Source organism: Pseudomonas sp. 05N36, from assembly GCF_056397385.1.
In genome coordinates, this window is record NZ_JBFTNH010000016.1 from 1 (window position 1) to 56,391 (window position 56,391).

Here is a 56,391-nt window from a genome sequence, read left to right on the forward strand (position 1 = left end):
CTGAGCTCTGAGCTTGGGTCGGATCAGTGAGAGATCACTGTCCAAGTGCTCGTGGAATCAGTGTCCAAGTGGCCGTGGAATGAGTGTCCAAGTGAGCGTGGAATCGCTGTCCAAGTGTTCGTGGACTGGGTGTCCAAGTGCGCATGGAATCCCCAGTAAAAGCCTTAGAAGGCAAGGCTGCGTTGCTAGCCGCCACATCTGCCCCAACCCCGACAACACTTACCCTACCCTCCAGCACTAAAGCATTAGCCCTGACCGGGCATCCAGACTCGACTATAAGGATTGGTCAAAAAACTACGCACAGAAGGACTTCAATGCCAGAAGACCACCCCCCTACTTCTAAGGGTTCGACCTTCTCAAGGTCCACATCTGCAAGACACATGGCACCTTCCCAGTCCTACAAACCCCTCCTACAATAAATCCTGTTTCTTCCTACAAATCATTGGCTTACGTGACATATGGGTTTGGGTTCGATTCCCTTCACCCGCTCCAATCAGATTTCAGTCTCACGTCGTTTTTTGACGGGGGATGCAGGTAAAGAAAAAACCGGCCTTGATGGCCGGTTTTTTTATGTCTGGAGTTTGGTGGAATCGGGCTCTGAGGCATCTCCCCACTTTCGTCCGTTGTCCGCTGATCGATGAGTAAGTTCTCTCGGGGCGTTAGCGACTACCCTGAAGTCTGTTAGCGTTTTTTTCTAAAAACACGGATTTATTATCAAATTTCATCAAGCGTTAGCATTTTCACGCCTACGAAAATTAGCGTTTTCGCACGGGACTCGCAGCAACTTCATCTTCTACACCGCACGTGTCGTCGCGCACACGATTCGAAAGGAAATGGCGGATGAAGCCAGAGTACTGGTGATCTTTCAGCGAGCTCAGGACCGGCTGAAAGAAGTACTGGAAATGCCAGACCAGGATGCGAACCGCATCATCCGCTCCATCAAGGAGAACGGCTGGGTGGTGTCCGGCAAGCTAAAAAAAGGGTACCCGCAGCTTGAAGATGAACGCATGGCGGAACGCATTGTAGAGGCGGTGCGTTCTGCGTTTGAGGATCGTGAGATGGGGGGCGGCGAAGAGTGATTCTTCGGCGCTGCGGATTAATGCCAGCCAAATTCAGTGTCGACCACCCATTTACCGGTGGCACAAAGAAGCCAATTTCCGAAAAGGCAATGTCCCACACGACACTGGGAATTGTCCGTACACTTGCGCATTGCTGTGCTTTTGTCACGAGGCTTATAGTCGGCCGACGCCCAAATGGCGTGTCGGGTTTGGCGACTCGGCGACATGGTGCAGAAGCTTCCGAGCAGTTTCGGAGCGCTTTTGAACGCACTTAGCTACCTGTTTTTTGGCAGCTGTGCGTGGGAGATCTTCGGATCTGCCGGTTTTACCATGTCCGGTTCGCCAACCCGCGTACAGCTGCCACCCATTTGTTTGGCGACAATTGAGTGGTGGGTCTTCCAACTACATGGTGATCACTCATGAATGAATACATGGCTTTAACCAGCAACGCCGACGACCTACCCTCCCTGTTCGTCAACACCACTCAACCGCTGCATTCACTGCTCAGCACGGCCAGCTACAGAATCCGAGCCGTGACGCAGATTCTTGAAAACCTCGCGATGCGGGGTGACATCACTACTGACTCGGTCATTCTCAGCGACTTCGCATTGCTCTGCTGCATACCTTTGCGCGACGGTTGCGATGTGCTGGATGTGATTGCGCGACGCATGGATGCAGAACCGTCCTGACGTTACAAGGGGGCGCTGTTTCGGCGCCCCTCCAGATCTTGACACTGCAAATCACGCATGCTAGCGAATGCTATACTTCTTTCAAATTGCATGAAGTCTGCAACGTCCCCTACCGCTACAGATACCGACTGCAAATCTCAGTTAACGGCTGCAGGACAGAGGAGGTCTACAGCAAGCGCGAGATGGGAGGTGTGGTATGAATCGGCACTATTACATCAGTGACAATCTCGACGATCTTGAAACCGTTGAAACTGAACTGGAAGCCAACGGCATCAATACCGAACAAATTCATGTGCTCAGTGAAGAAGTGGCGGATGTTGAAGAACATCACCTCCACGAAGTTAACTCGCTGATGAAACAAGACACCGTTCACTCTGGCGAGATTGGTGCAGTGGTCGGTGTGCCACTTGCTGCGCTGGTCCTGGGTGGCGCCTATTGGCTGGGCTGGACCCAATCCGCTGCAGGCTGGATGCCTTTTATCTTCCTGGCGATTGTTATATTGGGCTTCAGCATCTGGGAGGGCGGTTTTTTTGGTATTCAGGTGCCAAACACGCACTTCCGCAGTTTTAAACAAGTGGTAGACGAGGGCAAACATATCTTCTTCGTGGATGTTGAGCCGGATCAGGAATCGGTACTGGACCGGGTAATCGAACATCATCCAAGGCTGAAGATCGCCGGCATGGGTACGGCAGCCCCCCACTGGACAGTCGCCTGGCAGCACAAATGGCATCAGTTCAAACGAGTGATATCGGGTTAGCCCCGCAGGCTTGAGGGCGTCCGGAAGTGCCATCCGGACGTCGCTTATTGGCCGAAGAAAATCACCCGGCTGAGGAACACATAATCAGCCTCGGTGGCCATCAGTCCGACGAGTACCAGTAAACACAACGGTGGCACCAATATGGCGTAGACCATGGCCAACCGTTCCCAGGCCATGTGCATGAAGACGGAGACAATCAGACCTGCCTTCAACAACATGAGCGTGATGATCAGGAACCACCGGAGGTAGCCCTGGAAGTGAAAATAGTCGACAAGATACGACAGCGTGCTGAGGACGAATAACAGCCCCCAGATTTTAAGGTACAAGCTGATTGGATGTTGCTGACCCTGGGTATGCGCCATCATCCGTGCTCCTCTTCAGAAGCTGTTCACGACCTACCATAAATAGAAGAACGCAAAAATAAACACCCACACCAGGTCCACGAAGTGCCAGTAAAGCCCGGCTATCTCGACGATCTGATAGTTTCCGGAGCGCTCATAATCTCCGCGCAATACTTTCATCGCCACAATGCTGAGGTAGATGACGCCGACTGACACATGCAGCCCGTGGAAACCGGTAATCATGAAAAAGCTGGCACCAAATTGCGCCGCCCCCATGGGGTTCCCCCAGGGACGCACTCCTTCTGCGATGAGCTTGCTCCATTCAAATGCCTGCATGCTGACGAAGGTCACCCCGAAGGCTGCGGTCGCCAGCATCAGGGCAGCGGTTTTCGCGCGATCATGGCGATAGGCGAAATTGACCGCCATGGCCATGGTGCCGCTGCTACTGATCAGCACAAAGGTCATGATGGCGATCAGAATCAGCGGGATTTCTCTCCCGCCGATCGTCAATGCAAACACTTCACTGGGGTTCGGCCAGGCGCTGGTGATCGTCATGCGTACCGACATGTAGCCGGTTAAAAAGCAGGTAAATACAAACGTATCGCTGAGCAGGAATATCCACATCATCGCCTTGCCCCAGGGCACCTGCCTGAAAGCCTCTTTGTCCGAGGCCCAGTCGTTGGCGATGCCCTGCCATCCCGTTGCAGGCGGCGAGCTGGGTGGGTTGGATGAACTGGACTCGACTGGGGCTAGCGGGTGCGATGCCATGGCTTTTCACCTCAGGCCGCAGAATCTGGCAATGGCTTCATAGGTTGCCGGCGTACTGGTCAGCAGCGCGAATAGCACGAACCAAAGACCCAGTAAGTAATGCCAATAGGTGGCACAGAGCTCTACGCTGGCGCTGAGTTGCGGCAACGGCACGTGATGCAGGAATTTAGCGACGGTTCTGCTCCAGGCGATCAGCCCGCCCAGCAGGTGGAACCCGTGCAGGCCGGTCAACAGGTAGAAGAAACTGTTGGCCGGATTACTGGCGACAAAATAGCCCCAGGCGACAAACTGCTGCCAGACCCAGAGTTGTCCCGTCAGAAAGGCAACGGCAAATACGCCCCCCACTGCAAAGCCAATGACCGTTGCGTCCAGTCGCCCCTGTCGGGCGGCCATACGCGACCACTGCAGGGCGATGCAGCTGAATACCAGAAAAGCCGTATTCAGCCATAGCTGCCATAGGTTGGCCAAGGGCGCCAAGGGCTCCGTCAGGGGTTGCCAGTCGGCCATCTGTGAGCGTTCGATAAAGGCGACCAGAAAGAGAAAGAATAACGAACTCACCACGGCCAGAAACAAGCGCAGGCCGACTCTCGCGTTCTGGATTCTATCGGCAGCCTCGGCGGCCTGAATATCTTCAGGACCACCACTCCAATTACCGCCGGGGTCAGCACCGTCGGCGTTTCTCAATAGCAGCCTGTTCATGTCTTAACGTCCGCAATACTGGCTCCGGCACTGAGTTGCCGCATCTGCTCCAGTTCCTCGTCGGAGACCGTTTGCGGAACGAAATCCTGGTCTATTCCCGGCATGCTGTAGTCGTAGGCCCAGCGATGCACGACCGGCAGCTTCGCGCCCCAGTTACCGTGTACCGGCGGGGTGTCCGGCGTTTGCCATTCCAGACTGGCCGCGCCCCAGGGGTTACTGCCTGCGGGCTTGCCTTTGAAAGTGCTCCAGGCCAGGTTGAACAGGAACAGCAGTTGGGAAACGCCGACGATCAATGCGACCACCGTAATGAAAGAATTCAGTTCTTGCGCCGACTGCGGAATGAACGCGTAGTTGTCATAGGCGTAGTAGCGGCGTGGCATGCCCTGGAAACCCAGGTAGTGCATGGGAAAGAAGATCGCGTAGGTGCCGAGAAAGGTAATCCAGAAATGCAACTTGCCGAGGGTGTCGTTCGTCATGCGCCCGGTGACTTTCGGGAACCAATGATAAATGCCGCCGAACACCACCAGTACCGGTGCGACCCCCATGACCATATGAAAATGGGCCACGACGAAATAGGTGTCCGAGAGCGGAATGTCCACGATCACATTACCGAGAAACAACCCGGTCAGACCGCCGACCAGAAAGGTGACGATAAAGGCCAGGGCAAACAGCATCGGTACGGTCAGATGAATGTCGCCCCGCCACAGGGTCAGAATCCAGTTGTAGACTTTCAGTGCGGTCGGCACCGCGATGATCAAGGTGGTGGTGGCGAAGAAAAAACCAAAGTAGGGGTTCATTCCGCTGACATACATATGGTGTGCCCAGACCACAAAACTGAGTACGCCAATCGCAATAATGGCCCACACCATCATTCGGTAGCCGAAGATACCTTTACGCGCATGCGTGCTGATCAAGTCGGAGACCAGACCAAACGCCGGGAGAGCAACGATATAGACTTCCGGGTGGCCGAAGAACCAGAACAGGTGCTGGAATAATATCGGGCTGCCACCTTGGTGATCGAGCTGCTGCCCCAACGAGATGATCGCCGGCATAAAGAAGCTGGTGCCCAACAGCTTGTCGAACAACGTCATGATCGCGCTGACAAACAATGCAGGGAACGCCAGCAAGGCCATGATCGAGGCCATGAAGATTCCCCATACGGAGAGCGGCATGCGAAACAATGTCATGCCGTGCGTGCGCGCCTGCAACACCGTGGTGACGTAGTTCAACCCGCCCATGGTGGTTGCGACGATAAAAATCGCCAGTGAGACCAGCATCAGTACGATGCCCCAGTCAGTTCCCGGTGTCCCCTTGGTAATCGACTGCGGAGGATAAAGTGTCCATCCCGCCCCCGTGGGGCCGCCCGGGACAAAGAACGCGGCGAGCAACACCAGTACCGCCAGCAGGTAGGTCCAGTAACTCAGCATGTTGACATAGGGGAAGACCATGTCACGGGCCCCCACCATCAACGGGATCAGATAGTTGCCGAAGCCACCGAGAAACAAGGCCGTCAGTAAATAAATGACCATGATCATGCCGTGCATGGTCATCGCTTGATAGTAAGTACTGGCGTCCATGAACCCCAAACTACCGGGAAAGCCTATCTGCAAGCGCATCAAGTCGGACAACACCACGGCGATGATGCCCACGAATATAGCCGTCAAGGAATACTGAATGGCGATGACCTTGTGGTCCTGACTCCAGATATATTTGGTCAGGAAACTCTTGGGCTCGTGCAGTGCTTCTGTTTCGGCTTGCTCCGCATAGGCCATCACGTCATCCTCCAACTGAAGTTTCGGTGTATTGCTGGCTGCCTACGGCTACTTTCCTGGCTCCGCCTTGCTCGCATCAGCGTCGGCATTCGCTTTGGACTTGATAAAAGCGATCAGTGCGCTCAACTCCTTATCACTCGGCGTAAAGGTCGGCATGATGGGTGCGTAACCCTTGACGATTTTGGCGTTAGGCTTGAGAACCGATTCTTTTATATAGTCCTCATCGACCTTTATCCTCGTACCGTCCTCAAGGGTTTCTGTCTTGCCATACAGACCCTGCCAACTGGGGCCGATGCCCTTGCTGCCATCGACACTGTGGCAGGCCAGGCAGCCGAACGACTTGGCCAGCTGCTGTCCCTGCGCCGCCAAGTCTTCACCCGCGGCAGAAAGCTCATCGCCTTGGCGCGCGGTACCCAGTGATTTGATCAGGGTAACGAGAGCACCCAGTTCATCTTCATTGAGAGTATAGGCCACCATGACCGGCGGGTAGCCCTGTACCCGTCGGGCTTTCGGATCGAGGATCGCCGCTTTCAGGTAGGCCTCATCGACCTGCACACTCGTGCCATCGGCAAGCTGTTCGGTGCGGCCATACAAGCCCTTCCATCCCGGGCCGAGACTGGCACTGCCATCCTGGCTATGGCAGGCGTTGCAGCCGTACTTCTCGACCAACAGCCGGCCTTTTTCCAGCACGCTGTCGCGACTGGGTTTGGCAGCTGCCGCTAATGTCTGCGCAAAAGTCGGTTGGCTGCTCAACCATTGATCGAAGGCGTCCTGTTGGTCCACGATCATATGGCCGCGCATGTTGTAATGCCCCACGCCACAATATTCAGCGCAAATGATTTCGTACTTCCCGGTTTTAGTTGGCGTAAACCAAAAGTACGACACCATCCCCGGCACCATGTCCATCTTGCCGCGCATTTGCGGTACATCGAAATCGTGCAGCACATCTTTGGAACGCAGTAAAACTTTTACCGGCTGATCGAGCGGAAGGTGAACTTCATTGTTTAGTACCAGTATATCGTCCTGCCCTGCCGGATCCTTGGGATCAAGACCGAAGGGGTTGGTGGAATCAACAAACTTGATATCCGACTTACCCAGTTTCCCGTCCCGACCGGGAAAACGAAAAGCCCATTGCCACTGCTGGGCGACCACTTCAAGTTCATAAGCTTTTTTCGGCACCCGGACGAAATCACTATAAACAACCAGGCCTGGCGCCAACATCGCGGCAATACCGACCRAAGTAACGATAATCAACCATAACTCCAATTTTTTATTGCCTGGCTGGTAGGCCGCCTTGGCACCGTCCTTGTGACGATAACGCATCACGGCGACTGCCATAAATACCGTGACGGCGATGAAAAATATTCCGCTGATGACCAGGGTAATGAACTGGGTGGTGTCTATTGACCCCCAGTTGGAAGCGGCCGGCGTCGCATGCCAAGGCGCCAGGATGTTGAACAACACTGATGCAACAACGATTAGAATCAAGATAATTGCTGTTGCCATTTTCTCTTCATCCTATTCCTGTCACGCGTGGATTATGCAAAAGCATCGCCACTTAACAGCATCGTCAAATTAATATTAATCTGACGTCCCAGCAGAGCAGACAAACACCACTGCTCCTGACGGTAAAGTCAGCAAGAAGTATAGTGCAGGAACGGAGCAAGCGCTTTTCCTGAAGTACCGTGACGCCCGAACATTCCAATTCCAACAACAAGTTAATTGTTTAAATCCATTTGCCACCTATAGCTAAAGATATTCAGCATCACGTCTCCCGGTACTGGATTGGGCATAGCGACTTGTTTCCGATCAGTCAAAAGAATCAGGGGCGAGCCCCACGCCCCCCAAGCGACGCCCGGTTGCCAGCTATACTTAATTCCTGATCAGGGATGGCAGAGATTGGCCAGAAGCGGCCCGAGCTACAGAGTCCAGTAGTCCACGACGGAGGTTTCGTCATGAGTGCCTTGACGATCGAAGGCTGGTGCAAAACCAGCGGTGCCCAAAAATCCACCCCGGTGGGAGAGATCCATTTTGACATCGATGCCCCCCTCCATCTGCGCCTGGAGGAAGCTGAAGAACACCTGCAAAAGACCCATGAGCGTGAAGCCATGGTCGATGTCGACATGAGCTCAATGGATTTGATCCTGCCTGAGGGATACGGCCCCTTGTCCGACTGCCAAATGCGCGTCTATTTGCACGACGAGCGCGGTCAGTTCCATCTGGTCGGGCATCGAGCGAGCGATGGAAGCTTGATCTATACCAACGCGGTATTGATTGATCAGCTGCTTGAGTAGCGACGACGTGATTCTCGGCATCGGTATTTTCTCTGCGAGGGAAGCGCGGTGCCGAAAACTCACCTTTTAAACAGAAGATGCAGAGACAAGAGAAACCGGTCCTCAGTGACCGGTTTTTTTATGCCCGCCGTTCAGCAGCAACACGCGATGAACTGGCGTTGAAGGAATCATAAACACTCCAGTACTGCTCCTGGACACCGCGTTTTGCAGTGGTTCCTACACTGTCCCCTACCACTCATCCATTCTGTCGCCACCAGCGGTGGTTATAGTGTTGATAACTAATTTTCAGTAGGTATAGTAACCACCTCCACAGCACAGGGAAGTGATGTGAATAGCCGATATTTGATAACCCAAATCGTCGCAGACGGCTGGTATCTGGTACGGGTCAGGGGCAGTCACCACCACTTCAAGCATCCCACGAAGCCCGGTCTGGTCACCGTCCCACATCCGAAAAAGGATTTACTGACCAAAACGGCCGTCAGCATCCTGCAACAGGCCCTGCTGTATTGAACCGGCGCACAGCACCCAGAGGACAACGAACATGCTTTACCCAATTGCGATTTCAATGGGCGATAACGAACACGCCTGGGGCGTGGAAGTGCCGGATATTCCGGGCTGCTTCTCGGCCGGTGATGACCTGGACGATGCGATCGCCATGGCGCGCGAAGCCATCGAAGGCCACTTCGAGATACTCGCCGAAGACGGCTCGGCGATTCCGCCCGCCAACAAGGTCACCGTACACGCGGCCAATCCGCAGTACGCCGGCGTTACCTGGGCATTGGTGGACATTGATGTCACCAAGTACCTGGGCAAGGCTCAGAAACTCAACATCACCCTGCCCGGCTATCTGCTGACCCGTATCGACGAATACGTGCTGCATCACCCGGAAGAGAAAAGCCGCTCCGGCTTCCTCGCGTCGGCGGCGTTGAAAGTGTTGCAACAGGGCTGAGGGCAACGGCCTCAGCCCTGGCGCAACAACGACCTTTAGCGGGTCGCCACAATGAATAAACGCGGGAACGGCAGCAACACCGAACCATCGGCCAGCACCGGGAAAAATGGCTCTAACGCAGCCAGGTATTGCTCAAGGTATTGAGCTTTTTCCGCCTCGTCGAGCGGTTCAAGAAACGGCCGCAAACCGCTGCCCTTGAACCACTCGACCACGGCCGCAGGACCGCCCGCCAGCGGGTGATGGTAAGTGGTGCGCCACACATCGACCCGCGAGGCACACGAACACAGCATCTGGTAGTAGGTATTGGCATCGTCGAGGGTCGTCCGTTGCCCGGCGATATCCGCAAGCTTGCGGGCCCAAGGCCCGTTATTGGCGACTTCACGCATCATTCGATGCGACGGTTGATCGAGGTTGTCGGGCATTTGAATCGCCAGGCTGCCACCGGGTGCGAGCTTGGCCACCAGCGACGGCAACAGCGTGGCGTGCTCGGGCAACCACTGGAACACCGCGTTGGCGAAGATCACATCGAACGGGCCGGGCTCGCTCCAGGCAGCGATATCGGCGGTGTCGAAGCGTACGTCCGGCAAGCGTTTGCGGGCGGCGTCGATCATGTCGGTCGAGCTGTCCAGTCCACGCACCGCGGCATTGGCAAAGCGCTGCACGAGCAATTCGGTTGAGTTGCCGGGGCCGCAGCCGATGTCGATCACCGAACGCGCATCGGTGTTCGGGATAGCGGCCAGCAAATCGCGCGCCGGGCGCGTGCGCTCATCTTCGAAAGCCACATACTGTTTGGCAGACCAGCTCATCGCGTACTCCTGTAACGGATCAGGACATGAGCGACGCACTAGACTCTGCGTTTCGCCCGTGGGGCGCCAGTAAGCGACGGCCCTGCCAAGTTCGTCAAGACTCGGGCAGATGATGTGGTGAAGGTGGCTATGCCGCTGTCGGGCAAGCGCGATCCATGTGGGAGCGAGCCTGCTCGCGATAGCGGTGGGTCAGTCAACATTAATGTTGAATGTTATGCCGTCATCGCGAGCAGGCTCGCTCCCACAGTCTTGTGCCTTAACTGACAGGAGCGACCCGAAGGTCGCTCTTTTTGATTCGGCGAAACGCTGGATCTAGCGAGCCCAGCCCCCGCCCTGCCAATGCCAGCCATCGTTGCGCTGCTCCCAATGCGGGTGCACGTAACGATAACCCCGACGTTCCGGTTCCCAGTGCCCGCGAACAGCGACGTAACGCCCGCCTTCCCAGCGCCAGTAACCGCGCGACCAGACATAACCCGGCCGGCCCGCGGGCTCCATTTCGATCACCTGGACCGGTGGTGGCTGCGGCGCGATGACTTCGACGTACTCGCGTGGTGGCGGACGCCGGTCGTGAACCACACGCTCCTGTACGCAACCGGAGGCCGCGATGACCACTGCTACCAATGCCGCGTAACGTAACAACATGCTGCCTCCTGAGGCTCATCGGCCAATAGAGTAACCCTGTAAAACCATGCCCCCTTTACCGCCGCGCTCCTGCTTGGCGTATGAATATTTGTACCAGCAGATATCTGTCTAATACCTGAACCCACCCACAGGAACTGTGTAAAGAAAACTTGACCTTCCACAGCTCGCAGAACCTTCGAGAACACGTGCAACGCCATCTTGGTTGAGCTGTCCTGGATGCACGTTATTCAGCATAGCGTCAGCTGCACGGGTGGAAACTACACTGGCTGCTGTCGACGTCTCTCTTGATACTCGGGAACCTCCTACATGCACATGCCACCTGCCGTTTTGCGCCCGTTGTGCCTGTCGGCCTGTTTGCTGTTGTTTCCCTCCCTCGCCTTGGCCGGCACACCCGTTGCGCTCAACCCGAGCGACATTGCCTGGCTGCGCCGCGATGGCTTCGATCTGGATGCCGCCAACCTGGCGCGCTTGCGCAGCATGGGACGCGAGGGCCTGCTTCAAGCCCAATTGGCCGACCGCATCAATGACCCGCTGCCACCGGCAATCAACGCGCTGTTGCACAGTTATCCGGTATTGAGCACGTCGCCCGAATCCTTGCTACAGACATTCAAGAGCCAGCAGGAACAGTTCAAGGCCATGCCCGAAGGCGACGCCAAAAACGCCGCGAAAAAAGATGCGCAACAACAAGCCAACGAACTCGCAGAACAAGCACGTGAAGCCGTGCTGTTGCGTGCGGTGTACGGGCCCAATCAGCTCAAAGAGCAGTTGGTGAGTTTCTGGCTCAACCACTTCAGCGTGTTTCAGGGCAAAGCTCGCATACGGGTGCTGACGGCGGACTACGCAGAACACGCAATCCGCCCACACGCGCTGGGTAAGTTCAAGGATCTGGTGATGGCCACCCTCAAGAGCCCGGCGATGCTTGAGTACCTGGACAACGCGCAAAATGCCAAGGGCAAGGTCAACGAGAACTACGCCCGCGAATTGATGGAGCTACACACCCTGGGCGTCGGCTCCGGCTATACCCAGCAAGACGTGCAGCAACTGGCGTTGATTCTGACCGGCGCCGGACTTGTGCCACTCGATGGCCGAGTGCAGAAATTCGGGCCCCGGCAACAAGCCTGGGTCGTTCGCGAGGGCCTGTTTGAATTCAATCCGCGTCGCCATGATTTCAGCGACAAGGTACTGCTCGGTCATCCGATCAGGGGCAGCGGCTTTGACGAGATCCGTCAGGCCGTGGAGCTGATCACCCGGCAGAAAGCCTGTGCGCATTTTGTCTCGCAACAGCTGGCCAAATACTTCGTTGCCGATCAGCCGCCACCCGCGCTGGTGGAACGGATGGCCAAGACCTTCCAGGACAGCGACGGCGATATCGCCCAAGTGATGCGTACGTTGTTCGAGTCAAAGGAGTTGCTGCAAAGCACTGGTACCAAATTCAAGGACCCGATGCAGTTTGTGGTGTCGGCGGTGCGGCTGGCCTATGACGGTAAGCCGCTGGCCAACGCGAGGCCGATGATCAATTGGCTCAATCAGTTGGGGCAGCCAGTATTCGGTCGCGTGACACCGGACGGCTGGCCTCTGGAATCCAGCGGTTGGTCGAGCTCGGGGCAGATGTCCAAACGCTTCGAAATCGCCCGGGCAATCGGGCGCGGGGATAACCGATTGTTTACCCCACAAGGTAGCAACCTGCCCGGTCCAGGGTTTCCGATGATCACCACACCATTGTTCTACGAGGCCATCTCTCCACACCTTTCAGCAGCGACCCTAGGCGCGCTGAACAAGGCCGTGTCGCCTCAGGAATGGAACACCTTTTTGCTCGCCTCACCTGACTTCAATAACCGCTGAACCGCGTAATGAGGTGCCGCCATGAATCGTCGAGAACTGCTGCTTGCCGCTGCGGCAGCCGCGACGCTGCCGTCCTTGTCGTTTAGTGCAAAGCTGTTCGCCGCCCCTGTTTCGGCGCCACGCTTTCTGATCGTCTTTCTGCGCGGCGGCTACGACTGCAACAACCTGCTGGTGCCCTACTCCAGCGATTTTTACTACGAGTCGCGTCCGACTCTCGCCATTGCCCGGCCGGACTCGCATAACCCCAACAGTGCCATTGCACTGGACAGCCATTGGGGCCTGAATCCGGTTTTACGTGATTCGATCTACCCGTTGTGGCAACGCAAGCAGATCGCCTTCGTGCCGTTCGCCGGGACCGATGACGTGTCCCGCAGTCACTTCGAAACCCAGGACAATATCGAGTCTGGCGAACCGACCCAACAGCGCAACCGTTACGACTCCGGCTTTCTTGCACGCTTGTCGCGTCAGGTGCCGAACAGTGCGCCCATTGCCTTCACCGATGCCTTGCCCCTGAGTTTCCAGGGTGGCAACGCCATCCCAAACATCTCGTTGCGCGGTACCTCGAAACCGGCCTTCGATGCCCGGCAATCGGCGATTCTTTCGTCGATGTACCAAAACACACCTTATGCCGCCTCCGCAGCCGGTGGCCTTGAACTGCGCCAGCAGGTGTCAAGGGATCTGCAAGAAGAGATGGTCAAGGCCAATCGTGGCGCACCGAATGCACAGAACTTCGCGGCCCAGACCCGGCGCATGGCGACACTGATGCGCGACCAGTACCGACTGGGTTTCGTCGATGTCGGCGGCTGGGATACCCACGTCAATCAAGGCAGCACCAGCGGCCAACTGGCCAACAACCTGGCGAACCTCGGTGAAGGCCTGGTCGCCTATGCCCAGGCGCTGGGGAATGAATGGAACAACACCACCGTGGTGGTGCTCTCGGAGTTCGGCCGCACCTTTCGTGAAAACGGCGCCAGGGGCACCGACCACGGACATGGCACGGTGTACTGGGTACTCGGCGGCAACGTTCGCGGCGGACGCATCGTGGGTGAACAGGTGGCGGTCAACCCACAAAACCTGCTGCAAAACCGCGATTACCCGGTGCTCAACAATTATCGGAACCTGCTCGGTGGTTTACTTGCCAGGACGTGGGGCTTGTCCACTTCGCAGTTGCAGAGCGTATTTCCCGGTGCGCGTCCAGACGCATTGCAGTTGCTCTGATCGGCGCAAGGCTTGCTCAAAGCCATCGACGGTCAATTCTGCGACACCCTGGAAGTGAAGCTGCAGGGATCGGTAATCGTTGCTCAATGGCACACGGTCTAGAGGGAAATCAACGCTTGGGAAACGTTCTGGATCACCATTTCCTTATCGCCAAATCATCGGAAATCAGAAGAAAAACGACCGCTCGTCGAACGATGTCCCCTCTGTTTTGACAGCTTAAGATAGGCATCTATATTCCAGACGCGGCCTGTTGGAAGGAACCCGGGCCGGTCACTTTTATAGGCAAGGAGCCAGGCCAGCTCGTACCTTGTGATCGGTAGGTTCCCCGTAGTAGCGCGCTTACAGCAGCCGCAAGGCAATCAAGCGTTGTTGCGTCTGGTAGATGCCAGGCGCTCACTATGATCAAGGAGCTTTACTATGTCTCGAGTCACGGATGTGCTTGTTTCGATCGACACCGAATCCATTCTGAAAAACTACCCGAACATCAGCAAAAACCCCAACGCGCCAACGCTTATCGATGTCAGTCATGTGTACATGGTCACCAACCGGGACAACGTGATCAATGGCCAGGCCGGTGGCGAACTGAACCTGAAAGCCTCCGTCGGTGACCTGATTCGCTGGCGCGAAACCAGCCTGTCGCAGAGCTTCGAAACAGCGGTCATTTTCTACAAGTTCATCGGCAACGCCGGTAATGAGCTGATCTCGACACCGACGCCACGCAAGGCCACCGCGTGTGTTGCCGTGCCAAACACCAGCAACCCGTCAGTGCCTAGCTGCCAGAAAGTCGATAACCACTACTGGTCTTCGGAAACCCTGGCCACCGGCAGTGTGACCTATCACTTCAACTTCCTGATCGTGAACCGGGACTGTCAGATTGTAGGTTGCTGCTCGTGGGATCCGTTCATCACCATCCGTAACTGATCTGGACGGCCCCTTGGCGACAAGGGGCTTTCCCCTCTGCCTCGCGCCCCGACTGGAACTGGATGTCTTGCGTAAGCCGCAGCGGTGGCCGCGATCGACCCACATCATGAAAGGAAGCCRTGATGTCCACAGATACCAGCGCAACCCCGTCATCCACCACCGAGCAGGCAACCAATGTGTTGCTGATTGTCGACGCCGAAACCCTGCTCACCCGCTACCCGGAACCGAGCCTCGACCCGAAGGAACCGACCGTGATCGAGGACGGCTTCATTTTCACCTTTGGCGCGTCCCTGGGGACAACGCCAACGTCCAAGAGCACCTGCCTTGAACTACCGGCAAGTTCAACCAAAACCTTCCACATCCGTGGCCGAACCGTCGGCCTGCACGCCGAACACAGCGTGGTGTTTTACAACCTGACTGTGGGCGACGCCGGTGTGTTCTCAAAACCGCATCTGGTGGTGCATAACGGCCAGACCTTGCCGGCCCCCAATCCCGAATCCCCCACCGAACCGCTCCCGGTGAAAGCCGATGATCACTACTGGCATTGCCAGCAGCTGAGCACCGGTGTCGAGCAATGCGAGCTGAGCTTTATGCTGGTGAACAGCAACTGTGAAGTGCTGGGGTATTTCAGTTGGACGGTTGGGGTGAAGCTGTCGAGCTAAAGTACCCGGACTGTTTTTGTGGCGAGGCTCGAAGCGGTACCGGCTCGCCACCTACTTCGTAGCAGCTGCCGAAGGCTGCGTTCGGCCCGCGTAGCGGCCGTAAATCTGACACCGCATCATTTCTGAGATACAGAGAACACGGTTTTGCGAGGGTTTCACCCTCGAACGCAGGCTTCGCCAGCGGCTACAGATCGAGTGGGCATGCATGACTCAACCATCCACCCGACCCGATTGGCTGTTGGCCTGAAGGGCCCTGGCCATATGCAAATGGTTTTCGAGCTTGGGCAGGGTTTCTGCAACGAAGGCCTTGAGCTCCGGCACGTCGGTGGTTTGTGCCTCCTGCTTCAACTGTTCGATGGCTTCCTGGGTGGTTTTCACCTGGCTGGCGGCATAGGCCGCGTCGAACGAGTCGCCGTCCTTGACCTCAGGAATCAGCGCCTTGGCCTTGCTGGCCACCTCTTCTCTGGGGGCTACGGGCAGATCGAGTTTCCTGGCGATTTTCGCCAGATGCTGGTTGGCCGTGGTGCGGTCGTTGATCACCACAATCGCGTAATCCTTGACCTCTTTGGATTCGGTCTTCTGGTGAGCCAGGCGGCTGGCTTCGATGTCAGCCATGCCTTTGGTCGAAGCGTCATTGATGAATTCGGCTGGCGACTGGGCAAAAGCGCTGCTGGCGCCCAGGCCCAGCAACACGGCAAAACTGATGATTGGTAATCGGCTGGCCATACGCTTCATGGTCACGCCCTCCTGAACAGGCTAATGAGTGCAGCGGGCATCCCCGCCTGATGTCTGAAGTTAAAACGCCACAAAGGTTTAGAAAAGTTGAGCCTGCCGCGACGAACGGTGCCCCGCGCCAACGTCGAATCAGGCGCGGTCCAGGCGCCCACTCAAGCGCTTGGCAGCGTACATGGCCTCATCTGCGTGCTTGAACAATTGCTTTTCCTCACCGCCATGCTCGGGGTAAAGCGCGATACCGATGCTCGGCATGATGTTCAGGCTATGGCTGTCCAGACGCATCGGCTGGCCGAGCACCTGTCGGATCTTGATCGCGACCCGCGCCGCGTCTTCGGCGGCCTGAATGCTGTCGAGCAAGACCACAAACTCATCACCGCCAATGCGCGCCACCGTGTCGGACTCACGCACGCAGCCTTGCAGTCTATTGGCCACCGCTTGCAGCAGCATGTCGCCGACGCCATGGCCATAGGTGTCGTTGACCTGCTTGAAGTGGTCCAGATCGACATACAACAGTGCCATGCGTCCAGAGTCTCTTCTGGCTTTGCCGAGGGCAGCAGTCAGGCGTTCACGCAACAGTTCGCGGTTAGGCAAACGGGTCAACTGGTCGTGCTGCGCCATGAATTGCAGCCGGCAGTGCAATTGCTTGCGCTCAATGGCTGCCGCGAGCTGGGCACAGACGTATTGCAGCAGCTCCTTGTCGCGCTCGGTATAGCGTTCGCCACCGAGTACGCTTTTGACAATCAGCGCACCGATGGTGCCTTTCTGTGAGTTCAGCGGCACACCCAGCCAGCAGGGTGAGTCCTGGCCATTGCCAACCTCGGACAGACCGGGCATCGAGACCGGTTGGTCAGGCGTCACCAGCACCGGCTGCCCCGTTTGGATCACCTCGGTGCAAAGCCGGCCGGTAACGCTGCACAGCGGATCGCTCTCGTGCTCGTCGACGTGGTACGGGAAACTCAATTGCTCGCAGTGCTCGTCATAGAGCGCCACCGAGAAGTTCAGCGCCGGCAGCCATTCGCCAATCAATTGATGAACGAGCTTGAACAGCGCGAGCAAATCCTCAGCGGCATGGGCGGCTTCGGAGATCGCGTACAGTGCGGCCTGCCGGGACTCTGCCTGTTTGCGCTCGGTGATGTCACGGGCCACGGCGATACGCAGTTGATCGACTTCAGACCAACGCGCCGACCAGAGAAGATGCACCACCTGGCCATCCTTGCGCAGGTAGCGGTTTTCGAAGTTCGGGTTGGGCTGGCCGCGCATGATTTCCCGGGCGGCGTCCAGGGTCCGTTGGCGATCGGCCGGGTGGACCATCTCGATCATCGACTGGCCGATCAGCTCGTCCGGGGTGTAACCGAACACTCGCTCGCTAGCGGCACTGACAAAGACGAAGCGCCCCTGGCTATCGACCGCACACACGACGTCGAGCAAAAGATCGATGTAGCTCGCCAGCGGCGCGGAATTACTGGTGCTCATCAAAGATGGATACTGTCCAAAAGTGCAGCCGTGAGTATCAATCCCTGGACCCGGCATCGCTGAAACGGATGTCCTGATGCAGCTGTCGCAGCCCTGCGCGCAGCCTCAAACCTTGTTCGTCAGCAACCCTGGCGCCACGTACAGCAAGGCGTTGATGGCGAAACCGATGAACATTACCCCGCACATCCGGGTAATTGCCAGCTCATGACGCTGATACAACGTGCGCACCCGACGAGTGCCCACAATGCCGATCAGAATAGCGTATGTGGCGATAGCGCCAATGAAGCTTAGTAAGATCAGCCACGGCAACATCGACCAATGGAGCAATTCGGCGCGACTGGACAGCAACGCAGTAAACGTTGCCACCGCCACCGGGTAAGCCTTGGGATTTGTCAGGCCGAACATGATCCCGTGCCAGAACGGCTGGCGCGCCGGGCCCTGCGGTGCGTCGCCAGTGCTGCGACGACTCCGGATCGCCCGCAGGCCAAGCCAGAACAGGTACAACCCGCTGAGTACACCGAGCACATCAAATGCGCTGCTACCGATCTCCCGTGCGCCGACGATGGCAATCAGCGCAGTGCTGCACCAGACCACATCGCCCAGTAGATGCCAGCAAAGAAACCCCGCGCCCGCCCTCCGGCCACGGGCCGCGCCAATCCCGAACACCGCGAGCACACCCGGCCCCGGTGTGATGCCATAGATGAAGCCCGAGGCCAGAACGGCGAACAACAGTGATTGGGTCATCCGGTAAAACTCCATGAAGAACCATTCAGGCCGGTTGATCGAGCCGTAGCTGCAGCCGGGGGGATTCTAGTTGCCTGCACCCAATAGGTCCTTGCATGATCGACCGGTAGAAGATCGAACGCGAACTGGCCAATGGCAGCCTGGTGCCGATCACCCCGACGGGGTTCGCATGGCGCAGACCTGAGGCATTCAGGGTGTAGAAAGAGTGCAGATGTGCTCGACCACATCCACCAGTTGCGCCCGTTCAAGCATGCCGGCGAGGCCGGTGTAAATCGTGGTGCGGCAGGCATTGTCGTTGTTCAGATCCACCACATCAAGGTCGTCGCAGGCCGGATTGACCCAGCGTGAAAGCAAGTTGCGGTTAAGCAACCTGACCCACCTCCTCCTTGGTCGCCCTGCTACGGGACGATTACTACACTCCCGAGCAAGTGCGACGATGTCTCAAGCAGAAAGCCAGACACTGCATTTAAATCCGGCAACACAGTGAACTTCGTGATTCGAGCACCAGCAGCGGAGATATGATCGGCACCTGCAACTTCACCTGCATCATTCGAGGTGATTTCCAGACCGGCTTCATCGACCACACCACCAGAAAAAACCCTTACATTTTTCAAGGCTCATTGGTGGCCCAATTGATTAAAGAGCAGCTTCGATGCTCTTGGTCACTGACTTTGCAATTTCTGCATAGCCGGGCTCCGTGTAGTGAACATCGGTGTTTGACTCACGCATCTCATCAGCAAGACCGGCCGTTACCGACTGCAAATCATTGACCGGTATATCGAGGCGCTCCATCACGCCAGCAGCAACCTGATTATACCTGTACACATCTGAACTGTTACGTCCTGGCTCGTTAGATGGAACGACGGTGACATTTTGAAAGATCACTTTCGCGCCGGTAGCTTTCAGTCGAGTGGCGATCACATCAAGATTTTTTGCGTACTGATCTAACGAGACGGCAATTGCCCCATTTACCTTATCCCGGTTTTCCTGGGTAATCGGCCCCGGTCGACGATAACAAAGATCCCAAAGGCCAAAGTTGAAGCTGATCACGTCCCACTTTTCCAAACCGATCCAAGCATCAAGACGCTGTATGCCATTGTTTGAGTCCTGCGCATTTCCCAGGCTGTGTACTACCAGCGCTCTGGACTCCAGCGAGCGCTGAACATAAGGTGTATAGCCGATGGAGATAGAGTCGCCAATAATCAAAACCTTAGGTTTCTCATGGGGTGGCGCATCACATCCGCCAACACAAATGATGGCTGAAACCAGTAACATTTTGATGAACGAACGCTTAATCACACACGATTCTCGGAAGATGAAGGTCGACGCATTCTACCTGCGTCAATTGTTAAATCTCCAGGCAATAAAATCCCACTCAAGGCGGGCGCAATCATCACTGCGTACGCCACCAGCCGGGGCAACTTAGCACTCGATAGTCGGCAGGTAACCCACTGAAACAAATGTATGCCGTACCTGTTGCACAGAGGGACCAGATAGAAATGTACCATCTGGCATTTATGGGGATCGTTGGAGCTGAAATCGAAGATGGCTATTTACGGGTGAGGTTGCCCACCTGAAGGTGATGTCGACAACTGAAAACGGGCGTATCTCACGACTTTTTCGGGTTGATCACTTGATTAAAACGGCAGTGGGGGGACTCTCAGTCCTGACGCTACTCAAGTAACCGTCCGTGAGCGGCTCACTATTCATGAAAATCTGATGATATCCGTGGTATTTTCTTTGGGTTAAATGAAAATCTCCTGCGCCTCTTGATGCGTTTTTTCAAGCGCCGTTGCTTTTTCCCTAGATTAATTCCACTAGGCCAGACCGCGTCTGACCAGCACTCATGGAATAGCTATTGTGACTGTCCTCACTATTCCTCCTCTCGTTGTCGATCTCGACGGCACCCTGCTACGCTCCGATTTGCTACTTGAGACCGGAATGGCTTTCGTCCGTAGTCAGCCGTTGCGTCTGCTAAAAACCCTTAGCTGGCTAGCCAAAGGCAAGGCAGCCTTGAAGGAAGAGCTGGCCCATGCAACACACATCGATGTCAGTGTTCTGCCCTACGATCCAGAAGTCATCGCGCTGATAGAAGCAGAGCGGAGCAATGGGCGCCGCGTGGTATTGGCGACAGCAAGTCACTACACGCTGGCCGAGCGTATTGCCGAATATCTACACCTTTTCGACGAGGTATTAGCCACAAATGCCGCTCGCAACCTGTCAGCACATCGCAAGCGAGATCTGTTGGTCGAGCATTACGGTGAGCAAGGTTTCGATTACGCAGGAAACTCCCATGACGATGTCCCTGTCTGGGCAGTTGCTCGGCTGGCCTATGTGGTCAATCCGGAACCCGGCGTTGAACGGCGTGCTCAGGCACAAGGCAATGTCGAGAAGGTGATTCGCTCCAACCCTTCAGGAATCAAGGACTGGCTGAAGGCGCTGCGTCTATATCAGTAGATGAAGAACATGCTGATCTTTGTGCCTTTGTTGGCGGCACATCAGCTGACCAACCCCTTGCTGCTCTGGCAAGGAATCCTAGCCTTTCTATACTTCGGCCTGTGCGCGTCCAGTGTCTACCTACTCAATGACCTGCTCGATCTGGCTGATGATCGTCACCATCACTCCAAACGTCATCGTCCGTTTGCAGCTGGACGCTTGTCAATCAAGTCTGGGGTAATCGCCTTTCCGATATTGCTGATCGCGTCATTTGCCGGCGCAGCTTTGCTTTTGCCAAAGGAGTTTGCATATGTACTGGTGGCCTACTACGTCCTGACTTTGACGTATTCGCTGTCGCTGAAGCGGCGGATGGCAGTCGATGTGATCGCACTGGCCATGCTCTACACTTTGCGTATCATCGCCGGAGCAGCAGCTTTCAGATTGCCTCTGACCTTTTGGGTACTGGCCTTCTCAATGTTCATGTTCCTCAGCCTGGCATTGGTCAAGCGCTATGCCGAACTGCGTGAGGCACGCCACAAGGGACTGAGCGAGAAAACCCGTGGCCGAGGCTACTATCCCAGCGACCTAGAAATGATCTCGTCGCTGGGGGCTTCTTCCGGCTATCTGGCGGTAATGGTATTGGCCCTGTACATCCACGATCCGGCCACCTCAATGCTCTATAGTCAGCCACAGATAATCTGGCTTGCCTGCCCACTGCTTCTATTCTGGATTACCCGGATATGGATGCTCACCCATCGTGGGCAGATGCATGATGATCCTGTGGTGTTCGCGATCCGCGATCGTGTCAGCATGATGGTCGGAGCCTTGTTCTGTCTGGTGTTCTGGGTGGCGACATGAGTGGTCCGCTGTACTCCTGGGGACGCTACCCCCATATTCCACAGGGAGCGTATCCCTGTAGTTGGCGTGCCAGCGTCCCGGCAATATTGAACAGTGTTATCGATACGCATGGGAACACCCTGCCGTATGGCAACGGATGTAGTTATGGCGACAKCTGCCTAGCGGTGAGCGATCGGGTGCTGCACATGCGTACACTGGATCGCTTCATCCATGTCGACTGGCAACAGGGTACGATTCTTGCCGAGGCCGGTGTCACCTTGGCCGAGATCCTGGCGATTGCCATTCCGAAGGGCTGGTTCCTCTCTGTGACGCCAGGTACACAGTACGCCACCGTGGGCGGCGCAATTGCGAACGACGTACATGGCAAAAACCACCACCTGCGCGGCACCTTTGGCAATCATGTACGGAGTTTTGGTTTGCTGCGCCATGGCGAGGAACTACTGACCTGTTCCCCAGCAGAAAATACCGAGCTGTTTGCCGCCACTCTCGGAGGTCTGGGCTTGACTGGTGTTATCACCTGGGCGGAAATCCAGCTGATGCCGATTTACTCCAGCCAGGTCGACAGCACCATGGTGCGTTTCGATAATCTGGCGGAGTTCTTCGCCCTGTCCGCAGAGCTGGATCACCAGCATGAATACAGCGTGGCCTGGATCGACTGCCTGGCCAAGGGTAGTCAGGCCGGGCGTGGAGTATTCATTGTCGGCGACCACGCGCGATACGGTTCGCTAGAGGTGGACAACAGTCCGAAGCTACATGTGCCGCTGACCCCGCCAGTATCCTTGATCAACAGCCTGTCGCTACGAGCGTTTAATGAAGTGTATTGGCGGATGCATCCGGCCAGTCGTACACACAAACGGTGCAGCTACAAACCGTTTTTTTACCCGCTGGATCGCATACGGCACTGGAACCGCATCTACGGACGCAAGGGGTTCCAGCAATATCAATGCGTGATTCCAGACGCGATGGCCGAGGCGGCCCTCCGCGAACTGTTGAGCGCTATTGCCGACTCTGGCCAAGGCTCCTTCCTCGCGGTACTCAAACGCTGTGGTGATATCGCCTCACCGGGCCTAATGTCCTTCCCGCTTCCGGGAACCTCACTGGCCCTGGACTTTCCGCACAAAGCTAATCTGGTACCGCTGTTCGCAAGGCTGGACGCCATCGTGCGTGAGGCAGGTGGCCGTTTGTATCCGGCCAAGGATGCGCACATGAGCGGCAGCGACTTCCGTCAGGCCTACCCAGCTTGGGAACAGTTAGAAGCCCTACGCGACCCTCCCCTGATTTCCCGCTTTTGGAAACGAGTAACTGAATGAAACGAGTTCTGATCATTGGCGCTACCTCGGCTATCGCAACTGCCTGCGCGCGGCTGTGGGCTGAGCAGGGAAGCGATTTTTTCCTGGTCGCACGCAACAACGAAAAACTGGAGCAGACTGCCGCCGATTTACGGGCGCGGGGCGCCAGAACCGTCACCCTCCATAGCATGGACGCAACAAATATTTCCGCGCATACAACGATGCTCGACAATTGCCTGGGTGTCTTGCAGCAAATCGATATCGCTCTAATTGCCCATGGCACCCTACCCAACCAGAAAGCCTGTGAACAGGATGTCGACGTTGCGCTCCAGGAGTTTGCCATTAATGGCACGTCAGTGATTGCTCTACTGACCCGACTGGCCAATCAGTTTGAAATCCAACGCTGCGGCAGTCTGGCAGTGATCTCGTCCGTGGCTGGCGATCGGGGTCGACCCTCGAACTACCTGTACGGTACCGCAAAGGCGGCAGTATCCACCTTCTGTGAAGGTCTGCGTGCCCGGTTGTTCAAAGTCGGCGTACACGTAATGAACATCAAGCCGGGCTTCGTTGAGACGCCAATGACATATGGCCTGCCGTTGCCAGCGATACTGGTAGCTAAGCCCGAACAGGTCGCCCGAGACATCGTCTACGGCATCGAGCGCAAAGTTGCCACCCTCTACACGCCCAGCTTCTGGGCACTGATCATGCTGATCATTCGCAGTATCCCGCAGTCAGTGTTCAAGAGGTTGAACCTGTGAGCGAAACGCCATATCTGTCTGGTTGGCGCTACCGGGCGGTCATCCTTTCGGTCGTATTTTCAGCACTGGGGTATCTGGGGTTTTCGCTGTGGGGAGGCTGGCGGGCCGTCAGTGATGCGGTGAGCGAAGTCGGCGTGATCGGTATCGCAATCACCCTCCTGATGTCATCGTTCAACTACAGCTTGCGCTTCCTACGCTGGCAGATATACCTCAAAGTGCTGGAACATCCCGTTCCATTTCGACCCAGTCTAAATATCTACCTCGCTGGCTTTGCCCTTACCACAACACCCGGTAAAGCCGGGGAAGCCTTGCGTGGTGTATTGCTCAAGCCTTGGGGGGTACCTTATTCCAAAAGTTTTGCAGCGTTCTTCAGCGAACGGCTTTCTGATCTATTTGGAGTAGTGCTGCTGACGTTGTTTGGCTTGACGTTGTATCCGAATGCGCGCCCGATGATAGTAGTGGGCGTGATACTTGTGCTAATGGGGTTTACGGTCTTATCACAACGTAGATTGATTGAAGGGTTGATGGGGCTGATTTCAAAGCCGACTGGCAAAGTACTTAACTTGGTTAAGTATCTACTCCATGTACTGCTTGAGGCCCAACGCTGTCATCGACTCGGTATTTTGGTCGGTTCCACGTTATTGAGCATTATGGCCTGGAGTGCAGAAGCACTGGCTTTTCACTGGATATTGCAATGGATGGGGGCGGATACACCCTTGGTCTTTGCAATATTCGTGTATGCGCTTTCCATGTTAGCCGGCGCACTGAGTTTTATGCCTGGAGGCTTGGGAGGTGCGGAAGCAGTAATGGTGGGCATGCTAGTCTGGAAAGGCATGCCAAGTGCCGATGCGATTGCAGCTACTGTGCTGATTCGGTTGGCAACACTTTGGTTTGCAGTGGGAGTTGGCGTGCTCTGTATGCTTCGACAAAATAAATCGCACTGATGGAAGAGCGCAAGAGAAACTACTGAGTGGTCTATACAGTCCTTCGGAGTCTTGCGCAAGGACTGACTATGCCACGATACGACTGAAGGTACTAGCGTCAGCGTCCCCTGCATCCTGGGGAACTGGGCAGGCTCAATGCGTGGCTGCACCACACTCTTGAGCACCTGCCGAGGCCCGTAGCATAGAAGCCCTACCATCGTGAAACTGCTCTTTTGAAGACAGTATTCCGATAGTCTGGCTTCACCATTAAAAGATGGAATTTATGGATCGCTTACGGGCGTCCAAGCGACGGTTCAATTGAAATCCGAGTGCTCCGACACCAGCCTGACAGCACTCAGTTACCGGAGGGTGCCGCTACAAGTATCATCTGATCCATAGCTACTCGGGATTCATGCTGGGCGGGTACCGGTCCTTTCTGCGAATAGGCAACTCGATAGCCGTGAGCAATTACCGCCTGCATTTCTGTGCTGCCCTCGTTACCAAGGTCGAAGATTATGTCCGGACGAGGTAGACCGCAGTCGATAGCAATCTTGTCTGCCATCCCCAGGTAGTCGGCGTAATGCACCAAAAGCCCGGATTTGCTGCTTTGGGAATGAGCAGTTGCTGGACACTTCAGGAAGTCATCTGTGGCCAGCGCGCGCATGTCAACAAATCGAAAGCGATCTCCAAACCGCTGACGTAGATATAAGGGCACCATGCCGGCTTGAATCGAATAAACGACAACAGCCCCCCGTTTTACGATCTCCTCGCCCACCACCTTTTCAGCGTGAATCAGGAACAGCGCATCTCGAAGATGGACCTGGTTGTACAGCTCGAACCAAGAAAACTCTTCCACTCCATCAGTGGGCGGCAGAGCCAGACCAGTGGAATACTTGTCTCGAAAGCTGAAAGCCTCCACCGCACTGACTGCACAAATCAGCAGCAACACCACTGGAAACGCTGGCCTTGACCACGCATGAACAGCCTGGCAACCAAAATAGGTGGCCAACGGGATGATCGGAATCAAGAAGCGACCGCCCTCCATCCAATCACCGCTAGAAGCCACGACAAATGAAAGAGCGGAAAGTATGAAGACCCCTGCAAGTACTGCTCGGACATTCGTAGCGCCCCTGGCGCATATAATCTGTACTGCAGCAGCGATAAGGGCAATGAAGATCAGGGCTGCAAGCCCTACGCTACCTTGCAACTGGCTAGCCAGATATAAAAATCCTTCACTCATCGAGGAAAGTGAAATACCCGCAGACTTGGCATAAACAGGCAGAGGGAATGCTCTGCCGAAGTACCACAATCGAAATGATGTGACAGCCGCGAAAACCACGGAGCTGAAACACAACGAATAGAGTGCTGCTTTCGCAATATCAATCGACAGTGCTCCACTGCGTAACCGTATCAATGCTGCCGAAACCAGGCACCCGAGACTAAACAAGGCGATGACGAAAAAACCTTCAGGCCGGACCAGTACGTATAAGGAAAGGACGGTCGCGAACAGTACGGGGCGGAAACGTTCTTTCAGGGGAACGAATGCTGCTGTCACAATCAAGGCGGCCAAGACTGATTCCAGCGCACCGAATGCCCAGTACACGAAATAGGCAGATAGAGCAGTCGCAATAGCTGACCCTACGGCAACCATTGAACTCTTGCCCTTGACCGGAGCCGATAGAAACACCAGACAAATAAGGCCTGCCACAATTGCCAAAATGCCGCCAATTACGGGCATGTCGACATCCGGGAACAGAACCTTGAGAGCACCAAGTATCATGACATGGAGGATACTGCTACCCGACTCCACTCGATCGCCATTGATGTTGGTGAAGCCAAGCCCCTGCGAAAAGTTCGTGGCCTCCGCATAGGTTATATGCACATCATCGCGACCGGCCGAAGCATAAAGGCCAAATCCATGGATGAGAAATAGCAGAAGGGGAAGGAAGATTAGCAGTGCTTTGATGATTGATCGAATTGTGCCTTGCACTCTATATCCTCAGCTATCGTAAACGCACATGTTAGCAAATCGGGAATCAGGTCCACGCTTTTCTACTGATCATATTGCTGTTCGGCCCCCTGGCACTGTGAGATCAGTTCAATACCTCTGCTGGTCCAAACGAAGCCCGCCGTGAGTGCGACCTGGGATTTGGAATATTCCTCACGTATTCAAGGGGCCGGGGCCGACTCCCGATCGGCTCGCCCGGCACCCGACATCTCGACGAGATTTGCGCAGGCGGCAAAATCCTCTTTGTGCAATAGCCCCACGATGTGAAGGTACGAGAGCGAGGCAATCGGCTCAGAGCCCTTTTAACTCTTCCGGAACCACATACTGCCGACCGTCATAGCGCAGTGTCGTCAGTACCGTTTTCCCCACTGTATCTTTGGATTCGCATTCGCCATTTTTCACCGAGTCTTGCGAGCCGGTGGTCACCGATTTAACGATCAGGTCGGCGAAGCCGTGGCTGCTGGTTTTGGCTATATCCAGAGTGCGTTTTATGTTCGAGAACTCGCCCGCACAGTTGGTATCCCACTCACCGCTAGCGGATTCGATCACCAGTTGCTCCAGTACCGGGCGCAGCGTGTTGCCTTCGCGAACATACAGCGACAGCCGGGACTCGCCGAAAGGATTGGCCCGCGACGAGCCAGTGAAACCTGCCCGCACGCCGAACGCTCGCAGATCGGATGTGAGTTTGTAGCGCGCGGTATCGATGCTCAGCCCATCGAACCGGATGGCATCGGAGCTGAACACCGAGGCTTTGGAATAGTGGGCCAGCGGCTTGCCATCGACGTTGGACACCACCGCCAGTTTCAAGTCGTACATACCCATGCCGTCAGGCTCATCGCTATGAGTCGAGTCCGGCTCAATCTGCGACAGCGCAGTAATGGTCTGGCCGTCATAGGCCGGCCAGTCCTTGCACACCGAATAACCCTGTACACCCTCGGGCAATGGCGGTGTTACACACTCGGCATATGCCTGGGTCGCACCCAGCGCACCACTCATTGCCACACATCCCAACCAGCTGTATTTCAAGGTCATTCCCTGTTCCTTGCGAATGTCATCAATCGATAAAAGATCAGCCCTGCACTATCGCCTGCCCGACCTGCCGATTCAACCCGTTCAATGCCTGATCGTCGACACGACACGAGGGCCGCGATGCCGGGTGCATCCATCGAATGACACTGAGCCTTCTAACTTCAGGTTAATATCCAACGCTTTAAAAGCCTCATACGGATCGGGCAGCACTGAAGCAATGACCTTTGGTGTGGACATGGAACCCTTGTAGATCAGCCGTTTTTGCGAGCTGATCATCGACCTATTGCGCGCTCACAGCCGACACACCGGCCACTGACCCTCCAGGAAACAGTCCTTGAAAAGCAGCACAACACTCGTCATCACTTGCTCTACGGTTTTTCTCGCGCAGTTGGGCATGAGTATTTATCTCCCGGCCCTGCCGGAGATTGCCCGGTACCTGAACAGCGATGCTTCGCACGTCTCCTGGGGGCTGGCGGTGTACCTGATCGGCATGGCGCTACCCATGTTGTTCTGGGGCAGCCTGAGCCAGCGCATTGGCCGCAAACCGGTACTGATCGCGGCGTTGGGCATCTATGGGCTGGGTAATCTGGCCTTGCCCATGGGCACCACCCTGGAGTCATTCCTTGCACTACGGTTGGTTCAGGGGATTGGCGCCAGCGGGATTTCAGTCATGGCCCGAGTGCTGATTCGCGACAGTTTTCGGGGAGATCTGTTAGCCAAGGCACTGTCCTGGATTTCGATTTCCTTTGTGATTGCGTTGGGGATCGGACAATACCTGGGATCACTGGTACAGGTTGCACTGGGCTGGTCAGCCATCTTTTATTTGCTCGGCGGCACGAGCCTGTTGATGGGGACAGTGGTGGCACGGGTCACCTTCCCGACATTGCCAGAAACGAAAAGCCAAGCATCCAGTTGGCCCATTTACTGGCGCATTCTGCGTCATCGGAACTTTCTGCTTCCGGCACTCGCCGGCGGTCTCGGTTACGGAGTAATCGTCGCGTTCAACACCGCCGCACCGGCAATTCTGCAAGGTACGTTCAACTGGTCTGCGGTCGAGTACGGCCTCTTGGGATGGCCAATCAGTGCAGCCTATTTTTTCGGGGCGCTGGTGATMAATCGCTACGTCCTGCACACCGGTCAGCACCGGTTGATGAACGCGGGGGTAGGCTTGGTGTTGGTCGGCAGCGCGGTCATGTTACTGGGCAGCCTGCAGGCAACTGCGCTGGCATTACTGCTGTGGTTGCCTTACTGCGTTGCGGTGCTCGGCCAATCGTTGATTTATCCCATCAGCCTGTCCCTGGCCAACGATGGTTCGCCGATCAGTGGCGCTTATGCAATGGCCTTGAGCGGCTTTATCCACCAACTGATGGCCGCCATTATCGGTGGCATCGCCAGCCTGCTGGTCAGCCAGCAGGCTTGGCCGTTGTCATTGTTATGCAGCCTGTTGGCCCTGGGCGCGATGCTCTGCGTAACGCTCGTGCCGCGTCCCGAGATCATCGAACAAAGCGCCCGGTAACACCGCCATTCAAAACGCGCTGCGAAAGATCTCCTCGATCTGCCGCTGATCCGCCGCCCGTGGATTGGTCAGGCCGCAGGCGTCTTTCAAGGCGTTGGCGGCGAGGATCGGGATGTCTTGCAACTTGGCGCCGAGGTCGCGCAAACCGCCGGGGATTTCCACATCCCTGGCCAACGCGCGGATCGCCACGATGGCCGCTTGGGCGCCCTCTTCCGGACTGACACCGAGGGTGTCGGCCCCCAGAGCCTGCGCCACCACGGCCAGGCGTTCGGCGCAGACTGCGGCGTTGAAGCTCTGCACGTGCGGCAGCAGTACCGCGTTACAGACACCGTGGGGCAAGTCATAAAAACCACCCAACTGGTGCGCCATCGCATGCACAAACCCCAACGAAGCATTGTTGAATGCCATGCCGGCGAGGAACTGCGCATACGCCATGTTTTCCCGGGCGATCATGTCGCTGCCGTCGTGCACGGCCAGGCGCAGGTTGCGGCTGATCAGCTCGATGGCTTTCAGCGCGCAGGCGTCGGTAATCGGGTTGGCGGCCGTGGAAACGTAGGCTTCGATGGCGTGGGTCAAGGCGTCCATGCCCGTCGCTGCGGTCAGGCCCTTGGGCATGGCCGCCATCAGCGCCGGGTCATTGACCGACAGCAGCGGCGTGACATTGCGGTCGACGATGGCCATTTTCACATGGCGCGATTCGTCGGTGATGATGCAGAAACGGGTCATCTCGCTGGCAGTGCCGGCGGTGGTGTTGATCGCGATCAGCGGCAATTGCGGCTTGGCTGATTGGTCGACGCCTTCGTAATCGGCGATCTTGCCGCCGTTGGTGGCGCACAACGCGATGCCTTTGGCGCAATCGTGGGGCGAGCCGCCGCCCAGGGACACCACGCAATCACACTGGCTACGCTGCAGCAGTTCCAGGCCGCTTTCGACGTTGGCGATGCTCGGGTTCGGTTTGGCACCGTCGAAAATCACCGAATCGATGTCCTGCATCGCCAGTTTTTCAGCGATCAACCCTGCCACGCCAGCCTTGGCCAATCCTGCGTCCGTCACGATCAAGGCCTTGCGAAAGCCATAGTTGCGAATGGCATTCATGGCTTCGTCGAGGCAACCGGTGCCCATGATGTTCACGGCAGGAATGAAAAACGTGCTGGTCATCACCAATCCTCTTCGATAGGGCCGAACCGGCAACCCCGATTCAGCGGAGGCCCAAAGGATCGACCCATCCGTTACCGCGCATCTTGATCTGGCTCAACACCCGGTCGTGATAAAGTCTGCGCCCTGCACTCCACCCGCTTGAGATGACCGACGCGATGACCGATTTCCAGGAATTTGATGCCCGACTAGAAGACTGGAATGCGTTGCGCGCAACCACCCCGTTCAGCGCCCTGCTGGTGGGAAACGGCGCCAGCCGTGCGGTGTGGGATGACTTTGGTTACGACTCGCTGTTCGAGAACGCCCGCACGGTCGAAGAAAAGCCGTTGAGCCAGTCCGAGCTGAGCGTGTTCGACGCGATGCAAACCCGCAGTTTCGAACAAGTGCTGGGCGCACTTAAAACCACCAGCCGGGTCAACAAGGCCCTGGCCGTGAGCTCCGCCGCACCGCGTAATCGCTACTACGCGATCAAGGAAGCGCTGATCAACACCGTGCACGCGGTGCACATCCCGTGGCGTCTGGTACAACCGTCAAGCCTGGCGGCAATCAATCAGGAATTGAGCACCTATCCGACGGTGTTCACCACCAACTACGACCTGCTCAATTACTGGGCGATCCAGCACCAGCCCGACGCCATCAGTGACCTGTTTCACGGCACCGAGCCGAGCTTCGACCTGAGCGCCAGCAGCGCGGATAAAACCCGCCTGCTCTACCTGCACGGCGGCTTGCACCTGGTGCGCAACCAGGACGGCACCGCACGCAAACTGACCTCGACCGAAGGCACGCTGCTGGGCAGTTTTGCGATCAACAACACCATCAAGACACTGGACGACGTGCCGCTGTTCGTCAGCGAAGGCAGCTCTGAAGACAAGCTCAAGACCATCCGCAGTTCGGATTACCTGTCGTTCTGCTACGACCAGTTACTCAAGCAAAGCGACGCGCTGTGCCTCTTCGGCCACAGCCTGGGCAAGCAGGACGCTCACATCGTGCATGCGCTGCGCCAGGCACAACCGAAGACCGTGGCGATCTCGATTTACCCGCGCAGCGCGGCGTTCATCCAGAGCCAGAAGCGGCATTACGCGAAGGTGTTTGAAGGGACTGGCGTGGCGCTGAGGTTTTTTGATTCGAAGAGCCATGCGTTGGGTAGCCCAACACTGAGTGTGCCGGTCGAACGCTGACACCTGTGGCGAGGGAGCTTGCTCCCGCTCGGTCGCGCAGCGGCCGCAAACCAGAATGCGCGGTGTGTCTGACGCAATCGTGTTGCTGATTTCGGGGCTGCTTCGCACCCCAGCGGGAGCAAGCTCCCTCGCCACAAAAGCTGTGCTCAAACTTGCAGCTCCTGCTCACTCCTCGCCGCTATGCACCACCACCAGCAACTGCGCCTGCACCTCGCCCACCGAGCGCAGGCGATGCGGTTTTTGCGCGTTGAAGTGCAGCGCATCACCCCGGTTCAGTATCACCCGTTCGCTCATGAAGTCGACTTCGACCTGGCCTTCATGGACGAACAGAAACTCCTCTCCCATGTGCTCCTTGAAGGTTTTGTCGCTGAACTCTTTGGGCGGATAAATGATGAACGGCAACAGACTACGCTCGCTGACCTGATGGGCCAGCACCGCGTAACCCGGAGCCTGCTCATTGGCCGCCAGCGACTGGCGCTCATCGGCGCGCACCAGGCTGTAGCTGTCGAGGCTGATGGTTTCCTCAGAAAACAATTCCTCGACCTTGACGTTCAGCGCCTTGGCCAGTTTCAGCGCCGCAGCGATGGACGGGGTATTCAGCCCGCGCTCGACTTTCGACAGATAACTCTTGGTCATGCCGGATTTTTCGGCCAGGGCCTCCAGCGTAACGCCGAGTTTTTTTCGCAGTAATTTCAAACGGATAGACATGTGGAGCGATTAATCCATCAAGGAGGCAACGATTAGTCCTTGCCAATGACACAAAGTGTCATATAGCCTCTTAAGTGTCATTCATGTTCACCCAACGACTTTGCGAGCAGCGGGAAAACACATCCGACGTCCATTGATCACTGCAAAGGACACCCGATATGGCCAAGACATTAGCACTACCCAAGGACCAACTCATCCAGCAGGCGCTTTCGCAGATGCAAAGCACGCTGGCGGATAATACGTGGACCGACCGGCAAAAGCTGGCGCTGACCTGCCGCATTCTGTTCGAGAACGGCCACGACTCTGGCCTGGCCGGGCAAATCACCGCCCGTGGCCCGCAGCCCGGCACCTATTACACCCAACAACTGGGCCTGGGTTTCGACGAAATCACTGCGAGCAACCTGCTGCTGGTCAACGAAGACCTGGAAGTTCTGGAAGGTCACGGCATGCCCAACCCGGCCAACCGCTTCCACAGCTGGGTGTACCGCGCCCGGCCGGACGTGAACTGCATCATTCACACGCACCCGATGCACATCGCCGCGTTGTCGATGCTGGAAGTGCCGCTGGAAATCTCGCACATGGACCTCTGCCCGCTCTATGAAGACTGCGCCTTTCTCGAAGCCTGGCCGGGTGTGCCAGTGGGCAACGAAGAAGGTGAAATCATCGCCGGGGCCCTGGGCGACAAGCGGGCGATTCTGCTTTCCCACCACGGTCAGCTGTCGACCGGAAGGACTATCGAGGAAGCCTGTGTCATCGCGCAGTTGATCGAACGCGCGGCCAAATTGCAGTTGCTGGCGATGTCGGCCGGTGAACTCAAACCGATTCTGCCGGCGCTCGGCCGCGAAGCCCATGACTGGATTTCCAGACCCAAACGTCACGGTGCCGCCTTCAACTACTACGCTCGGCAGAACCTGCGTCAACACGCCGATTGCCTGAACTGAATCCATCCCTTTGCTTAACGGAGAGACGCCATGTCTACCCCTTCTATTCACGGCATCATCGGCTACACCATCACCCCGTTCACCGCTAATGGCGAAGGCATCGATCTGGATACGCTGGGTCGCTCCATCGACCGTTTGATCGACGGCGGCGTACACGCCATCGCCCCGTTGGGCAGCACCGGCGAAGGGGCGTACCTGAGTGATGCAGAGTGGGATCTGGTCAGCGAGTTCAGCATCAAGCATGTGGCCAGGCGTGTGCCGACCATCGTCAGCGTCTCCGACCTGACCACCGCCAAAGCCGTGCGCCGCGCACGCTTCGCCGAGGCGCAGGGCGCCGACGTGGTGATGGTCTTGCCGACGTCCTACTGGAAACTCAGCGAAGCCGAGATCCTCGCCCACTACCGTGCCATCGGCGAGAGCGTCGGTGTGCCGATCATGCTCTACAACATCCCGGCCACCAGCGGCACCGACATGTCGGTGGAACTGATCCTGCGGATTTTCAATGCCGTGGAAAACGTGACCATGGTCAAGGAGAGCTCCGGCGATATCCAGCGCATGCACAAGCTGCACTGGCTCGGCGAAGGTCAGGTGCCGTTCTACAACGGCAGCAACCCGCTGGCGCTGGAGGCCTTCGCGGCGGGCGCCAAAGGCTGGTGCACAGCGGCGCCGAACCTGATCCCGCAGCTCAATGGCGTGCTGTATCAAGCCGTGCTGGCCAATGACCTGGGCACGGCTCGAGAGTTGTTCTATCGCCAGTTGCCGCTGCTGGACTTCATCCTCAAGGGCGGTTTGCCCACGACCATCAAGGCCGGTCTGCGCATGACCGGGCTGGAAGCTGGCGATCCGCGTCTGCCAGTGTTCCCGCTGGGTGAAGCTGCCCGCAATCAGCTGCAAGAGTTGTTGACCGAATTGCGCTGATCTCCAAACACATGCATAACCAGTGTGGGAGCGAGCCTGCTCGCGATGAGGCCATAACATTCAACATCTATGTTGACTGTTACATCGCCATCGCGAGCAGGCTCGCTCCCACATTGGATCTTCGGTGTATTCAAAACACCGGCAACGTCTTGTCCTTGATCACCTTGGTCGGCCCGTTGGCCTTGACGCTGGCGATGCCTTTTTCCAGTGCAGCATCGGAAGAATAGGCCTCGCTGCTGCCGATGATCTGATGATTGGTAGCAGTGAGATTGAAGTAAGGATGGCCATCCTTGGTGGACTTTTTCTCGTAGCGTTCATCCAGTGGGCTATTGGCCTGAACCGAGGCGATGCCGTCATCGGCGGCGCTGCGCGTGGTGTACAGCTCGCTGGTAAGAATGGTCTCGGCGTTGGCCGCTTTCAGCACAAAGCGAAACTGGCCAGTGATGCTTTTGCTCAACTCGTACCACCCAGACATGCTCGTTCTCCTTGGCGAATGAGGGGGTTCGCGCTTCAGAGTAAAGACCACGCCACCCTACTTCACCACCGCGCGCACCACCGACAACTCCGGTGTCGTCACCCGACGCTGGCTCAGGTAACGCGTGCAGCTGACCCGCAGGAACGAGGCGAAATTCACCACCTCGCCCCGGTAGTCCATCACCTCTTCATAGAGCTTGGCGATCAACTGGTTGGTGGTCATGCCATCGACTTCGGCGATCTCGCTGAGAATGTCCCAGAACTGGTTCTCCAGCCGCAGCGTGGTCACCACCCCGCAGATGCGCAGCGAGCGCGAGCGTGACTCGTACAGAATCGGGTCGGCTTTGACGTACAGCTCGCACATGCGCAGGCCTCCGCTTACAAAGTGATTTTAGTGCCCAGCAGACCGAGGAAACCGGCCAGCCAGCTCGGGTGTGCCGGCCAGGCTGGAGCCGTCGCCAGATTGCCCTGAACGTGACCTTGCGTCACCGGGATATCGATGAACGTGCCACCGGCCAGACGCACTTCTGGCGCACAGGCGGGATAAGCGCTGCATTCACGACCTTCAAGAATTCCCGCCGCCGCCAGCAATTGCGCGCCATGGCAGACCGCCGCAATCGGTTTGCCGGCCTTGTCGAAGGCTTGCACCAGTTGCAGGACTTTTTCGTTCAGGCGCAGGTATTCCGGCGCCCGACCACCCGGCACCAGCAACGCGTCGTAGTCCGCCGCATCGACCTTGGCGAAGTCGAAGTTCAGTGCGAACAGGTGACCGGGTTTCTCGCTGTAGGTCTGGTCGTCTTCGAAGTCATGGATCGCGGTGCGTACGGTCTGCCCGGTGGTTTTGTCCGGGCACACCGCATGCACCGTATGACCGACCATCAGCAGCGCCTGGAACGGCACCATCACTTCGTAGTCTTCGACATAATCGCCGACCAGCATCAGAATTTTTTTCGCGGCCATGGGGATGACTCCTCTGGTAAAAAATTGGGCAGGAAGGAGTATTCAAGGTAGTCCGAATTCAGCGACGCGGGTAATAACCAGCTACTACGCAGTAGGTACTGCGTCATCGTTCATCATGGTTAAACCCGCGCCCACAAAAACGACACCGAACCCTGTGGGAGCGGGCTTGCCCGCGAAGGCGTCCGCAAACTGTACGGATAAGTCTGCGTCTAGCTGTAACAGCGCAGCCTGCACAGTTTATGGCTAGATGAACGCTCTCCCGCCACTTTCGAATTCTGGTTACCGTTATGTCCTCCCGCGAAAACACCGGCATGGCGCTGGGCCTGCTCGGCGTCGTCATCTTCAGCCTGACCCTGCCCTTCACCCGGATCGTGGTGCAAGAAGTCCATCCGCTGCTCAATGGGCTGGGCCGAGCCTTGTTCGCGGCGATTCCGGCGGCGATGTTGTTGCTCTGGCGGCGGGAGAAATGGCCAACCTGGAAACAGATCAAAGGCCTGACCCTGGTGATCGCTGGAGTGATTCTCGGTTTCCCGGTGCTCTCGGCCTGGGCCATGCAAACCCTGCCGGCGTCTCATGGCGCGCTGGTCAACGGTTTACAGCCATTGTGCGTGGCGCTGTATGCGGCGTGGTTGTCCCATGAGCGGCCGTCGAAAGCCTTCTGGGCCTGTGCCGCATTGGGCAGCGCGTTGGTCCTGGGTTACGCGTTGATCAGCGGTGCCGGAAGTATCCAGGCCGGTGACCTGTTGATGCTCGGGGCGATTGCCATTGGTGGTCTGGGTTACGCCGAAGGTGGCCGGTTGGCCAAGGAGATGGGCGGCTGGCAAGTGATCTGCTGGGCGCTGGTGCTGTCGACACCGCTGCTGATCGGCCCGGTGACGTATTTGGCGCTACAGCACCAAGGCGAGATTTCGGCGAAAACCTGGTGGGCCTTCGGTTACGTGTCGCTGTTCTCGCAGTTCATCGGCTTCTTCGCCTGGTACGCCGGGCTGGCGATGGGTGGCATCGCCCGGGTCAGTCAGATCCAGCTGCTGCAGATATTCTTCACCATCGCCTTCTCGGCGTTGTTCTTTGGCGAACACATCGAACCGATTACCTGGCTGTTTGCGGTCGGGGTGATTGTCACCGTGATGCTCGGGCGCAAGACGGCAGTGCGCCCGGCGCAACCGGGCACGTTACCGACGGGTATTCAGATCAAGCCGTTCAAATAAGCAGCCCATCGGCTCGCAGCAGCGTTTCCAGACAATGCTCGCTGATGTGGTAGAACGCCTTGAGCTCCTGGATTTTCACCAACAGCTGGGCCGGGTCCACCGGTTCAGCGCGTTTGACCGCCAGGATCATCTTGTTCTTGTTGGTGTGGTCCAGGGAGATGAACTCGAAGACCTTGGTTTCATACCCGCAGGCCTCGAGGAACAACGCCCGCAGGCTGTCGGTGACCATTTCGGCTTGCTGACCCAGGTGCAAACCGTATTGCAGCATCGGCTTGAGCAGCGCCGGGCTCTGGATTTGCAGGCGAATCTGCTTATGGCAGCACGGCGAGCACATGATAATTGCCGCACCGGAGCGAATACCGGTGTGGATCGCGTAGTCGGTGGCGATGTCACAGGCATGCAGGGCGATCATCACGTCCAGTTCGCTCGGCGCTACGCTGCGTACATCACCACATTTGAACACCAGCCCCGGATGCTCCAGGCGCGCCGCAGCGGTGTTGCACAGATTGACCATGTCTTCACGCAGCTCGACACCGGTGACCACGCCTTCGGCGTGCAAGGTGTTGCGCAGGTAATCGTGAATGGCGAAGGTCAGGTAGCCCTTGCCTGAACCGAAGTCCGCCACCCGTACCGGTTTATCCAGCGCCAGCGGTGAGGACGTCAGCGCATGGCTGAAGACTTCGATGAACTTGTTGATCTGCTTCCACTTGCGCGACATCGCCGGAATCAGCTCGTGCTTGCTGTTCGTTACACCGAGATCCGCGAGGAACGGTCGGGTCAGGTCGAGGAAGCGATTCTTCTCGCGGTTGTGCTCGGCGGACGGCACTTCGCGCAGTTGCTGGGACTTGCTCTTGAACAGCGAACTCTTGCCCTTCTTGCTGTATTCGAGCTGGGCTTCATCGGTCAGCGCCAGCAGGTGAGCGTTCTTGAAGTCCTGCGGCAACAGCGCGGCAATCGTCGCGATGCCCTCTTCGATCGGGAAATTCTTGGTGATGTCACGCGTCTTGTAGCGATAGACGAAGGACAGGCACGGCTGCTCCTTGACCGTCAGCTGCTTGATGATGATGCGCTGCAAGTCGACTTCAGTACCGACATACTTGGCCAGCACCAGTTTGATGAAAGCGTTCTGCGCCAGGCTGGTGCTCAGCAGGTCGATAAATTGCGCGTGATGATCCGGCGTGAGGCTGGCGGGAGTTGCGGTAACAGACATGTAGAAAACGCCTCGGGCGGTACGGATCGGGGAATGACCGGTATTTTAGGGGGGATGGCGCGTCGGGACACGCAGTTATTTGCCGAACGGTTTGAAATCGCCCCTCACCCTAGCCCTCTCCCCCCTGGGGAGAGGGCTAGGGTGAGGGGGTGGATTTCAAATCCGACAAAAATCCCCAATCTCACCCCAGCACCACCAACCGATTCGGCAACTCATTGCGCGCCTGGGTCACCGGCACATGCACCTTGAGCAACTCGCCACAGGCCTCGATGCAGGTGACAAAGCCCTGCAACGTCTGGCCCTGCTTCACCTGCCGGGTGAAGGCTGCGACGATCGGGTCCCAGTTTTTGTTATCCAGCCGACTGGAAATCCCTTCATCCACCAGAATCTCCACATAGCGCTCGGCTTCGCAGACGAAAATCAGCAGGCCGGTGCCGCCGACGGTGTGGTGCAGGTTCTGCTCCAGAAACTGCCGACGCGCCAGGTTCGAGGCGCGCCAGTGCCGCACTGATTGCGGGATCAGGTGGGTGGTGATCGACGGAATCCGGAACACCAGGCACAGCACAATGAAACTCACCCACTGCACCAGCAGCAAGGTGTGCATGTTCAGCCAGCCAGTAACGTAGTGCACGATGCCCGGCACGATCAGCGCCAGCAGGCTGGCCCAGAGCAGCGGGATGTAGGCGTAGTCGTCGGCCCGGGCCGCGAGCACGGTGACCAGTTCGGCGTCGGTGTCGCGCTCGACACGGGCAATCGCTTCAGCGACCTGACGCTGTTCGTACTCACTCAGTAATGCCATGGTGTTAAATGCTCGCTCATTATTGTTATCACCAGCCGCCCGACGAACCGCCGCCCCCGAAACTGCCCCCGCCGCCACTGAAGCCGCCGCCAAAGCCGCCGCCAGACCCGCCGGAACTTCCGCGACCGCCGCGACGGGGCAGGATGCCGAGCATCTGCAAGACAGAAATCGTCAGGATAAACAGCACCGCCAATAACACGAATACTGTCGGATGACGCCCGATAAAGTCACTCCCCTGATCACCGCCCGAATCATAAATCGTCGACGGTTCATCCAGTGGGCTGCCGCCCAGTACCACCAGCATCGCGGCAACGCCGTCACTGATGCCTTTACTGAAATTGCCGGACTTGAACGCCGGAGTGATCACCTGATTGATGATTACCGAGCTTTGCGCATCGGTCAGCCGATCCTCCAGGCCATACCCGACTTCGATCCGCAGCTTGCGCTCGGCGCGAGCGACGATCAGCAAGGCGCCGTTGTTCTTGCCCTTCTGACCGATGCCCCAGTAACGCCCCAGTTGATAACCATAGTCATCGATGCTGGTGCCTTGCAGCTCCGGCAGCGTCACCACCACCAACTGCTCGCCGGTGGCCTGCTCGTGGGCCTGGAGTTGCTGGGTCAGTTGCTCGCGCACCGCAGGCTCGATCATCTGGGCGTTATCCACCACCCGACCGGTCAGCGCCGGAAACTTCAACTCGGCCTGAGTGGTGATGGCAAAGATCCAAAGCATCACCGCCAGGCTGATTTTCAAAACGCGCATTGGCACCTCATCCCTAATGGCTCCTGAATCGGTGGTATCCCGACAGCACTGAAAACCCGCCGGGAACCTGCGCTGATCAGAACTTCACTTGCGGCGCCTTGTCGGCACCCGGGCTGGTGGCCTCGAAGGTGTCGCGCAACGGCAGGTCGCTGTACAGCACGCTGTGCCACATACGGCCAGGGAACGTCCGCAGTTCGGTGTTGTAGTTCTGCACTGCCAGGATGAAATCCCGACGCGCCACGGCGATACGGTTTTCGGTGCCTTCAAGCTGCGATTGCAGCGCCAGGAAGTTCTGGTTGGCCTTCAGGTCCGGATAACGCTCGGACACCACCATCAAACGACTGAGGGCGCCACTGAGCTGATCCTGGGCCTGCTGGAACTGCTTGAGTTTTTCCGGGTTGTCGAGGGTGCTGGCATCGACCTGGATAGAGGTCGCCTTGGCCCGCGCTTCGACCACCGCCGTCAGGGTCTCCTCTTCATGCTTGGCGTAACCCCTGACCGTTTCCACCAGGTTGGGGATCAGGTCGGCGCGACGCTGGTACTGGTTCTGCACTTGCGACCAGGCCGCCTTGGCCTGTTCGTCGAGGGTCGGAATGGTGTTGATGCCACAGCCGGTCAGAACCGTGCCGAGCAACATCAACACCGCGATTTGCCAGCCCGAACGATAGCGCTGTTGTACATTCATGTGAGTGATTCTCCCTTGCCCATTACCCTGGAAATATTCCTGCGCGCCTTCAACTCGAACTCTTGGGGCATAATCTGCCACCGCCACTGGATTGCACCGGGCCAATCGGCTAAAAGATGCCCAGCGCAAAAAGAGTTTAGAAGTGTGCTGCATTTAGTCGAACAACAACAGACGCTCCCTAATTTTGGCTGACCGGCGTGTAACCACTGCGCCCGTTTAGGCTTTTGAGAAAACTATTCATGAAGAAGCTGTGTTTGCTGGGCCTTGCCATCGGCCTGGCCAGTCACTCGGTATGGGCCGATACAACGCCTGCACCGATTGAAAACAAGGACGCTTTCGTCAGCAACCTGATGAAGCAGATGACCCTCGAAGAAAAGATCGGCCAATTGCGCCTGATCAGCATCGGCCCGGAAATGCCCCGCGAGATGATCCGCAAGGAAATCGCCGCCGGCAACATCGGCGGCACCTTCAACTCGATCACTCGCCCGGAAAACCGTCCGATGCAGGACGCGGCCATGCGCAGCCGGTTGAAGATCCCGATGTTCTTCGCCTATGACGTGATCCACGGCCACCGGACCATTTTCCCTATCCCTCTGGCCCTGGCCTCGAGCTGGGACATGGAGGCGATTGGCCGCAGCGGGCGCATTGCCGCCAAGGAAGCCGCTGCCGACAGCCTCGACATCACCTTCGCGCCGATGGTCGACATCTCCCGCGACCCACGCTGGGGCCGCACCTCCGAAGGTTTCGGCGAAGACACTTACCTGGTCTCGCGCATCGCCAAAGTGATGGTCAAGGCCTACCAGGGCGAGACCCCGAGCGCGGCCGACAGCATCATGGCCAGCGTCAAGCACTTCGCCCTGTACGGCGCAGTCGAAGGCGGTCGCGACTACAACACCGTCGACATGAGCCCGGTGAAGATGTACCAGGACTACCTGCCGCCGTACCGCGCCGCCATTGATGCCGGTGCTGGCGGGGTGATGGTTGCGCTGAACTCGATCAACGGCATTCCGGCCACCGCCAACATGTGGCTGATGCAGGACCTGCTGCGCAAGGAGTGGGGCTTCAAGGGCCTGGCGGTCAGCGACCACGGGGCGATCTTCGAGCTGATCAAGCACGGCGTGGCCCGCGACGGTCGCGAAGCAGCGAAGCTGGCGATCAAGGCCGGCATCGACATGAGCATGAACGACACCTTGTACGGCAAGGAATTGCCAGGGCTGCTGAAGTCCGGCGAGATCCAGCAGAGCGACGTCGACAACGCCGTGCGTGAAGTGCTGGGCGCCAAGTACGACATGGGCCTGTTCAAGGACCCGTACCTGCGTATCGGCAAGGCCGAGGATGATCCGGCCGACACCTACGCCGAAAGCCGTCTGCACCGCGCCGAGGCCCGTGACGTTGCACGTCGCAGCGTGGTGTTGCTGAAGAACCAGAACGAAACCCTGCCGCTGAAGAAGACCGCGAAAATCGTTCTGGTCGGCCCGCTGGCCAAGGCACCGATCGACATGATGGGCAGCTGGGCTGCCGCCGGTAAACCGGAACAGTCGGTCACGTTGCTCGACGGCATGACCCGTGCCCTGGGTGATCAGACCAAGCTGACCTACGTCCGTGGCGCCAACATCACCGAGGACAAGAAAGTCCTCGATTACCTGAACTTCCTCAACTTCGACGCTCCGGAAGTGGTGAATGATCCGCGCTCGGCGCAGGTCATGATCGACGAAGCAGTGAAAGCCGCTCAGCAGTCCGATGTCATCGTGGCAGCGGTCGGCGAGTCACGTGGCATGTCCCACGAGTCATCGAGCCGTACCGACCTGAATATCCCGGCCAATCAGCGCGACCTGATCAAGGCCCTGAAAGCCACCGGCAAACCGTTGGTGCTGGTGCTGATGAACGGCCGTCCGCTGACGATTCTCGAAGAGAAGGACCAGGCTGACGCGATTCTCGAAACCTGGTTCACCGGTACCGAAGGCGGCAACGCGATTGCTGACGTGCTGTTCGGTGACTACAACCCGTCCGGCAAGCTGCCCATCAGCATCCCGCGTTCGGTGGGGCAGATTCCGACCTACTACAACCACCTGAGCATCGGTCGCCCGTTCACCCCTGGCAAACCGGGCAACTACACCTCGCAGTATTTCGATGACACCACCGGTCCTCTGTTTCCATTCGGCTACGGTTTGAGCTACACCAGCTTCAGCCTGTCGGACATGGCCCTGTCGTCGACCACGCTGAACAAGACCGGCAAGATCGACGCCAGCGTGACCGTTAAAAACACCGGCAAGCGCGACGGCGAAACCGTGGTGCAGTTGTACATTCAGGACGTGGTCGGTTCGATGATTCGCCCGCTCAAGGAACTGAAGAACTTCCAGAAAGTGATGCTCAAGGCCGGCGAACAGAAAGTCATCCACTTCACCATCGACGAGGATGACCTGAAGTTCTACAACGCCCAGCTCAAATACGCGGCAGAACCTGGCAAGTTCAACGTGCAGATCGGCCTCGATTCCGAGGACGTGACGCAGCAGAGCTTCGAGTTGCTGTAACCCCTGAAGTTACCTGAAGTACCTGTGGGAGCGAGCCTGCTCGCGATGAGGTCATAACATTCAACATCTCTGTTGACTGTTATATCGCCATCGCGAGCAAGCCCGCTCCCACATTGTTTTTGGGTGTTTGGGGGATTGTGTTCAGCCCCGCCGATCCAGCAGATTCACCACCATCCGATCCACCCATCCCCACACTCGCTGCTTGATCCGTCGCCACAACGGTCGGCGTTGCCATTCCTCAAGACTGACCCTATGACTCAGGGCAAAGTCTCTCTCGAAACTCGCCGCCACTGCCAGGCTCAACGTCGGATCGAGGGCTTCGAGGTTGGCTTCCAGGTTGAAGCGCAGATTCCAGTGATCGAAATTGCATGAGCCAATGCTCACCCAGTCATCGATCAGGACCATTTTCAGGTGCAGGAAACACGGCTGGTACTCGAAGATCTTCACCCCGGACTTGAGCAAGCGCGGGTAATAACGATGCCCGGCGTAGCGCACCGACGGATGATCGGTGCGCGGCCCGGTCAGCAGCAGGCGCACATCGATGCCCCGTGCAGCAGCCTTGCGCAGCGAGCGGCGGACTTTCCAGGTCGGCAGGAAGTAAGGCGTGGCCAGCCAGATTCGCTGCTGGCCGCTGTTCAACGCACGAAACAGCGACTGCAGGATGTCCCGGTGCTGTCTGGCGTCGGCATACGCTACCCGGCCCATGCCTTCACCCATCGGCGGCACCCGTGGCAGACGCGGCAAACCGAAATGGGAGGCAGGTTTCCAGGCGCGGCGGTGACGGTTGGCGATCCATTGGCGGTCGAACAGCAACTGCCAGTCGAGCACCAGCGGGCCGCCGATTTCCACCATCACTTCATGCCACTCGCTGGTTTCGCCACCTGGGGTCCAGAACTCGTCGGTGACGCCCGTGCCGCCAACCACCGCCAGCGACTGATCGACCAACAGCAACTTTCGGTGGTCACGGTAAAGGTTGCGCACCCAGCGCCGCCAGCTCAGGCGATTGTAGAAACGCAACTCCACGCCGGCCTCGATCAGGCGTCGCCGCAGACTCAGGGTGAATGCCAGGCTGCCGTAGTCATCGAACAGGCAACGCACGCGCACCCCGCGCTCGGCGGCTTGCACCAGCGCCTGCACCATCGCCTCGGCACAGGCGCCCGCTTCCACCAGGTACAGCTCCAGTTCGACCTGTTCCTGCGCAGCGGCAATCGCCGCCAGCATCCGTGGAAAAAACTGCGGCCCGTCGATCAACAGCTCATAGCGATTGCCGTCGCGCCAGGGAAACACTGCACCGCTCATGTCAGCGCGCCGTGAAAATCAGCACCGCACCCACCGGCACCGACGAACTGATGGCCGACAGGCCGGCGACTGTGCGCAGGGTTTCCAGCCCTGGCAGCAAATCGAAATCCTCCGCTTTAATGACCAGCGGTTCCAGGGTCACCACTTGAAAGCGCCGATCATCGAGGCGTGTCGCCAGCAACTCGGCGTTGTAGGCGTGCTCTTTGCCGTGCAGGCTGACCGTCAGTGGCAAACGCAATTCGAGTTGCGCGCCGGGGGCCAGATCCTTGATCGGCCGCAGATCGATCTGCGTGCTGATCAGCGCTTCAGGGAACGTCTTGATCTCGAACAGCTCTTTGCGCATGCGCTCATCGCGCAGCGGAATGCCGCTGTTGATCGACTCCAGTTCGACCTGCACTTGCGCCTGGCCGTTGGCATCGACCTTGCCATGCAGCACCAGAAAGCGCTGAACTTCGGAGAGGTTGGCGTTCTTGGTGGAGATAAACGACAGACGTGAAGACTCACCGTCCAGATACCAGTCGGCATGGGCTGGCGAGGTAACGAAAGCCAACGGCAGCAAGGCCAGGGCTGTGCAGCAAAACCGCTTGAACATAAACACTCATGGGTAAGTAAACCTGAGCCGAACCTTAGCCTGAGTGAACGCGCTTGCAAACCGCGCAAGGCAAAAGACCGCCCCTATGGGTTCAACCGACACCCTTGACGAATCCCCAGCCACGCGGCGATATGACTGCGCCCCATGCCGCTGACCGTCACGCGCTTGTTGGGAGCGTCATCGAGAAAACTGCTGACGGGCACGTACTGCGTCACATAGCCCTGACAATAATCCGCCGGGTTGTTCTCGACATACCGGCATGAGCAATACTCCTTGGCGGTGTAGGCGCTGATGATGTCGGGAAATGCCCACAAAGCGACCCGTTCCTGCCAGATCCAGCCGAGCAGCACAGCGATCAACAACAGCAACACGCTGAGCCGTGGTCGACGGCGAACAAATCTGAAATTCATGGCTGCACCTTCTGCGCAAATGCCGCCAGTGCGAGCCTGAGCAATTCGTTGTGCTGGTAACTGCCGTCGCGATCATCGCCATAGCGCACGATCACCAGGTTCTCGCTGGGCACCACGTACAGCGCCTGCCCCCAATGGCCGAGTGCAGCGAAGGTGTCATCGGGTGCGTCCTCCCAGGGTCTTTCGGCGCCGTCGACCGCCCGATTGAGCCACCAATGCCCGCCGGGAACGGCTTCATCCTGATTGGCCTTGAAGCGAATGAACGGTTGGCGATTGAACTCGACCCAGTCTTTTGGCAGCAACTGCCGGTTACCCCAGCGACCGTCGCGCTGCATCAACAGGCCGATCCGTGCCAGATCGCGAGCCGTCATATAGGCATAGGACGAGGCGACAAACGTCCCCGTGGCATCGCTCTCCCAAACCGCACTGCGAATCCCCAGGGGGCCGAACAACGCGGTCCATGGATAGTCGGCGTAGCGCTGCGCACCGACCATGGTCTTCAGCGTTGCCGACAATAGATTGCTGTCACCGCTGGAATAACGAAACGCCTGACCCGGCGGGCTGAACTCGTCATGGCCGGCAGCGAACGCGGCAATGTCCTGGCGTCCATGGGTGTAGAGCATCGCCACTATCGAAGAATTCAGCGGTGCATATTCATAGGTTTCCTGCCAATCCAGCCCCGAGGCCCAATGCAGCAGATCCGCGATGGATACCTTCGGATGGCTCTGCAAGGGTGGATAAAACTTCACGGCCGGGTCCTGCAATTTGAACAAGCCTTCGCCATAGGCCACGCCCAGTACCGTGGCCATCAGGCTTTTACTGACGGACCAGGTCAGGTGCGGTGTATCGGCTGTGGTTGGGCCGGCGTAGCGTTCGTAGATCAGTTGCCCGTCACGAATCACCAGCAAGGCATCGGTGCGAACGCCTGTGCGGCTGCCGTCGTCGCGCGGTGCAAAGGCGTAATCCTCCAGGGCCTGAAGCGCCGGACCGCTGATTTTCGGGCCGGGTGACCATTGCTCGGCGGGCCAGTTTTCCGCCAGAACCGGAAGGCTGACCAGCAACAGGAACAGCAGAGTCAGGCGTTTGAACACGACAGGCACTCAGAGGGATTAACCMTCTGAGCGTAGTCGAGATAAATGACAGTTCGAAAGTTGCGCTTTAGGTGAGACCGTCATCGCGAGCAGGCTCGCTCCCACAGGGGCTTGTGTAGAACACAAAACTGCGACATGGCATCAATCCAATGTGGGAGCGAGCCTGCTCGCGAAGAGGCCCTTCAGTTCAGCGAAGATCCCGCCAACGCCTTGGCCAACCGCTTGGCCCGGGCTCCCGCCGCCAGATCAAGCACCGCCTGATCGCGCTTCCACAACGCCAACCATTGTGGCGGTCCGGCGGCAAAGGCTTCATTGAGCGCTGGCTTGAGCCCGTCAAACTGCGCAAACAGCCCACCCAGCAACACATGCCCGGCGCTGCTGTTTGGCGGTTGGCGACTGGCTTCCGCACACCCGGCCAACAGTGCCAGCAACTTCAGTTGAAGGTCTTGCGGCCAGGCGCTGTCCTGACCGACGCCGTACAACCAGGCACTCATGGCGCTGAGTACATAGACGTCTTCCAGAGTGCGGAACGGTTTGACGTACGCATCCCAGCCATCTCCAGCGAGCAGTTCACACAGCGCGTTGTCGAGAAACAGCCGGCCGTGACTGATGTCCGGCATCAAGGCAATGGCCGGCAGCTTTTCAACCCGTACGCCGGGTTCGCCGGGATACACCACCGCCAGACTCAAACGCGGTGACTCGCCCAGCTCTTCGCTGCGTGCCGCGACCAGCAGCCAGTCCGCCGCATCACCCGCGGTCACGAAATCCTTGCGCCCGCTCACACGCAAATCCTTGAGCCGGGTTTGCAGGTCCGCCGGGCGCAGGCTGCGCTGCTCAGTCGCACACAATGCCCCCAGGCTCAGCGGTGCACTGGGCCACAACATGCGCAACGCCGCCTGGTACCCCACCAGAAAGGCCAACCCCGGCGTTGCCATCATCCGCCCGCCGCGCACCGCCAATTCGAACGGTGTCACCGCGCCCAATACATGCAACAACATCGCATACCCCTCTGCCAGGTCGGGGGTTTCGGGCTGGCGCTGGTTACAGTTCAACAAGGCTTGCCAAGGCATAAACGGGTCCTCTGGGGCTGTCACACAAGCATCACCAAAGCTTCATGGCGATGACACCGGGGCTACATAGCCTGACTTTGCACAACAAAGTCGATCGACTGCAACCCAAGACGGGTGAGCAGCCCGTACGGAGATTCGCAATGACTCAGATCGCCCGCATCAGCGACACCGGCAATGAACGCCGCCTGCAAGCCGAACGCCTGATCGGCGCCGAGGCGTTGCAGGAAGCCCAGGCCCTGCGCTTCAACGTTTTCAGTGGCGAGTTCAACGCCAAGCTCAAAGGCGCAGAGTTGGGTCTGGACATGGATGACTATGATGTTCACTGCGCCCACATTGGCGTGCGTGATTTGAATAGCGGACGCCTGGTAGCAACCACGCGTTTGCTCGACCATCAGGCCGCCAGCAGCCTGGGGCGTTTTTACAGCGAAGAAGAATTCAGCCTGCACGGCCTGGTCCATCTGCAAGGCCCGATCCTGGAAATCGGTCGCACCTGCGTCGACCCGGCCTACCGCAACGGCGGCACCATCGCCGTGCTCTGGGGCGAGTTGGCCGAAGTGCTGAACCAGGGCGGCTACAGCTACCTGATGGGCTGCGCGAGCATCCCGATGCAGGACGGCGGCATTCAGGCCCAAGCGATCATGCAGCGTTTGCGTGAACGCTATCTGTGCACCGAGCACCTGCGCGCCGAACCAAAGAAACCGCTGCCGGCCCTCGACATTCCGTCCAACGTGATCGCCGAAATGCCGCCACTGCTCAAGGCCTACATGCGCCTGGGCGCGAAGATCTGTGGTGAGCCGTGCTGGGACGAAGACTTCCAGGTGGCCGACGTGTTCATCCTGCTCAAGCGTGACGAACTGTGTCCGCGCTACGCCAAACACTTCAAGGCGGCAGTCTGATGAGCCGGCTGCGGGTGTACGCGCGGATCGCGCGAGTGCTGCTGGTGGTCGCGCTGGGCTTGAGCATGGCCAGCGTGTTCGGGCTGTTCGAACGCATGGGGATTGCCAACTCGATGGTCCGGCGCCAACGCTGGTCGCGGTTTTTCATGACCCGGCTGAGCAACGCCCTGCCCTTTCGCGTGACGGTCCACGGTGAACTGCCGCAAAAGCCGATGCTCTGGGTCAGTAACCATGTGTCCTGGACCGACATCCCGCTGCTGGGCATGCTCACGCCCTTGTCCTTCCTGTCCAAGGCCGAGGTGCGTACCTGGCCGGTCGCCGGCTGGCTCGCAGCAAAGGCTGGCAGCCTGTTCATTCGTCGAGGTTCGGGTGACAGCCAACTGATCCGCAAACAGATGAGCCGCCACCTGGAGCAGGCCCATCCGTTGTTGATGTTCCCGGAAGGCACCACCACCGATGGCCGTTCGTTGCGCACCTTTCATGGTCGCTTGCTGTCCGCGGCCATCGACGCGGACGTGGCGCTGCAACCGGTGGCCGTTCGTTATCTGCGCGACGGCCAGATCGACCCGCTCGCCCCGTTCATTGGCGATGACGACTTGCTCTCGCACTTGATGCGCTTGTTCGCCAACGATCGGGGCGACGTCGAGATCCATCTGCTCAAACCGATTGCCTGCCACGGCCAGGAACGCGCAGCGCTGGCCTTTGCCGCGCAGCAGGCGGTGCAGAAGGCGTTGTTTGGAACGTTGCCGGAAACACAGCCAACTCCTTTACGTCCGGCCATAGCCGCTTGACGCTGTACCCTGTGGGAGCGAGCCTGCTCGCGATAGCGGTTTGCCAGTCACCGACAATGTTGACTGTCAGGCCCTCATCGCGAGCAGGCTCGCTCCCACATTAGATTTGTGCAGTCAGATGGTTATGCGCAAACCGTTGCAACTCTGGATAGAACAACCGAAAGTCCTCGCTCAACGGTTCATACAACCGCTGCAACTCCTCCATCGCCGCGGCCAGTTCTTCAGGCCGTGACAGGCGCCGTGAAATCCCCCGCAGCACCTGGTCCAGCACCGCAAACTCCCGATAAGAACCAAGCCAGTCATTAGCCGCCATGTGCGGGGCGATCTGCGCCAGTCGCCCTGGCAACTGCGGTTCGGCAGCCAGCACCCGGTACACATCCGAAGTGAACTGTTCCAGCGGCTGCTCAGCGTAAAGCCTCCAGTCCCGCGCCAGGCAATGGTCGAAAAACACATCGAGCACGATCCCGGCATAGCGCCGTCGCGTCAGCGTAAAGCGCGACAACGCCAGGTCGACCAACGGATGGCCGTCGGTAAACACGTCGATGCTGCGATGCAGCTGAATGGCCGCTTCGATCTCCGGATTAAATTGCCCTTGCAGCCGACCCTTGACGAAATCGCCATACAAACTGCCGAGCATTTGACCGGGGCGCTGGCCACCGAGATGAAGATGTGCGAGATAGTTCATGCTGCGTAGCTTAGCACTGCGTCATTCATATCGTTATAACCCGATATACCGATTTAGACTGCCATCAGATCAAAATCATATTGGTATATCGCGAAATACCGATTTATAGTTCGCCTCATCGCGATATAACGTTTTACCCAACCCGAGCACTGCCATGTCCACCATTGACCTCGACGAAATAATAAAAGCCCTGGCGCACCCGGTACGGCGAGAAATCCTGCACTGGCTCAAAGACCCGACCGTCGAATTCCCCGACCAATCCCACAGCAACGAGCACGGCGTCTGTGCCGGGCAGATCGATCAACGTTGCGGTTTGTCGCAGTCCACGGTTTCCGCCCATCTGGCGACCTTGCAACGCGCCGGCCTGATCAGCAGCCGTAAAGTCGGCCAGTGGCATTTTTTCAAACGCAACGAGGACACCATTCAGGAATTCCTCCGCACCTTCAGCAAAGAGCTCTGACCCTTTGTACGCCGACAAGGAATCGACAATGCCMCTCCCGCTACTCATTCTGGCCCTCAGCGCCTTCGCCATCGGCACCACCGAGTTTGTCATCATGGGCTTGCTGCCCGATGTGGCGGCCGACCTTGGTGTGTCGATCCCTGGCGCCGGGTGGCTGGTGACTGGCTACGCTCTGGGTGTGGCCATCGGCGCGCCGTTCATGGCACTGGCCACCGCCAGACTGCCACGCAAGGCTGCGTTGGTGGTGTTGATGGGCATTTTCATCGTCGGCAACCTGCTCTGCGCGCTGGCCAGTGACTACCAGGTGCTGATGTTCGCCCGAGTCGTCACCGCCCTGTGCCATGGCGCGTTCTTTGGTATTGGCTCAGTGGTGGCTGCAGGTCTGGTGCCTGCCAACAAGCGGGCTTCGGCCGTCGCACTGATGTTCACCGGCCTGACCCTGGCCAACGTGTTGGGCGTACCGCTGGGCACTGCGCTGGGTCAGGAAGCCGGCTGGCGCTCGACCTTCTGGGCAGTGACCGTGATCGGCGTGATTGCGTTGATCGGCCTGATCCGCTTCCTGCCGGCCAAACGCGACGAAGAAAAACTCGACATGCGCGCCGAACTGCGCGTCCTCAAAGGCGCCGGTATCTGGCTGTCGTTGAGCATGACCGCACTGTTCGCCGCATCGGTCTTCACCCTGTTCACCTATGTCGCACCGCTGTTGGGCGAAGTCACCGGCGTCTCGCCACGCGGCGTGACCTGGACCCTGATGCTCATCGGCCTGGGCCTGACGGTCGGCAACATCATCGGCGGCAAGCTGGCTGACAAAGGTATGGCGGCGACGCTGATTGGCGTGTTCATCAGCATGGCGGTGGTCTCCACCGTGCTGACCTGGACCAGCGTTGCAGTGATCCCGACCGAAATCACCCTGTTCCTCTGGGCTACCGCGTGCTTTGCCGCCGTCCCCGCCCTGCAAGTGAACGTAGTGACCTTCGGCAAGGCGGCACCGAACCTGGTGTCGACCCTGAACATCGGCGCTTTCAATGTCGGCAACGCACTCGGTGCCTGGGTTGGCGGCAGCGTCATCGCCCACGGTTTCGGCCTGACCAGCGTGCCCCTCGCGGCCGCTGCGCTGGCGATCCTGGCGCTGCTGGTAACCCTGATTACTTTCCGTCAGAGCGGTAATCCCGAACTGGCCCCTGCTACCAACTGATACCTCACGAGGGTTGTATTAAATGACGACTATTTTCGATCCGATCAAGCTTGGCGACCTGCAACTGGCAAACCGCATCATCATGGCGCCACTGACCCGTTGCCGCGCCGACGAAGGCCGCGTACCGAACGCACTGATGGCTGAATACTACGTGCAGCGCGCGTCCGCCGGCCTGATCCTCAGCGAGGCCACCTCGGTCACGCCGATGGGCGTCGGCTACCCGGACACCCCGGGCATCTGGTCCAACGACCAGGTGCGTGGCTGGAGCAACGTGACCAAAGCGGTACACGGCGCCGGCGGCAAGATCTTCCTGCAACTGTGGCATGTGGGCCGGGTTTCCCACCCGTCTTACCTGAACGGCGAAGCACCGGTTGCACCGAGCGCCATCCAGCCAAAAGGTCATGTCAGCCTGGTTCGCCCACTGGCCGACTACCCAACGCCACGCGCACTGGAAACCGCTGAAATCGCCGACATCATCGACGCTTATCGCGTCGGTGCGGAAAACGCCAAGGCTGCCGGTTTTGACGGCGTGGAAATCCACGGTGCCAACGGCTACCTGCTCGACCAGTTCCTGCAAAGCAGCACCAACCAGCGCACCGACAATTACGGTGGCTCCCTGGAAAACCGTGCTCGCCTGTTGCTGGAAGTGACCGACGCCGCCATCGAAGTCTGGGGCGCAGGTCGCGTCGGTGTGCACCTGGCACCCCGCGCCGACTCCCACGACATGGGCGACGACAACCTGTCCGAGACCTTTACCTACGTCGCTCGCGAACTGGGTAAACGCGGCATCGCGTTCATTTGCTCCCGCGAGAAAGAAGCCGGCGACAGCCTCGGCCCACAACTGAAAGAAGCCTTCGGTGGCCCGTACATCGCCAACGAACGTTTCACCAAGGACAGCGCCAACGCCTGGCTCTCCAGCGGCAAGGCCGATGCAGTCGCCTTCGGCGTGCCGTTCATTGCCAACCCGGACCTGCCCGCACGCCTGAAAGCCGATGCGCCGCTCAATGAAGCACGTCCTGAACTGTTCTACGGCAAGGGTCCGGTCGGCTACATCGACTATCCGACGCTGTAAACTCCGTTTAAATAAAGAAGCCCCGGGTAGAAATACCCGGGGCTTCTTTATTGGTAAATGTTCAACTAATGAAACAACATCAACATTGCACCGACACTGACAGCGGGGTTAACTTCAACCGCCAACACGACTAACACGCTATCTAATATGGACGCCCCCGCCAACAAACTTATTTTCACACTGACACTGAGCAACCTCACTGACTCGATAGTCTGGTGCAACGACGTCACGCTGGATGGTACCCCCGTCAGGCTTCCCTTCCAACGTCATGCCACTCAGCACGCAGCTGATCGTCTTGGAGCGCTGAGCCGTGGCCCGCAAAGCCCCTGAAACCACTTACTTAATCGAAAGGAATCGAAATGAACGACATCAAAGACACCGGCAACAACTACGATGACCTGCTCTCGTTTTTCAACTACACCTCCATTGGAATACTTTACAACCTGACGCCGCTTCTATTCAGCGAGGAAAACCAGCAAGCACTGGATGAGTTGATTGGGATCGCCAAGGTTGAATTGATCAGTCTGTTAGATCAAATTAATTCGGAGCACGCCCTGAACAAAAAAATCGAACAGTGGCGAAATCAAAACAAACGCGCGAACATCACTCGTGTGATAGTCAAACTCATCAATAACTCCCCTCACACGTTTAAAATTGCACAGACCAGCTTGCCACTGCACACATCAGAGCGTGAGTCATTCCTGCTCCCCGCGTACGGCAATACCGCATTCAAATCCGATTTCGCCTATACCTACGCCTACCCTTGGCCAAAAAACAAAATCATGTTCAATCAGTTCGTGGATTTTATCGATCAGAACGTCGGGGTACGTTTTGATCTCGGCATGATAATGAATACATCCTTCGGCGTTCTGTCGCCAACACACAGGGCACGGGTAAAAAACACCGTCACCTCCATTGGCTCGTCCAAAATCAATTGCTCAACCCAAATCACGAGCATGGGAGAGAACGAGCCTTTCAATTTCGAGGTGGAAATCAGGCTGGGCTGAAGCAGCACCCCTTCCGGATTGCTCTCACCTTTTCACATCTACGACACAAAATTCCTACAAAATACGTAGCTTGCTACCTGTCATCCCGAAGCGCGTCCGTATATAAAAGCACTCATTACGACAACGCGGGCGAAGAGTTGATCTTCGCCCGCGTCTATTGACAGAAACGGATCCAATTACGCATTTTGTTTCAATTGCGTAGGCTGGGGCTCAAGCGCAGCATGTCCAGACCTGTGTCGACGCAGCGCGCAGCTTCAATGTGTAGCTGGAAGCTGTCGGGAGCGAGCAGCCACTGATACAGGATGCCGTCAACATAAGCGTGAATGCTGATCGCAGCGCGGGCCGTGTCGAGATTCTCCGGCAACTGGCCCCGTTTCACTGCATTACGCAATGCCAGTTCGATACGCACATTGCACTCCAGACTGACGGTGCGGCGCTGCTGGCGCAGATCACACATTTCATCAGTGAATTCGCACTTGTGGAACAGAATCTCATTGATGCGTCGAGTCTTCGGGTCCAGGGCAACTTGATGAAACAAATGAATCAGCAGTTTGCGCATGCATCCCAGCGGATCCTCTTCCTCTGCGCTTTCGCTCGCCCTGGCCATCTCATCCAGCGGCTCATGCAAGCTGTCGAGCATCGCCTGAACCAGATCGGCCTTGTTGCTGAAATGCCAGTAGATGGCCCCACGCGTCACACCGGCCAGGGTCGCGATGTCCGCCAGTGTCGTGCGCGCCACGCCCCTTTCGTAAAAGGCCTTTTCTGCCGCTTCGAGAATCTGGCTGCGGGTTTCTTGAGCTTCCTCTTTAGTACGACGGACCATGGCAGTAAAACCTCAATCAGGAATGCTTCAGCGATGTCTGTACACCGTCTGAATAAATGTGGGGCGAGCTCTCTGAGGTCTCATCCCCAGCCTACAATTCTCACCTTGCATCGACTTTTGTAACCGGATGGGTACTGAGCCGGGCTATTTACAAACAACCATGAACGTAAGTATATTCCTTAGCAAGCTACTTATCCACCCGGCATAATTTTTTTACCTTTACACTTTTCTTGTGCGCCTGTTGCGCGCCTGACCCGAGGATCTTCATGCAATTCAAGCCAGCTGTTACCGCTCTGGTTACTGCCGTCGCCCTGGCATCGCTGCTCAGCGGATGTAAAAAGGAAGAGGCGCCCCCAGCCCCTCCAACCCCTCAGGTCGGCGTCGTAACCCTGCAACCTCAAGCCTTTACCCTGACATCCGAACTGCCGGGCCGCACAACGGCCTACCGCATCGCGGAAGTTCGACCACAGGTCAATGGCATCATTCTCAAGCGCCTGTTCAAGGAAGGCGGCGAAGTGAAGGAAGGCCAGCAGCTTTACCAGATCGATCCTTCGATCTATCAGGCCACCCTGAACAGTGCACAAGCCAACCTGCAATCGACCAAGTCGATTTCCGATCGCTACAAGCAACTGGTCAACGAGCAAGCCGTCAGCCGTCAGGAATACGACACTGCCGTGGCCAACCGCTTGCAATCGGAAGCCGCCCTGAAAAGCGCAGAGATCAATGTGCGCTACACCAAGGTTTACGCACCGATTTCCGGTCGCATCGGCCGCTCTTCGGTCACCGAAGGCGCACTGGTCAGCAATGGCCAGGCCGACGCCATGGCCGTGATCCAGCAACTGGACCCGATCTACGTCGACGTTACCCAGTCCTCGGTCGAGCTGCTGGAGCTGCGTCGTGAACTGGAAAGCGGTCGTCTGCAAAAGGCCGGCGAGAATGCCGCCATGGTCAAGCTGACCCTCGAAGACGGCAGCCAGTACAAGCAACAGGGCAAGCTCGAGTTCTCCGAAGTGTCGGTTGACCAGACCACCGGTTCCGTGACCTTGCGTGCAGTGTTCCCGAACCCTGATCACACCTTGCTGCCAGGCATGTTCGTTCACGCCCAGCTGCAAGCCGGGGTGAACGCCGCCGCGATTCTCGCGCCGCAACAGGGCGTGACCCGTGACCTCAAGGGAACGCCAACCGCTCTGGTGGTCGGTCCGGATAACAAGGTCGAGCTGCGTCAGCTCAAGGCCAGCCGCACGGTCGGCAGCCAATGGCTGATTGAAGATGGCCTCAAGGCCGGCGATCGGCTGATCACCGAAGGACTGCAATTCGTCAGACCTGGCGTTGTAGTCAAGCCCACTGAAGCGACTAACGTTGGCGCAAAGAACCCAGCCCCCGCACAGGCAGCTAACACTGCCACTGGCGGTAAAGGGGAGTAAACCATGTCGAAATTTTTTATCGACCGTCCGATTTTCGCCTGGGTGATAGCCCTGGTGATCATGTTGGTCGGGGCTCTATCGATCCTCAAGTTGCCGATCAACCAGTACCCGAGCATCGCCCCGCCGGCGATCGCCATTTCCGTCACCTACCCGGGTGCTTCTGCACAAACCGTGCAGGACACAGTGGTGCAGGTGATCGAGCAGCAGCTCAACGGTATCGATAACCTGCGTTATGTGTCCTCGGAAAGTAACTCCGACGGCAGCATGACCATTACCGCGACCTTCGAGCAGGGCACCAACTCCGATACCGCGCAGGTCCAGGTCCAGAACAAACTGAACCTGGCCACCCCGCTGCTGCCGCAAGAAGTGCAGCAACAGGGTATCCGCGTGACCAAGGCAGTGAAAAACTTCCTGATGGTCATCGGCGTGGTTTCGCGTGACGGCAGCATGACCAAGGACGACCTGTCCAACTACATCGTTTCCAACATGCAGGACCCGATCTCGCGGACCGCGGGTGTCGGTGACTTCCAGGTGTTCGGTGCCCAGTACGCCATGCGTATCTGGCTCGACCCGGCCAAGTTGAACAACTTCAACCTGACCCCGGTTGATGTCAAAACCGCCATCGCCGCGCAGAACGTCCAGGTTTCCTCCGGTCAACTCGGCGGCCTGCCCGCCCTGCCCGGCCAACAACTGAACGCCACGATCATCGGCAAGACCCGCTTGCAGACGGCCGAGCAGTTCAAGGAAATCCTGCTGCGGGTCAACAAGGACGGCTCGCAGGTTCGCCTGTCTGACGTTGCCGATGTCGGCCTCGGTGGCGAAAACTACAGCATCAGCGCCCAGTTCAACGGCAGCCCGGCTT

General features: G+C 57.8%; 56 protein-coding genes and 2 pseudogenes (1 of these 58 only partly in view). 28 read left to right on the forward strand and 30 right to left on the reverse strand.

All coding sequences use genetic code 11. The features are described 5' to 3' along the window. Positions 1-707: 707 nt before the first annotated feature. From AC1DIH_RS19380 to AC1DIH_RS19390, 3 genes and pseudogenes are all read left to right on the forward strand, one after another. Positions 708-1,079: pseudogene (locus AC1DIH_RS19380) on the forward strand (Fic family protein); the annotation flags it as partial. A 398-nt stretch (positions 1,080-1,477) separates the two neighbouring features. Beyond that, complete coding sequence (locus tag AC1DIH_RS19385) at positions 1,478-1,747, forward strand: hypothetical protein (RefSeq protein WP_054596089.1); 270 nt, start codon at positions 1,478-1,480, stop codon at positions 1,745-1,747. A 196-nt stretch (positions 1,748-1,943) separates the two neighbouring features. Next, complete coding sequence (locus tag AC1DIH_RS19390; RefSeq protein WP_477772915.1) at positions 1,944-2,504, forward strand: magnesium transporter; 561 nt, start codon at positions 1,944-1,946, stop codon at positions 2,502-2,504. Between the two features lie 44 nt (positions 2,505-2,548). Here the strand turns inward: AC1DIH_RS19390 and AC1DIH_RS19395 are convergent, their stop codons facing one another. Genes AC1DIH_RS19395 through AC1DIH_RS19415 form a run of 5 tightly spaced genes read right to left on the reverse strand, consistent with a single transcriptional unit; the run spans position 2,549 to position 7,590 of the window. Continuing rightward, positions 2,549-2,866: a cytochrome C oxidase subunit IV family protein gene (locus AC1DIH_RS19395; protein WP_054598259.1), complete on the reverse strand. Its 318-nt coding sequence runs from the start codon at positions 2,864-2,866 to the stop codon at positions 2,549-2,551. 33 nt (positions 2,867-2,899) lie between these two features. Beyond that, positions 2,900-3,613: a heme-copper oxidase subunit III family protein gene (locus tag AC1DIH_RS19400; protein WP_477772916.1), complete on the reverse strand. Its 714-nt coding sequence runs from the start codon at positions 3,611-3,613 to the stop codon at positions 2,900-2,902. A gap of 6 nt (positions 3,614-3,619) precedes the next feature. Then, positions 3,620-4,312 carry a cytochrome c oxidase subunit 3 gene (locus AC1DIH_RS19405; RefSeq protein ID WP_477772917.1) on the reverse strand — a complete coding sequence of 231 codons (693 nt, stop codon included), beginning with the start codon at positions 4,310-4,312 and terminating at the stop codon, positions 3,620-3,622. Further along, on the reverse strand, positions 4,309-6,084 hold the full coding sequence (ctaD, locus tag AC1DIH_RS19410; protein ID WP_477773049.1) for a cytochrome c oxidase subunit I: 1,776 nt from the start codon (positions 6,082-6,084) through the stop codon (positions 4,309-4,311). Before ctaD ends, AC1DIH_RS19405 begins: the two co-directional genes overlap by 4 nt. A gap of 48 nt (positions 6,085-6,132) precedes the next feature. Beyond that, a complete protein-coding gene (locus tag AC1DIH_RS19415) occupies positions 6,133-7,590 on the reverse strand; it encodes a c-type cytochrome (protein ID WP_477772918.1) in 1,458 nt (485 codons plus the stop codon). Between the two features lie 449 nt (positions 7,591-8,039). On the opposite strand from AC1DIH_RS19415, the gene AC1DIH_RS19420 reads away from it, so the two are divergent. From AC1DIH_RS19420 to AC1DIH_RS19430, 3 genes are all read left to right on the forward strand, one after another. Next, positions 8,040-8,378, forward strand: a complete 339-nt coding sequence (locus tag AC1DIH_RS19420) for a hypothetical protein (protein WP_477772919.1) — start codon at positions 8,040-8,042, stop codon at positions 8,376-8,378. Positions 8,379-8,705: 327 nt separating this feature from the next. Further along, complete coding sequence (locus tag AC1DIH_RS19425) at positions 8,706-8,888, forward strand: type II toxin-antitoxin system HicA family toxin (protein ID WP_095082823.1); 183 nt, start codon at positions 8,706-8,708, stop codon at positions 8,886-8,888. Between the two features lie 31 nt (positions 8,889-8,919). Continuing rightward, on the forward strand, positions 8,920-9,327 hold the full coding sequence (locus tag AC1DIH_RS19430) for a type II toxin-antitoxin system HicB family antitoxin (protein ID WP_071551463.1): 408 nt from the start codon (positions 8,920-8,922) through the stop codon (positions 9,325-9,327). 35 nt (positions 9,328-9,362) lie between these two features. Here AC1DIH_RS19430 and tam read toward each other — a convergent pair whose 3' ends face one another. Continuing rightward, positions 9,363-10,133, reverse strand: coding sequence for a trans-aconitate 2-methyltransferase (gene tam, locus AC1DIH_RS19435; RefSeq protein ID WP_477772920.1), 771 nt, complete (start codon positions 10,131-10,133; stop codon positions 9,363-9,365). Between the two features lie 312 nt (positions 10,134-10,445). After that, positions 10,446-10,775, reverse strand: a complete 330-nt coding sequence (locus AC1DIH_RS19440; protein ID WP_477772921.1) for a YXWGXW repeat-containing protein — start codon at positions 10,773-10,775, stop codon at positions 10,446-10,448. Between the two features lie 306 nt (positions 10,776-11,081). On the opposite strand from AC1DIH_RS19440, the gene AC1DIH_RS19445 reads away from it, so the two are divergent. The 4 genes from AC1DIH_RS19445 (at position 11,082) to AC1DIH_RS19460 (ending at position 15,418) form a co-directional block, all read left to right on the forward strand. Beyond that, positions 11,082-12,617: a DUF1800 domain-containing protein gene (locus tag AC1DIH_RS19445; protein ID WP_477772922.1), complete on the forward strand. Its 1,536-nt coding sequence runs from the start codon at positions 11,082-11,084 to the stop codon at positions 12,615-12,617. A 21-nt stretch (positions 12,618-12,638) separates the two neighbouring features. After that, positions 12,639-13,835, forward strand: a complete 1,197-nt coding sequence (locus AC1DIH_RS19450; RefSeq protein ID WP_477772923.1) for a DUF1501 domain-containing protein — start codon at positions 12,639-12,641, stop codon at positions 13,833-13,835. 417 nt (positions 13,836-14,252) lie between these two features. After that, positions 14,253-14,756 (forward strand): inclusion body family protein, encoded by a 504-nt coding sequence (locus AC1DIH_RS19455; RefSeq protein ID WP_054596081.1) that lies wholly within the window; start codon positions 14,253-14,255, stop codon positions 14,754-14,756. A 122-nt stretch (positions 14,757-14,878) separates the two neighbouring features. Continuing rightward, entirely contained in the window at positions 14,879-15,418 is a 540-nt protein-coding gene (locus tag AC1DIH_RS19460; RefSeq protein WP_477772924.1) for an AidA/PixA family protein, read from the forward strand. Between the two features lie 210 nt (positions 15,419-15,628). On the opposite strand, the gene AC1DIH_RS19465 is transcribed toward AC1DIH_RS19460, so the two are convergent. The 5 genes from AC1DIH_RS19465 to AC1DIH_RS19485 all read right to left on the reverse strand — a co-directional run bounded on the left by AC1DIH_RS19465 (position 15,629) and on the right by AC1DIH_RS19485 (position 19,669). Beyond that, a complete protein-coding gene (locus AC1DIH_RS19465; RefSeq protein ID WP_477772925.1) occupies positions 15,629-16,153 on the reverse strand; it encodes a DUF4142 domain-containing protein in 525 nt (174 codons plus the stop codon). A gap of 129 nt (positions 16,154-16,282) precedes the next feature. Beyond that, on the reverse strand, positions 16,283-17,626 hold the full coding sequence (locus AC1DIH_RS19470) for a sensor domain-containing protein (RefSeq protein ID WP_477772926.1): 1,344 nt from the start codon (positions 17,624-17,626) through the stop codon (positions 16,283-16,285). Between the two features lie 105 nt (positions 17,627-17,731). Further along, complete coding sequence (locus tag AC1DIH_RS19475; RefSeq protein WP_477772927.1) at positions 17,732-18,370, reverse strand: LysE family translocator; 639 nt, start codon at positions 18,368-18,370, stop codon at positions 17,732-17,734. Positions 18,371-18,559: 189 nt separating this feature from the next. Then, on the reverse strand, positions 18,560-18,739 hold the full coding sequence (locus AC1DIH_RS19480) for a hypothetical protein (protein ID WP_477772928.1): 180 nt from the start codon (positions 18,737-18,739) through the stop codon (positions 18,560-18,562). 267 nt (positions 18,740-19,006) lie between these two features. Continuing rightward, positions 19,007-19,669: an SGNH/GDSL hydrolase family protein gene (locus tag AC1DIH_RS19485; RefSeq protein ID WP_477772929.1), complete on the reverse strand. Its 663-nt coding sequence runs from the start codon at positions 19,667-19,669 to the stop codon at positions 19,007-19,009. 552 nt (positions 19,670-20,221) lie between these two features. On the opposite strand from AC1DIH_RS19485, the pseudogene AC1DIH_RS19490 reads away from it, so the two are divergent. From AC1DIH_RS19490 to AC1DIH_RS19505, 4 genes and pseudogenes are all read left to right on the forward strand, one after another. Then, a pseudogene (locus AC1DIH_RS19490) lies at positions 20,222-21,664 on the forward strand (UbiA family prenyltransferase). After that, complete coding sequence (locus AC1DIH_RS19495; protein WP_477772930.1) at positions 21,661-22,974, forward strand: FAD-binding oxidoreductase; 1,314 nt, start codon at positions 21,661-21,663, stop codon at positions 22,972-22,974. Before AC1DIH_RS19490 ends, AC1DIH_RS19495 begins: the two are co-directional and overlap by 4 nt. Continuing rightward, the gene (locus tag AC1DIH_RS19500; protein ID WP_477772931.1) at positions 22,971-23,711 is read left to right on the forward strand and encodes an SDR family oxidoreductase; all 741 of its coding nucleotides are present in this window, start codon (positions 22,971-22,973) and stop codon (positions 23,709-23,711) included. The genes AC1DIH_RS19495 and AC1DIH_RS19500 overlap by 4 nt, the downstream gene beginning before the upstream one ends. Beyond that, positions 23,708-24,655, forward strand: a complete 948-nt coding sequence (locus tag AC1DIH_RS19505) for a lysylphosphatidylglycerol synthase transmembrane domain-containing protein (RefSeq protein WP_477772932.1) — start codon at positions 23,708-23,710, stop codon at positions 24,653-24,655. The genes AC1DIH_RS19500 and AC1DIH_RS19505 overlap by 4 nt, the downstream gene beginning before the upstream one ends. Positions 24,656-24,989: 334 nt before the next feature. On the opposite strand, the gene AC1DIH_RS19510 is transcribed toward AC1DIH_RS19505, so the two are convergent. Beyond that, on the reverse strand, positions 24,990-26,624 hold the full coding sequence (locus AC1DIH_RS19510) for a hypothetical protein (RefSeq protein WP_477772933.1): 1,635 nt from the start codon (positions 26,622-26,624) through the stop codon (positions 24,990-24,992). A 309-nt stretch (positions 26,625-26,933) separates the two neighbouring features. Continuing rightward, positions 26,934-27,674 carry a PA3715 family protein gene (locus AC1DIH_RS19515; RefSeq protein WP_477772934.1) on the reverse strand — a complete coding sequence of 247 codons (741 nt, stop codon included), beginning with the start codon at positions 27,672-27,674 and terminating at the stop codon, positions 26,934-26,936. 331 nt (positions 27,675-28,005) lie between these two features. Here AC1DIH_RS19515 and AC1DIH_RS19520 point away from each other — a divergent pair, with 331 nt between their 5' ends. Then, a complete protein-coding gene (locus AC1DIH_RS19520; protein WP_477772935.1) occupies positions 28,006-29,187 on the forward strand; it encodes a multidrug effflux MFS transporter in 1,182 nt (393 codons plus the stop codon). 9 nt (positions 29,188-29,196) lie between these two features. On the opposite strand, the gene yiaY is transcribed toward AC1DIH_RS19520, so the two are convergent. Continuing rightward, a complete protein-coding gene (gene yiaY / locus AC1DIH_RS19525) occupies positions 29,197-30,345 on the reverse strand; it encodes an L-threonine dehydrogenase (protein ID WP_477772936.1) in 1,149 nt (382 codons plus the stop codon). A 155-nt stretch (positions 30,346-30,500) separates the two neighbouring features. Here yiaY and AC1DIH_RS19530 point away from each other — a divergent pair, with 155 nt between their 5' ends. Further along, the gene (locus AC1DIH_RS19530) at positions 30,501-31,520 is read left to right on the forward strand and encodes a DUF4917 family protein (protein ID WP_477772937.1); all 1,020 of its coding nucleotides are present in this window, start codon (positions 30,501-30,503) and stop codon (positions 31,518-31,520) included. Positions 31,521-31,685: 165 nt separating this feature from the next. Here AC1DIH_RS19530 and AC1DIH_RS19535 read toward each other — a convergent pair whose 3' ends face one another. Further along, the gene (locus AC1DIH_RS19535) at positions 31,686-32,228 is read right to left on the reverse strand and encodes a helix-turn-helix domain-containing protein (protein ID WP_477772938.1); all 543 of its coding nucleotides are present in this window, start codon (positions 32,226-32,228) and stop codon (positions 31,686-31,688) included. 158 nt (positions 32,229-32,386) lie between these two features. On the opposite strand from AC1DIH_RS19535, the gene AC1DIH_RS19540 reads away from it, so the two are divergent. Both AC1DIH_RS19540 and AC1DIH_RS19545 read left to right on the forward strand, forming a co-directional pair. Next, positions 32,387-33,169: an aldolase gene (locus tag AC1DIH_RS19540; RefSeq protein ID WP_477772939.1), complete on the forward strand. Its 783-nt coding sequence runs from the start codon at positions 32,387-32,389 to the stop codon at positions 33,167-33,169. Between the two features lie 30 nt (positions 33,170-33,199). Beyond that, a complete protein-coding gene (locus AC1DIH_RS19545) occupies positions 33,200-34,087 on the forward strand; it encodes a dihydrodipicolinate synthase family protein (protein WP_477772940.1) in 888 nt (295 codons plus the stop codon). A gap of 130 nt (positions 34,088-34,217) precedes the next feature. Here AC1DIH_RS19545 and AC1DIH_RS19550 read toward each other — a convergent pair whose 3' ends face one another. Genes AC1DIH_RS19550 through AC1DIH_RS19560 form a run of 3 tightly spaced genes read right to left on the reverse strand, consistent with a single transcriptional unit; the run spans position 34,218 to position 35,521 of the window. After that, a complete protein-coding gene (locus tag AC1DIH_RS19550) occupies positions 34,218-34,562 on the reverse strand; it encodes a YegP family protein (protein WP_427536799.1) in 345 nt (114 codons plus the stop codon). A 57-nt stretch (positions 34,563-34,619) separates the two neighbouring features. Then, positions 34,620-34,925 (reverse strand): ribbon-helix-helix domain-containing protein, encoded by a 306-nt coding sequence (locus AC1DIH_RS19555; protein ID WP_054596073.1) that lies wholly within the window; start codon positions 34,923-34,925, stop codon positions 34,620-34,622. 14 nt (positions 34,926-34,939) lie between these two features. Further along, a complete protein-coding gene (locus tag AC1DIH_RS19560) occupies positions 34,940-35,521 on the reverse strand; it encodes a DJ-1/PfpI family protein (protein ID WP_477772941.1) in 582 nt (193 codons plus the stop codon). 287 nt (positions 35,522-35,808) lie between these two features. On the opposite strand from AC1DIH_RS19560, the gene AC1DIH_RS19565 reads away from it, so the two are divergent. Beyond that, positions 35,809-36,729, forward strand: coding sequence for a DMT family transporter (locus tag AC1DIH_RS19565; RefSeq protein WP_477772942.1), 921 nt, complete (start codon positions 35,809-35,811; stop codon positions 36,727-36,729). On the opposite strand, the gene AC1DIH_RS19570 is transcribed toward AC1DIH_RS19565, so the two are convergent. From AC1DIH_RS19570 to AC1DIH_RS19585, 4 genes are all read right to left on the reverse strand, one after another. Further along, entirely contained in the window at positions 36,722-37,939 is a 1,218-nt protein-coding gene (locus AC1DIH_RS19570) for a class I SAM-dependent methyltransferase (RefSeq protein WP_477772943.1), read from the reverse strand. The genes AC1DIH_RS19565 and AC1DIH_RS19570 overlap by 8 nt on opposite strands. Positions 37,940-38,120: 181 nt before the next feature. Beyond that, positions 38,121-38,738 (reverse strand): TPM domain-containing protein, encoded by a 618-nt coding sequence (locus AC1DIH_RS19575; RefSeq protein WP_477772944.1) that lies wholly within the window; start codon positions 38,736-38,738, stop codon positions 38,121-38,123. 28 nt (positions 38,739-38,766) lie between these two features. Next, positions 38,767-39,498: a TPM domain-containing protein gene (locus AC1DIH_RS19580; protein WP_477772945.1), complete on the reverse strand. Its 732-nt coding sequence runs from the start codon at positions 39,496-39,498 to the stop codon at positions 38,767-38,769. Between the two features lie 76 nt (positions 39,499-39,574). Continuing rightward, entirely contained in the window at positions 39,575-40,183 is a 609-nt protein-coding gene (locus AC1DIH_RS19585) for a LemA family protein (protein ID WP_429539777.1), read from the reverse strand. Positions 40,184-40,422: 239 nt separating this feature from the next. On the opposite strand from AC1DIH_RS19585, the gene bglX reads away from it, so the two are divergent. Continuing rightward, positions 40,423-42,714, forward strand: coding sequence for a beta-glucosidase BglX (bglX, locus tag AC1DIH_RS19590; RefSeq protein WP_477772946.1), 2,292 nt, complete (start codon positions 40,423-40,425; stop codon positions 42,712-42,714). A 141-nt stretch (positions 42,715-42,855) separates the two neighbouring features. Here the strand turns inward: bglX and AC1DIH_RS19595 are convergent, their stop codons facing one another. From AC1DIH_RS19595 to AC1DIH_RS19615, 5 genes are all read right to left on the reverse strand, one after another. Beyond that, positions 42,856-44,013, reverse strand: a complete 1,158-nt coding sequence (locus AC1DIH_RS19595; RefSeq protein WP_477772947.1) for a phospholipase D-like domain-containing protein — start codon at positions 44,011-44,013, stop codon at positions 42,856-42,858. A 1-nt stretch (position 44,014) separates the two neighbouring features. Further along, entirely contained in the window at positions 44,015-44,605 is a 591-nt protein-coding gene (locus AC1DIH_RS19600; protein ID WP_347929155.1) for a YceI family protein, read from the reverse strand. An 83-nt stretch (positions 44,606-44,688) separates the two neighbouring features. After that, positions 44,689-45,015: an amidase gene (locus AC1DIH_RS19605; protein WP_477772948.1), complete on the reverse strand. Its 327-nt coding sequence runs from the start codon at positions 45,013-45,015 to the stop codon at positions 44,689-44,691. Continuing rightward, positions 45,012-46,106: a serine hydrolase domain-containing protein gene (locus tag AC1DIH_RS19610; RefSeq protein WP_477772949.1), complete on the reverse strand. Its 1,095-nt coding sequence runs from the start codon at positions 46,104-46,106 to the stop codon at positions 45,012-45,014. Before AC1DIH_RS19610 ends, AC1DIH_RS19605 begins: the two co-directional genes overlap by 4 nt. Before the next feature lie 182 nt (positions 46,107-46,288). After that, positions 46,289-47,176, reverse strand: coding sequence for an acyl-CoA dehydrogenase middle domain-containing protein (locus tag AC1DIH_RS19615; protein ID WP_477772950.1), 888 nt, complete (start codon positions 47,174-47,176; stop codon positions 46,289-46,291). Between the two features lie 140 nt (positions 47,177-47,316). Between AC1DIH_RS19615 and olsB the strand changes: the two genes are divergently transcribed. Next, entirely contained in the window at positions 47,317-48,072 is a 756-nt protein-coding gene (gene olsB / locus AC1DIH_RS19620; RefSeq protein ID WP_054596060.1) for an L-ornithine N(alpha)-acyltransferase, read from the forward strand. After that, positions 48,072-48,863: a lysophospholipid acyltransferase family protein gene (locus tag AC1DIH_RS19625; protein ID WP_477772951.1), complete on the forward strand. Its 792-nt coding sequence runs from the start codon at positions 48,072-48,074 to the stop codon at positions 48,861-48,863. The genes olsB and AC1DIH_RS19625 overlap by 1 nt, the downstream gene beginning before the upstream one ends. 100 nt (positions 48,864-48,963) lie before the next feature. Here AC1DIH_RS19625 and AC1DIH_RS19630 read toward each other — a convergent pair whose 3' ends face one another. Continuing rightward, positions 48,964-49,548 (reverse strand): acyl carrier protein phosphodiesterase, encoded by a 585-nt coding sequence (locus tag AC1DIH_RS19630; RefSeq protein ID WP_477772952.1) that lies wholly within the window; start codon positions 49,546-49,548, stop codon positions 48,964-48,966. Positions 49,549-49,702: 154 nt separating this feature from the next. Here AC1DIH_RS19630 and AC1DIH_RS19635 point away from each other — a divergent pair, with 154 nt between their 5' ends. From AC1DIH_RS19635 to AC1DIH_RS19650, 4 genes are all read left to right on the forward strand, one after another. After that, the gene (locus AC1DIH_RS19635) at positions 49,703-50,008 is read left to right on the forward strand and encodes an ArsR/SmtB family transcription factor (RefSeq protein ID WP_477772953.1); all 306 of its coding nucleotides are present in this window, start codon (positions 49,703-49,705) and stop codon (positions 50,006-50,008) included. Between the two features lie 28 nt (positions 50,009-50,036). Then, positions 50,037-51,203, forward strand: coding sequence for an MFS transporter (locus AC1DIH_RS19640; RefSeq protein WP_477772954.1), 1,167 nt, complete (start codon positions 50,037-50,039; stop codon positions 51,201-51,203). Between the two features lie 22 nt (positions 51,204-51,225). Continuing rightward, entirely contained in the window at positions 51,226-52,275 is a 1,050-nt protein-coding gene (locus AC1DIH_RS19645; protein ID WP_427530206.1) for an alkene reductase, read from the forward strand. Positions 52,276-52,634: 359 nt separating this feature from the next. Then, positions 52,635-53,282 (forward strand): hypothetical protein, encoded by a 648-nt coding sequence (locus AC1DIH_RS19650; RefSeq protein ID WP_477772955.1) that lies wholly within the window; start codon positions 52,635-52,637, stop codon positions 53,280-53,282. A gap of 190 nt (positions 53,283-53,472) precedes the next feature. Here the strand turns inward: AC1DIH_RS19650 and emhR are convergent, their stop codons facing one another. Then, the gene (gene emhR / locus AC1DIH_RS19655; RefSeq protein WP_477772956.1) at positions 53,473-54,105 is read right to left on the reverse strand and encodes an efflux system transcriptional repressor EmhR; all 633 of its coding nucleotides are present in this window, start codon (positions 54,103-54,105) and stop codon (positions 53,473-53,475) included. A gap of 266 nt (positions 54,106-54,371) precedes the next feature. Between emhR and emhA the strand changes: the two genes are divergently transcribed. Together emhA and emhB are read left to right on the forward strand one after the other, a co-directional pair. Then, positions 54,372-55,529, forward strand: coding sequence for an efflux RND transporter periplasmic adaptor subunit EmhA (gene emhA / locus AC1DIH_RS19660; protein ID WP_477772957.1), 1,158 nt, complete (start codon positions 54,372-54,374; stop codon positions 55,527-55,529). Positions 55,530-55,532: 3 nt separating this feature from the next. Next, positions 55,533-56,391 carry the start of an efflux RND transporter permease subunit EmhB gene (emhB, locus tag AC1DIH_RS19665; RefSeq protein ID WP_477772958.1) on the forward strand. It continues 2,309 nt past the right edge of the window, so 859 of the gene's 3,168 nt are visible here — the first part of the coding sequence; the start codon lies at positions 55,533-55,535; the stop codon falls past the right edge of the window.

Bases quoted from the DNA above. Each gene is read 5' to 3' on its own strand.
- AC1DIH_RS19500 (WP_477772931.1), top strand. From the start codon at position 22,971: ATGAAACGAGTTCTGATCATTGGCGCTACCTCGGCTATCGCAACTGCC.
- AC1DIH_RS19465 (WP_477772925.1), bottom strand. From the start codon at position 16,153: ATGAAGCGTATGGCCAGCCGATTACCAATCATCAGTTTTGCCGTGTTG.
- AC1DIH_RS19605 (WP_477772948.1), bottom strand. From the start codon at position 45,015: ATGAATTTCAGATTTGTTCGCCGTCGACCACGGCTCAGCGTGTTGCTG.
- AC1DIH_RS19585 (WP_429539777.1), bottom strand. From the start codon at position 40,183: ATGAATGTACAACAGCGCTATCGTTCGGGCTGGCAAATCGCGGTGTTG.
- AC1DIH_RS19405 (WP_477772917.1), bottom strand. From the start codon at position 4,312: ATGAACAGGCTGCTATTGAGAAACGCCGACGGTGCTGACCCCGGCGGT.
- AC1DIH_RS19390 (WP_477772915.1), top strand. From the start codon at position 1,944: ATGAATCGGCACTATTACATCAGTGACAATCTCGACGATCTTGAAACC.
- ctaD (WP_477773049.1), bottom strand. From the start codon at position 6,084: ATGGCCTATGCGGAGCAAGCCGAAACAGAAGCACTGCACGAGCCCAAG.
- AC1DIH_RS19595 (WP_477772947.1), bottom strand. From the start codon at position 44,013: ATGAGCGGTGCAGTGTTTCCCTGGCGCGACGGCAATCGCTATGAGCTG.
- AC1DIH_RS19630 (WP_477772952.1), bottom strand. From the start codon at position 49,548: ATGAACTATCTCGCACATCTTCATCTCGGTGGCCAGCGCCCCGGTCAA.
- AC1DIH_RS19560 (WP_477772941.1), bottom strand. From the start codon at position 35,521: ATGGCCGCGAAAAAAATTCTGATGCTGGTCGGCGATTATGTCGAAGAC.
- AC1DIH_RS19515 (WP_477772934.1), bottom strand. From the start codon at position 27,674: ATGACCTTGAAATACAGCTGGTTGGGATGTGTGGCAATGAGTGGTGCG.
- AC1DIH_RS19540 (WP_477772939.1), top strand. From the start codon at position 32,387: ATGGCCAAGACATTAGCACTACCCAAGGACCAACTCATCCAGCAGGCG.
- AC1DIH_RS19460 (WP_477772924.1), top strand. From the start codon at position 14,879: ATGTCCACAGATACCAGCGCAACCCCGTCATCCACCACCGAGCAGGCA.
- AC1DIH_RS19475 (WP_477772927.1), bottom strand. From the start codon at position 18,370: ATGACCCAATCACTGTTGTTCGCCGTTCTGGCCTCGGGCTTCATCTAT.
- AC1DIH_RS19635 (WP_477772953.1), top strand. From the start codon at position 49,703: ATGTCCACCATTGACCTCGACGAAATAATAAAAGCCCTGGCGCACCCG.
- AC1DIH_RS19645 (WP_427530206.1), top strand. From the start codon at position 51,226: ATGACGACTATTTTCGATCCGATCAAGCTTGGCGACCTGCAACTGGCA.
- AC1DIH_RS19650 (WP_477772955.1), top strand. From the start codon at position 52,635: ATGAACGACATCAAAGACACCGGCAACAACTACGATGACCTGCTCTCG.
- bglX (WP_477772946.1), top strand. From the start codon at position 40,423: ATGAAGAAGCTGTGTTTGCTGGGCCTTGCCATCGGCCTGGCCAGTCAC.
- AC1DIH_RS19580 (WP_477772945.1), bottom strand. From the start codon at position 39,498: ATGCGCGTTTTGAAAATCAGCCTGGCGGTGATGCTTTGGATCTTTGCC.
- emhA (WP_477772957.1), top strand. From the start codon at position 54,372: ATGCAATTCAAGCCAGCTGTTACCGCTCTGGTTACTGCCGTCGCCCTG.
- AC1DIH_RS19565 (WP_477772942.1), top strand. From the start codon at position 35,809: ATGTCCTCCCGCGAAAACACCGGCATGGCGCTGGGCCTGCTCGGCGTC.
- AC1DIH_RS19420 (WP_477772919.1), top strand. From the start codon at position 8,040: ATGAGTGCCTTGACGATCGAAGGCTGGTGCAAAACCAGCGGTGCCCAA.
- AC1DIH_RS19395 (WP_054598259.1), bottom strand. From the start codon at position 2,866: ATGGCGCATACCCAGGGTCAGCAACATCCAATCAGCTTGTACCTTAAA.
- AC1DIH_RS19440 (WP_477772921.1), bottom strand. From the start codon at position 10,775: ATGTTGTTACGTTACGCGGCATTGGTAGCAGTGGTCATCGCGGCCTCC.
- tam (WP_477772920.1), bottom strand. From the start codon at position 10,133: ATGAGCTGGTCTGCCAAACAGTATGTGGCTTTCGAAGATGAGCGCACG.
- AC1DIH_RS19450 (WP_477772923.1), top strand. From the start codon at position 12,639: ATGAATCGTCGAGAACTGCTGCTTGCCGCTGCGGCAGCCGCGACGCTG.
- emhR (WP_477772956.1), bottom strand. From the start codon at position 54,105: ATGGTCCGTCGTACTAAAGAGGAAGCTCAAGAAACCCGCAGCCAGATT.
- AC1DIH_RS19545 (WP_477772940.1), top strand. From the start codon at position 33,200: ATGTCTACCCCTTCTATTCACGGCATCATCGGCTACACCATCACCCCG.
- yiaY (WP_477772936.1), bottom strand. From the start codon at position 30,345: ATGACCAGCACGTTTTTCATTCCTGCCGTGAACATCATGGGCACCGGT.
- AC1DIH_RS19535 (WP_477772938.1), bottom strand. From the start codon at position 32,228: ATGTCTATCCGTTTGAAATTACTGCGAAAAAAACTCGGCGTTACGCTG.
- AC1DIH_RS19400 (WP_477772916.1), bottom strand. From the start codon at position 3,613: ATGGCATCGCACCCGCTAGCCCCAGTCGAGTCCAGTTCATCCAACCCA.
- AC1DIH_RS19470 (WP_477772926.1), bottom strand. From the start codon at position 17,626: ATGAGCACCAGTAATTCCGCGCCGCTGGCGAGCTACATCGATCTTTTG.
- AC1DIH_RS19575 (WP_477772944.1), bottom strand. From the start codon at position 38,738: ATGGCATTACTGAGTGAGTACGAACAGCGTCAGGTCGCTGAAGCGATT.
- AC1DIH_RS19600 (WP_347929155.1), bottom strand. From the start codon at position 44,605: ATGTTCAAGCGGTTTTGCTGCACAGCCCTGGCCTTGCTGCCGTTGGCT.
- AC1DIH_RS19615 (WP_477772950.1), bottom strand. From the start codon at position 47,176: ATGCCTTGGCAAGCCTTGTTGAACTGTAACCAGCGCCAGCCCGAAACC.
- AC1DIH_RS19385 (WP_054596089.1), top strand. From the start codon at position 1,478: ATGAATGAATACATGGCTTTAACCAGCAACGCCGACGACCTACCCTCC.
- AC1DIH_RS19625 (WP_477772951.1), top strand. From the start codon at position 48,072: ATGAGCCGGCTGCGGGTGTACGCGCGGATCGCGCGAGTGCTGCTGGTG.
- AC1DIH_RS19530 (WP_477772937.1), top strand. From the start codon at position 30,501: ATGACCGATTTCCAGGAATTTGATGCCCGACTAGAAGACTGGAATGCG.
- AC1DIH_RS19430 (WP_071551463.1), top strand. From the start codon at position 8,920: ATGCTTTACCCAATTGCGATTTCAATGGGCGATAACGAACACGCCTGG.
- AC1DIH_RS19555 (WP_054596073.1), bottom strand. From the start codon at position 34,925: ATGTGCGAGCTGTACGTCAAAGCCGACCCGATTCTGTACGAGTCACGC.
- AC1DIH_RS19455 (WP_054596081.1), top strand. From the start codon at position 14,253: ATGTCTCGAGTCACGGATGTGCTTGTTTCGATCGACACCGAATCCATT.
- AC1DIH_RS19570 (WP_477772943.1), bottom strand. From the start codon at position 37,939: ATGTCTGTTACCGCAACTCCCGCCAGCCTCACGCCGGATCATCACGCG.
- AC1DIH_RS19445 (WP_477772922.1), top strand. From the start codon at position 11,082: ATGCACATGCCACCTGCCGTTTTGCGCCCGTTGTGCCTGTCGGCCTGT.
- AC1DIH_RS19550 (WP_427536799.1), bottom strand. From the start codon at position 34,562: ATGTCTGGGTGGTACGAGTTGAGCAAAAGCATCACTGGCCAGTTTCGC.
- olsB (WP_054596060.1), top strand. From the start codon at position 47,317: ATGACTCAGATCGCCCGCATCAGCGACACCGGCAATGAACGCCGCCTG.